This window comes from Vitreimonas sp. (assembly GCF_036392335.1).
Lineage (GTDB): Bacteria > Pseudomonadota > Alphaproteobacteria > Caulobacterales > Aquidulcibacteraceae > Vitreimonas.
Map to the genome: position 1 here is coordinate 1 of NZ_DASVYD010000066.1, position 56,836 is coordinate 56,836.

Annotated in this window: 50 protein-coding genes and 3 tRNA genes (1 of these 53 cut by a window edge); 18 read left to right on the forward strand and 35 right to left on the reverse strand. The window is 63.4% G+C overall.

Going from position 1 to position 56,836, the window contains the following annotated elements; genetic code table 11:
- Positions 1-50: 50 nt before the first annotated feature.
- Positions 51-1,451, reverse strand: coding sequence for a UDP-N-acetylmuramate--L-alanine ligase (locus VF769_RS14985; protein WP_331009233.1), 1,401 nt, complete (start codon positions 1,449-1,451; stop codon positions 51-53).
- A 54-nt stretch (positions 1,452-1,505) separates the two neighbouring features.
- Between VF769_RS14985 and VF769_RS14990 the strand changes: the two genes are divergently transcribed.
- Entirely contained in the window at positions 1,506-2,348 is an 843-nt protein-coding gene (locus VF769_RS14990; protein WP_331009234.1) for an LD-carboxypeptidase, read from the forward strand.
- Positions 2,349-2,400: 52 nt separating this feature from the next.
- On the opposite strand, the gene VF769_RS14995 is transcribed toward VF769_RS14990, so the two are convergent.
- The 8 genes from VF769_RS14995 to VF769_RS15030 form a co-directional block, all read right to left on the reverse strand.
- Positions 2,401-2,763, reverse strand: a complete 363-nt coding sequence (locus VF769_RS14995; RefSeq protein ID WP_331009235.1) for a hypothetical protein — start codon at positions 2,761-2,763, stop codon at positions 2,401-2,403.
- A complete protein-coding gene (gene mazG, locus VF769_RS15000) occupies positions 2,760-3,524 on the reverse strand; it encodes a nucleoside triphosphate pyrophosphohydrolase (RefSeq protein ID WP_349258156.1) in 765 nt (254 codons plus the stop codon). The genes VF769_RS14995 and mazG overlap by 4 nt, the downstream gene beginning before the upstream one ends.
- 135 nt (positions 3,525-3,659) lie before the next feature.
- Complete coding sequence (locus VF769_RS15005; protein WP_331009237.1) at positions 3,660-4,478, reverse strand: MBL fold metallo-hydrolase; 819 nt, start codon at positions 4,476-4,478, stop codon at positions 3,660-3,662.
- Positions 4,475-5,257 (reverse strand): TatD family hydrolase, encoded by a 783-nt coding sequence (locus VF769_RS15010; protein WP_331009238.1) that lies wholly within the window; start codon positions 5,255-5,257, stop codon positions 4,475-4,477. The genes VF769_RS15005 and VF769_RS15010 overlap by 4 nt, the downstream gene beginning before the upstream one ends.
- Positions 5,258-5,262: 5 nt before the next feature.
- Entirely contained in the window at positions 5,263-6,249 is a 987-nt protein-coding gene (locus VF769_RS15015; protein ID WP_331009239.1) for a DNA polymerase III subunit delta', read from the reverse strand.
- A 109-nt stretch (positions 6,250-6,358) separates the two neighbouring features.
- Positions 6,359-6,979 carry a dTMP kinase gene (tmk, locus tag VF769_RS15020; RefSeq protein ID WP_331009240.1) on the reverse strand — a complete coding sequence of 207 codons (621 nt, stop codon included), beginning with the start codon at positions 6,977-6,979 and terminating at the stop codon, positions 6,359-6,361.
- A gap of 7 nt (positions 6,980-6,986) precedes the next feature.
- Entirely contained in the window at positions 6,987-8,141 is a 1,155-nt protein-coding gene (locus VF769_RS15025) for a D-alanyl-D-alanine carboxypeptidase family protein (RefSeq protein WP_331009241.1), read from the reverse strand.
- 83 nt (positions 8,142-8,224) lie between these two features.
- The gene (locus tag VF769_RS15030) at positions 8,225-9,376 is read right to left on the reverse strand and encodes a septal ring lytic transglycosylase RlpA family protein (RefSeq protein ID WP_331009242.1); all 1,152 of its coding nucleotides are present in this window, start codon (positions 9,374-9,376) and stop codon (positions 8,225-8,227) included.
- 188 nt (positions 9,377-9,564) lie between these two features.
- Here VF769_RS15030 and VF769_RS15035 point away from each other — a divergent pair, with 188 nt between their 5' ends.
- Positions 9,565-10,599, forward strand: a complete 1,035-nt coding sequence (locus tag VF769_RS15035; protein ID WP_331009243.1) for a glutathione S-transferase N-terminal domain-containing protein — start codon at positions 9,565-9,567, stop codon at positions 10,597-10,599.
- On the opposite strand, the gene VF769_RS15040 is transcribed toward VF769_RS15035, so the two are convergent.
- The 6 genes from VF769_RS15040 to VF769_RS15065 all read right to left on the reverse strand — a co-directional run bounded on the left by VF769_RS15040 (position 10,596) and on the right by VF769_RS15065 (position 16,535).
- The gene (locus VF769_RS15040) at positions 10,596-11,048 is read right to left on the reverse strand and encodes a DUF1330 domain-containing protein (protein ID WP_331009244.1); all 453 of its coding nucleotides are present in this window, start codon (positions 11,046-11,048) and stop codon (positions 10,596-10,598) included. The two genes, VF769_RS15035 and VF769_RS15040, sit on opposite strands and share 4 nt — an antisense overlap.
- On the reverse strand, positions 11,045-11,497 hold the full coding sequence (locus tag VF769_RS15045) for a hypothetical protein (RefSeq protein ID WP_331009245.1): 453 nt from the start codon (positions 11,495-11,497) through the stop codon (positions 11,045-11,047). The genes VF769_RS15040 and VF769_RS15045 overlap by 4 nt, the downstream gene beginning before the upstream one ends.
- 84 nt (positions 11,498-11,581) lie before the next feature.
- Positions 11,582-13,183: a HAMP domain-containing sensor histidine kinase gene (locus VF769_RS15050; protein ID WP_331009246.1), complete on the reverse strand. Its 1,602-nt coding sequence runs from the start codon at positions 13,181-13,183 to the stop codon at positions 11,582-11,584.
- A gap of 1 nt (position 13,184) precedes the next feature.
- Positions 13,185-13,880 (reverse strand): response regulator transcription factor, encoded by a 696-nt coding sequence (locus VF769_RS15055; RefSeq protein WP_331009247.1) that lies wholly within the window; start codon positions 13,878-13,880, stop codon positions 13,185-13,187.
- A 340-nt stretch (positions 13,881-14,220) separates the two neighbouring features.
- Entirely contained in the window at positions 14,221-15,378 is a 1,158-nt protein-coding gene (locus VF769_RS15060) for a CoA transferase (protein ID WP_331009248.1), read from the reverse strand.
- On the reverse strand, positions 15,378-16,535 hold the full coding sequence (locus VF769_RS15065; RefSeq protein WP_331009249.1) for a hypothetical protein: 1,158 nt from the start codon (positions 16,533-16,535) through the stop codon (positions 15,378-15,380). Before VF769_RS15065 ends, VF769_RS15060 begins: the two co-directional genes overlap by 1 nt.
- A gap of 109 nt (positions 16,536-16,644) precedes the next feature.
- Here VF769_RS15065 and VF769_RS15070 point away from each other — a divergent pair, with 109 nt between their 5' ends.
- Entirely contained in the window at positions 16,645-17,328 is a 684-nt protein-coding gene (locus VF769_RS15070; RefSeq protein WP_331009250.1) for a VOC family protein, read from the forward strand.
- A 6-nt stretch (positions 17,329-17,334) separates the two neighbouring features.
- Here VF769_RS15070 and VF769_RS15075 read toward each other — a convergent pair whose 3' ends face one another.
- Positions 17,335-17,493 carry a hypothetical protein gene (locus VF769_RS15075; protein WP_331009251.1) on the reverse strand — a complete coding sequence of 53 codons (159 nt, stop codon included), beginning with the start codon at positions 17,491-17,493 and terminating at the stop codon, positions 17,335-17,337.
- Positions 17,494-17,721: 228 nt separating this feature from the next.
- Here VF769_RS15075 and VF769_RS15080 point away from each other — a divergent pair, with 228 nt between their 5' ends.
- Positions 17,722-19,401: a class I adenylate-forming enzyme family protein gene (locus tag VF769_RS15080; RefSeq protein ID WP_331009252.1), complete on the forward strand. Its 1,680-nt coding sequence runs from the start codon at positions 17,722-17,724 to the stop codon at positions 19,399-19,401.
- A 26-nt stretch (positions 19,402-19,427) separates the two neighbouring features.
- On the opposite strand, the gene VF769_RS15085 is transcribed toward VF769_RS15080, so the two are convergent.
- On the reverse strand, positions 19,428-20,216 hold the full coding sequence (locus VF769_RS15085; protein ID WP_331009253.1) for an NUDIX hydrolase: 789 nt from the start codon (positions 20,214-20,216) through the stop codon (positions 19,428-19,430).
- A gap of 227 nt (positions 20,217-20,443) precedes the next feature.
- Here VF769_RS15085 and VF769_RS15090 point away from each other — a divergent pair, with 227 nt between their 5' ends.
- From VF769_RS15090 to VF769_RS15100, 3 genes are read left to right on the forward strand one after another with little or no spacing between them, the layout of a single operon-like run.
- Positions 20,444-23,005 carry a cation-translocating P-type ATPase gene (locus VF769_RS15090; RefSeq protein ID WP_331009254.1) on the forward strand — a complete coding sequence of 854 codons (2,562 nt, stop codon included), beginning with the start codon at positions 20,444-20,446 and terminating at the stop codon, positions 23,003-23,005.
- Between the two features lie 21 nt (positions 23,006-23,026).
- Positions 23,027-24,514 carry a thymidine phosphorylase family protein gene (locus tag VF769_RS15095; protein WP_349258152.1) on the forward strand — a complete coding sequence of 496 codons (1,488 nt, stop codon included), beginning with the start codon at positions 23,027-23,029 and terminating at the stop codon, positions 24,512-24,514.
- Positions 24,511-25,407: a ribose-phosphate diphosphokinase gene (locus VF769_RS15100; RefSeq protein WP_331009256.1), complete on the forward strand. Its 897-nt coding sequence runs from the start codon at positions 24,511-24,513 to the stop codon at positions 25,405-25,407. The genes VF769_RS15095 and VF769_RS15100 overlap by 4 nt, the downstream gene beginning before the upstream one ends.
- 38 nt (positions 25,408-25,445) lie before the next feature.
- Here VF769_RS15100 and VF769_RS15105 read toward each other — a convergent pair.
- The 5 genes from VF769_RS15105 to VF769_RS15125 all read right to left on the reverse strand — a co-directional run bounded on the left by VF769_RS15105 (position 25,446) and on the right by VF769_RS15125 (position 28,968).
- A tRNA-Ser gene (locus tag VF769_RS15105) sits at positions 25,446-25,535 on the reverse strand.
- 154 nt (positions 25,536-25,689) lie between these two features.
- The gene (locus VF769_RS15110; RefSeq protein ID WP_331009257.1) at positions 25,690-26,337 is read right to left on the reverse strand and encodes a 3-oxoacid CoA-transferase subunit B; all 648 of its coding nucleotides are present in this window, start codon (positions 26,335-26,337) and stop codon (positions 25,690-25,692) included.
- A gap of 18 nt (positions 26,338-26,355) precedes the next feature.
- Positions 26,356-26,880: a hypothetical protein gene (locus VF769_RS15115; protein WP_331009258.1), complete on the reverse strand. Its 525-nt coding sequence runs from the start codon at positions 26,878-26,880 to the stop codon at positions 26,356-26,358.
- A gap of 29 nt (positions 26,881-26,909) precedes the next feature.
- Positions 26,910-27,617, reverse strand: coding sequence for a CoA transferase subunit A (locus VF769_RS15120; RefSeq protein ID WP_331009259.1), 708 nt, complete (start codon positions 27,615-27,617; stop codon positions 26,910-26,912).
- A gap of 244 nt (positions 27,618-27,861) precedes the next feature.
- The gene (locus VF769_RS15125; RefSeq protein ID WP_331009260.1) at positions 27,862-28,968 is read right to left on the reverse strand and encodes a CaiB/BaiF CoA-transferase family protein; all 1,107 of its coding nucleotides are present in this window, start codon (positions 28,966-28,968) and stop codon (positions 27,862-27,864) included.
- 131 nt (positions 28,969-29,099) lie between these two features.
- Here VF769_RS15125 and VF769_RS15130 point away from each other — a divergent pair, with 131 nt between their 5' ends.
- On the forward strand, positions 29,100-30,383 hold the full coding sequence (locus tag VF769_RS15130) for a hypothetical protein (RefSeq protein WP_331009261.1): 1,284 nt from the start codon (positions 29,100-29,102) through the stop codon (positions 30,381-30,383).
- 96 nt (positions 30,384-30,479) lie between these two features.
- On the opposite strand, the gene mfd is transcribed toward VF769_RS15130, so the two are convergent.
- Together mfd and VF769_RS15140 are read right to left on the reverse strand one after the other, a co-directional pair.
- Positions 30,480-33,974: a transcription-repair coupling factor gene (mfd, locus tag VF769_RS15135; RefSeq protein WP_331009262.1), complete on the reverse strand. Its 3,495-nt coding sequence runs from the start codon at positions 33,972-33,974 to the stop codon at positions 30,480-30,482.
- Complete coding sequence (locus tag VF769_RS15140) at positions 33,967-34,308, reverse strand: succinate dehydrogenase assembly factor 2 (RefSeq protein WP_331009263.1); 342 nt, start codon at positions 34,306-34,308, stop codon at positions 33,967-33,969. The genes mfd and VF769_RS15140 overlap by 8 nt, the downstream gene beginning before the upstream one ends.
- Before the next feature lie 24 nt (positions 34,309-34,332).
- Here VF769_RS15140 and recG point away from each other — a divergent pair, with 24 nt between their 5' ends.
- The 6 genes from recG to metC are packed head-to-tail and all read left to right on the forward strand — an operon-like array spanning position 34,333 to position 42,085.
- Positions 34,333-36,423 (forward strand): ATP-dependent DNA helicase RecG, encoded by a 2,091-nt coding sequence (recG, locus tag VF769_RS15145; RefSeq protein WP_331009264.1) that lies wholly within the window; start codon positions 34,333-34,335, stop codon positions 36,421-36,423.
- A 30-nt stretch (positions 36,424-36,453) separates the two neighbouring features.
- The gene (locus tag VF769_RS15150; protein WP_331009265.1) at positions 36,454-37,242 is read left to right on the forward strand and encodes a glycosyltransferase family 2 protein; all 789 of its coding nucleotides are present in this window, start codon (positions 36,454-36,456) and stop codon (positions 37,240-37,242) included.
- Positions 37,235-38,695, forward strand: a complete 1,461-nt coding sequence (locus tag VF769_RS15155) for a deoxyribodipyrimidine photo-lyase (RefSeq protein ID WP_331009266.1) — start codon at positions 37,235-37,237, stop codon at positions 38,693-38,695. The genes VF769_RS15150 and VF769_RS15155 overlap by 8 nt, the downstream gene beginning before the upstream one ends.
- 54 nt (positions 38,696-38,749) lie before the next feature.
- Positions 38,750-40,000, forward strand: a complete 1,251-nt coding sequence (locus VF769_RS15160; protein WP_331009267.1) for a cyclopropane-fatty-acyl-phospholipid synthase family protein — start codon at positions 38,750-38,752, stop codon at positions 39,998-40,000.
- 58 nt (positions 40,001-40,058) lie between these two features.
- Complete coding sequence (gene sseA, locus VF769_RS15165) at positions 40,059-40,910, forward strand: 3-mercaptopyruvate sulfurtransferase (RefSeq protein WP_331009268.1); 852 nt, start codon at positions 40,059-40,061, stop codon at positions 40,908-40,910.
- On the forward strand, positions 40,910-42,085 hold the full coding sequence (gene metC, locus VF769_RS15170) for a cystathionine beta-lyase (RefSeq protein ID WP_331009269.1): 1,176 nt from the start codon (positions 40,910-40,912) through the stop codon (positions 42,083-42,085). The genes sseA and metC overlap by 1 nt, the downstream gene beginning before the upstream one ends.
- Here the strand turns inward: metC and VF769_RS15175 are convergent.
- The 8 genes from VF769_RS15175 to tig form a co-directional block, all read right to left on the reverse strand.
- Positions 42,077-42,391 carry a hypothetical protein gene (locus VF769_RS15175; RefSeq protein ID WP_331009270.1) on the reverse strand — a complete coding sequence of 105 codons (315 nt, stop codon included), beginning with the start codon at positions 42,389-42,391 and terminating at the stop codon, positions 42,077-42,079. The two genes, metC and VF769_RS15175, sit on opposite strands and share 9 nt — an antisense overlap.
- Positions 42,392-42,431: 40 nt before the next feature.
- Positions 42,432-42,508 (reverse strand) — tRNA-Arg (locus VF769_RS15180).
- Positions 42,509-42,537: 29 nt separating this feature from the next.
- Complete coding sequence (locus VF769_RS15185; protein WP_331009271.1) at positions 42,538-42,843, reverse strand: ETC complex I subunit; 306 nt, start codon at positions 42,841-42,843, stop codon at positions 42,538-42,540.
- Positions 42,844-42,937: 94 nt separating this feature from the next.
- Positions 42,938-43,210, reverse strand: coding sequence for an HU family DNA-binding protein (locus VF769_RS15190; protein WP_331009272.1), 273 nt, complete (start codon positions 43,208-43,210; stop codon positions 42,938-42,940).
- Positions 43,211-43,374: 164 nt separating this feature from the next.
- Positions 43,375-45,777, reverse strand: a complete 2,403-nt coding sequence (gene lon / locus VF769_RS15195) for an endopeptidase La (protein WP_331009273.1) — start codon at positions 45,775-45,777, stop codon at positions 43,375-43,377.
- A gap of 185 nt (positions 45,778-45,962) precedes the next feature.
- A complete protein-coding gene (gene clpX, locus VF769_RS15200) occupies positions 45,963-47,231 on the reverse strand; it encodes an ATP-dependent Clp protease ATP-binding subunit ClpX (RefSeq protein WP_331009274.1) in 1,269 nt (422 codons plus the stop codon).
- Between the two features lie 303 nt (positions 47,232-47,534).
- A complete protein-coding gene (locus tag VF769_RS15205; protein ID WP_331009275.1) occupies positions 47,535-48,161 on the reverse strand; it encodes an ATP-dependent Clp protease proteolytic subunit in 627 nt (208 codons plus the stop codon).
- 129 nt (positions 48,162-48,290) lie between these two features.
- Entirely contained in the window at positions 48,291-49,658 is a 1,368-nt protein-coding gene (gene tig, locus VF769_RS15210; RefSeq protein ID WP_331009276.1) for a trigger factor, read from the reverse strand.
- 155 nt (positions 49,659-49,813) lie between these two features.
- On the opposite strand from tig, the gene VF769_RS15215 reads away from it, so the two are divergent.
- Positions 49,814-49,898: transfer RNA gene (locus VF769_RS15215), tRNA-Leu, on the forward strand.
- A gap of 10 nt (positions 49,899-49,908) precedes the next feature.
- Here VF769_RS15215 and VF769_RS15220 read toward each other — a convergent pair.
- Positions 49,909-50,592 (reverse strand): hypothetical protein, encoded by a 684-nt coding sequence (locus VF769_RS15220; RefSeq protein WP_331009277.1) that lies wholly within the window; start codon positions 50,590-50,592, stop codon positions 49,909-49,911.
- Positions 50,593-50,660: 68 nt separating this feature from the next.
- Entirely contained in the window at positions 50,661-52,127 is a 1,467-nt protein-coding gene (locus VF769_RS15225) for an NAD(P)H-hydrate dehydratase (RefSeq protein WP_331009278.1), read from the reverse strand.
- 210 nt (positions 52,128-52,337) lie between these two features.
- Here VF769_RS15225 and VF769_RS15230 point away from each other — a divergent pair, with 210 nt between their 5' ends.
- The 3 genes from VF769_RS15230 to VF769_RS15240 all read left to right on the forward strand — a co-directional run bounded on the left by VF769_RS15230 (position 52,338) and on the right by VF769_RS15240 (position 56,233).
- On the forward strand, positions 52,338-52,676 hold the full coding sequence (locus VF769_RS15230) for a P-II family nitrogen regulator (RefSeq protein ID WP_135210105.1): 339 nt from the start codon (positions 52,338-52,340) through the stop codon (positions 52,674-52,676).
- A gap of 93 nt (positions 52,677-52,769) precedes the next feature.
- On the forward strand, positions 52,770-54,173 hold the full coding sequence (gene glnA / locus VF769_RS15235) for a type I glutamate--ammonia ligase (protein ID WP_331009279.1): 1,404 nt from the start codon (positions 52,770-52,772) through the stop codon (positions 54,171-54,173).
- A 299-nt stretch (positions 54,174-54,472) separates the two neighbouring features.
- Positions 54,473-56,233 carry a methyl-accepting chemotaxis protein gene (locus VF769_RS15240; protein WP_331009280.1) on the forward strand — a complete coding sequence of 587 codons (1,761 nt, stop codon included), beginning with the start codon at positions 54,473-54,475 and terminating at the stop codon, positions 56,231-56,233.
- A 55-nt stretch (positions 56,234-56,288) separates the two neighbouring features.
- On the opposite strand, the gene VF769_RS15245 is transcribed toward VF769_RS15240, so the two are convergent.
- On the reverse strand, positions 56,289-56,836 hold the end of the coding sequence (locus tag VF769_RS15245; protein ID WP_331009281.1) for an AAA family ATPase. 2,047 nt of this gene lie beyond the right edge of the window; only the last 548 of its 2,595 coding nucleotides appear in the window; its start codon lies beyond the right edge, outside the window; the stop codon is at positions 56,289-56,291.

The window sequence follows — 56,836 nt, forward strand, 5'->3', positions numbered from 1 at the left end:
CAGGCTGCGTGCAGGTTGAATGCGTATGCCGGCTGGAAACCGGCGGTCCGCTAACGCTCAAGCCGTTGCACCAATTCAGCCGCGAACGTGCTCAGCGTATCGTCTCTTGCGCCCATGACGATGATGCGGTCTCCGGGTTCGGCGAGTTCGATGAGTTTGTCGCCGCAAGCGGTGCGTTCGGCGAACGCGAGCGCTTGGCGGCCGCGCGCGCGCACGCCCGCGACGATGTGTTCGCTGGTGACGCTTCTGTCGACGGTGCCGCCGAAATAGACGGGATCGGGCATGATGAGCACGTCGTCGTCGGCCATGTTCTTGGCGAAGCACTCGATGAATTCGTTTTTCATGAGCTTCAGGGGCCCGTAGCCGTGCGGCTGAAACATAATGAGCAGCCGGCCGGGAAAGGCGTGCAGCGTCGCCAGCGTGGCGGTGATCTTGTCGGGGTTGTGCCCGAAATCATCGATCACGGTGACGTTGTTGGCTTTGCCGACGACCTCTAAGCGGCGCCTGGTGCCGGAGAAGCCTTCGAGCGCGGCTGCGGCCTCTTTCAGCGAAAGACCGTAGGCGCGTGCGGCAGAGAGGGCGGCGAGCGCGTTGGCGACGTTGTGTTCGCCTGGCACGTTGAGCTTCACGCTTGCCGTCGCGCCGCCTTCGCGCTCAAGCACCTCAAACGCTATGCTATCCGGCGCGGGCGTGATCGAGACGCAGTGCAAGTCGGCGAGGCCCGATCGCAGCGCGTAGGTACGGGTGCGGACTTTGGCGTTGATGACGAGCTTGGCGGTTTCGTCATTGTCGAGATTGAGCACGGCGACATCCGCTCTGCTGACGAAGCCAGAGAACAGCGCGCGGAGTTCGTCCATGCTCTTATGGTCGAGCGCGATGTTGTTCACGACGGCGATCGTCGGCTGATAGCGCGCGATCGAGCCGTCGCTTTCGTCGACTTCGGAAACGAACGCGTCGCCACGGCCCACCAGCGCGCTGGCGAAGAGCGCGTCGGGCGTGACGAAGTTCTTCATCACGGCGCCGTTCATCACCGTGGGATCGCGGCCGGCGCGGTGAAGCATCCAGGCGATCATCGCCGTGGTGGTGGATTTGCCACTGGTGCCGGCCACACCAATGCGCACGGGCGCTGCGTTGAAGAGTTCAGCTAGGAGCTCAGGCCGCTTCATGTCACGCGCGCCGAGGCGCTTGGCGGCGACGACATCGCCCACTGTGTCTTCGACGGCGGCGGAGCGGACGAGGATCTGGTCGGCGCTGGTGAGGCCGGAGCCGTCCTGCGGGAAGAGGTCGATGCCTTGGGCTTTCAGATATTCGAACTTCGCGCCCAGGCGGCCTTGGTCGAGCGAACGGTCGGAGCCGGCGACGGTGACGCCCTTGCCGCGCAAAATCAGCGCCAAAGGCAGCATGCCGGAGCCGCCGACGCCGCTGAAGAAATAGGATTTGGCCTGACTCATGGTCGATTGTTATGACGAGAAAGCCCGGCTCCCGGCAAGGACGCGAACACAGAGATGGCTCCCAGCAAACGCATTGGTGTTGTCGCGCCCGGCACGCGCATCGAGCCTGAGCTGGCGGAGCGCGTGAAGGCGCTGGCGGCGGACCTTTATCTGGACCAGGCGCCGGAGATTGTTGTTCACCCGCAATGTTTTCTGAGCGCTGGGCATTTTGCCGGCGACGATGCGGCGCGGCTGAAGGCGTTTGTGGAGTATGCGAACGATCCGTCGCTGGATGCGATCTGGTTTGCGCGCGGCGGCTATGGCGCGTGCCGGATCGCGGAAGCGGCGATCGCGCAATTGAACGAGCACGCGCGCAAGAAAACCTATCTCGGCTACAGCGATGGTGGGGTGCTGTTGGGCGGCTTGTACGCGCACGGCATTGGCCAGGTCGCGCATGGGCCGATGCCGGTGGACATTATCAGGGCAGGCGGGGATGCGGCGGTGCGCCGCTCGCTCGCTTGGCTGATCGAGCGCGCCAATGAATCGCTTGAGCTCACGGTGATGTTCGAGGGCAAGACCGTCGCCTTCAACATCATGATCCTGCAATCGATCCTCGGCACGTCGCTGGAGCCTGATCTGACCGGCCACGTGCTGATGCTCGAAGACGTGGGCGAGTATCTCTATCGGCTAGACCGCGCCCTCTTCCACATCACCTCTTCCGCCAATGTGCGCCGGGTGAGGGGGATTAAATTGGGCCGCATCTCCGACGTGCCGGAGAACGACAAACCGTTCGGCGCGAGCGAAGAAGAAATGGTGCGCTATTGGTGCGAGCGCAGCGGCATCGCGTATCTCGGACGCGCGGACATTGGGCACGATGTCGACAATCGCGTGGTGCCGTTTGGGGCGCTCAATCGCTGAGGGTTAGCGAACCCTCTCCCTTGCGGAGAGGGTGGCCGCGGCATGCGGCGCGCTATCCTAGCTGAGTTAGGCGAACGAATTTTAGTTCTGAAAGCTCGACGCCGACTAGAGGATCGTCGTCAACGGTCCAACCTTCAATTGTTTCGAGATAGCCGTCGCCGTCGGTGTCCCACAGCACAATTCCCAGCCCATGTTCAACGCCCGGCACTTCAAAATGCGCGCCCTTGTGGCTGAGTGGAACGGGAGCGCAGCGTCCCTTGTCCACTGTCACGCTAGTGTAGAAGCCGACACCTGTGTTCTTTCGAGTTACGACCGTTGCTGACGCAATTTGCGCGCGAAATGTCTCGGCTCGGTCGCCAAACAACGGCGCCATAGCCTCAAGCGCCCGACGTTCAAAGTCGGTGAGCGCCGTCATCGCTTCTCAGCCGCCTTCGCCTCGAGCCACAGCGCTTCCATATCGTCCAGCGGCTGGGGGCCGGTGCGGTTTTGTTCGGCGAGTTTGGCTTCGATGTATTGGAAGCGGCGCGTGAACTTCGCGTTGGCGCGGCGCAGCGCTTCTTCGGGATCGACTTTGAGTTTGCGGGCGAGGTTCGCCATCACGAAGAGGATGTCGCCCATTTCTTCGGCGATGTGATCCTGATCGCCGCTGGCTTGCGCGTCTTTCAGTTCGGCCAATTCTTCGTCGAGCTTGGCCAGAACTTCGTTCGGCGTCGGCCAATCGAAATTGATGCGCGCGGCGCGCTTGGTGAGCTTCTCGGCGCGCATGAGGGCGGGGAGGGCCATCGGCACGTCATGCAGGAGCGAGGGCGCGCCCTTGGCTGCGCGCTTCTCGGCCTTCAGCGTTTCCCACGCGACGGTTTGCTGTGCGGCGGTGCGGCCGTCGCCCGCCTCACTAAACACGTGCGGATGGCGCTCTATCATTTTGTCGGCGAGCGCTTGGGCGACGTCAGCGAAATCGAACGCGCCTTGCTCTTCGGCCATGCGGGCGTGGAAGGCGACTTGGAAGAGAAGGTCGCCCAGCTCTTCCTTGAGCGCTGGCATATCCTGGCGCTCGATCGCGTCGGCGACCTCGTAGGCTTCCTCGATCGTGTAAGGCGCGATGGTCGCGAAATTCTGCTCGATGTCCCACGGGCAGCCGCGCTGCGGATCGCGCAAGCGCGCCATCACGTCGAGCATGGCTTGGGTAGAGGCGGCGTTGCGCGCGGCCTTGGCGGCGTCGTTTTCTTCTATCTTTTCAGCTGTTTGGGCTGACATAGCTTTCTCGCATAAGATAGATTATGGGAAGTGCTCGGTGGCTTTGGCGGGGCCGACTCAAAGGGCGAAATCGGCCTGCCAGCCATCGTAGGCTGGTTCGACGCCGGCGGGCAGCTTTGCTTTCAGCGTCTGGTAGTCGAGGTCGATATGCATGTTGGTGAGCACGGAATGCTTGGGCGCTAAGCGCTCGATCCATTCGAGGCTGCGGCCGACATGGGCGTGCGTGGGATGCGGCGTCTCGCGCAGCGCATCGACAATCCAGAGATCGAGACCCGCTAATTCTTCGAACGTGCGCTCGGGCATGGCGACGACGTCGTTGGAATAGCCGATTGGGCCGGCGCGGAAGCCGAGCGAGACGGAGAAGCCGTGGTCCTGCTCCAGCGGCAAAATCTCGAGCTTGCCCCCTGGCCCATCGATCAATACCGGCACGAGCGGCGCCATATGGCCGGCGTCGCGCACGATGGCCGGATAGCCGCCGATCGTTTCGAACGCGTAGCCGAAGCGGCGGAGGAAGGTTTTGCGCGTGGGTTCGTCGATCCAGATGGGAATCTGCCGACGCGCTTTGATGGCGAAGGCGCGGACATCGTCGAAGCCGTTCGTCTGATCGGCGTGGTCGTGGCTGATGAGCACGGCGTCGAGGTGCGCCGGCTTTGCGTCGGCGAGCTGCGTGCGCAGATCTGGCGGCGTGTCGATCAGCACCGTGGTCGCCTCGCCCGCTTCGGCGGGCGCCCCGCTCCATTTCTGCAGCAAGAGCCCGCAGCGCGTGCGGCGGTTCTTCGGTTCGTTGGGATCGCACACGCCCCAATCGCCGGTGGCGCGCGGCACGCCGCCGGAGGAGCCGCAGCCGAGAATGGTGACGCGCAATGTGCCGCTCATGTTGGCCTCGCGACATCTGGGAAGATGGCGAAGAAGTTCTCGGCGAGCAGGGCGCTCCCCTCTTCTTCTCCGATGCCCTTCAATTTGAGCAACGCGGACTGCACGTCAGCGACGTGATGCGGTTCGCAGCGTTGGCCGCGATGCGGCACGGGCGTGAGATAGGGGCAATCGGTTTCAACGATGATGCGGTCGAGCGGCGTCTCAAGCGCTACCGCGCGCACGTCGTTGGCATTCTTGAACGTCATGATGCCCGAGAACGAGATGTAAGCGCCGAGCTTGATGGCGCGGCGCGCGAGTTCGGCGCCGGACGTGTAGCAATGCATCAGGATGCGAAGAGGGCCCTTCGCTGCCTCCTCTTCCAGCAAGTCCCCCATCGCCTGGTCGGCTTCGCGGGTGTGGATGATGAGGGTTTTGCCGAGCGTGCGTGCAGCGGCGGCGTGGACGCGAAACACCTGCACTTGGTCGTCGAACGGGCTGAAGCCGTAATGCTGATCGAGGCCGGTTTCGCCGATGCCGACGATCTTCGGATGGCGGCCGAGTTCGATCAGCTTTTCGGCGGTGAGATCGAGATGATCCTTTGCGTAGTGCGGATGCGCGCCGACGCTGGCGTAAATGTCGGCGTGCGCTTCGGCGATGGCGATGACTTGCGGGAAGTTCTCGATCTTGTCGCAGATCGTGATCATGCGCGCGACGCCAGCCGCGCGCGCGCGTGCGATCACGGCTTCGCGATCTTCCGCGTAGCTTTGGTGGTGCAAGTTGACGTGGCTGTCGATCAGCATGGCGCTTATCTACGTGCGCCGGCGGCGCGATCAAGGATGCCCACCGCACGCGCGAGGGCGTGGCGTGGGTCCATGTCGAGGCCTTCGGCTTCTGAGCGCAGCGTTTCGAGTTGCGACCAGGCTTCGGCCCAGTGCTCGCCGCCCTCTTCTACACCTTTGCCGTGCACCCAATCTTCCGCGATCTCGATGACGGACGCGAGGCGCTCGAACGGTTCGCCACCGAGCTTTTCGTAAAGCTCCGGCAGCGATGCGCCGATGCCGCCGCTTCTGGTGGCGAGGAGCGCTGCTATTTCGCGGCCGCCTTGCGCTTTGAGCGCAATGGCGCGGCCTGGGCGGCCTTTGGCGAGTTGGAAGATCACGCCGTCCGTGTCCGCGCCGGCGGCTTGCTTCATCTGTGCGTCGGTGAGCGTGCGCAGCGTGAGGCGGCGGCAACGCGAGCGGATAGTCGGCAGGATCGCGCCGGGCGCGTGACACACGAGCAGCAACACCGAGCGCGCTGGCGGCTCTTCGAGTGTTTTGAGAATGGCGTTGGCGGCGTTGCGGTTGAGATCGTCCACCGCGTCGATGATGGCGACGCGCATGCCGCCTTCAGATGGCGCCAACGAGAAGAATTGGCCGAGCTCACGCGCTTCATCGATTGTGATTTCGCGACGCGGCTTGCCGCGATCATTGAGGCCGCGACGGAGCACGAAGAGATCGGGATGCGATTGGGCGATGACGCGCCGTGCGATCGGATCTTCGGGATGGGTGTCGAACGGCCGCGCGCCGCCGGTTTTTGCGCCAAGTGCGGCGCGGGCGAAGCGATATGCGAGCGTGGCCTTGCCCATGCCTTTGGGGCCGGTGAGCAACCACGCATGATGCATGCGCCCGCCACGCAGGCCTTCGGCGAGCGCTTGCTCTTCGGCGTTGTGGCCGACGTAGAAGAAGGTCTCGCGCGGATGTGGCGCGTTGGGCTCTTTGTCCGTCTCGGGGGCGGCCTTTTCGGCTTTCACAGCGCACCCCCCGGACCGCCGGCTTCCAGCCGGCACATGCGTTCAAGCGGCAGGCCGTGTGGCCGTTGAAATGACGATGCCGGCTGGAAGCCGGCGGTCCGAAGCGGCGTCATGGGAGACGCTCTTTGATGGCGGTGAGCGCCATCGCAAGCACGACGTCAGCCGGTTGGCTTGCGTCGAGCACAGCGCAGCGTTTGGGTTCGCGCTGCGCGATGGCGAGAAATTCGGCGCGGACCCGGGCGTGGAAATCCGCGCCCTTCTTCTCGAAGCGATCTTCGCCGACACTGGCGCCGCGTGAGCGGCCGACGCCGGCTTTTGGATCGAGATCGAGCACGAGCGTGAGATCGGGCGCTGGCGCTTGGATCATTACGTTGAGCGCGTCGAGCGTCGCCGCATCGAGACCGCCGGCGGCGACTTGATAGGCGCGGGTTGAATCGTAATAGCGGTCAGAGATCACCCAGGCGCCGCGTGCGAGCGCGGGTTTGATGGTTTGCGTCAAATGGTTCAGCCGTGCGGCCGCGAGCAGCAATGCTTCTTCCATCGCACTCCAGCGGTTCGCATCACCTTGCACGAGCAGCGCGCGGATCGCGTCCGCGCCAGGGGCGCCGCCAGGTTCACGGGTGAGTACAATTTCGGCGCGGCCGCCGAGCGCGGCTTGAAGCCCGCGCGCGAGCGTGGATTTGCCGACGCCTTCGCCGCCTTCGAGGGTGATGAATTGGCCTTGCGCCATTGCTCCATCAACCGCCGAACAGGGTCAGGCGCAAGCCCTCCCAGGCGCGAGCGAACCAATTGGCCTTGCCGATGCGGCGGCCGGCGGCGAGCGGAAACTCTTGGGTCTGGAAGTCCGGGCCCTCGATCACGAGGCGCGCCACGACCTGGCCTTCGGCGATCGGCGGCTGCAGCGGGCCGTCATAGACAATAGATGCCGTCAGCGCGCTTTGCACGCCGCGCGGGCCGCCAATGATGATGTTGTTCTGCGCCACAAGCGGCACCGTGCGGCGCGAGCCTAAACGTACTTGCGCCTCACCGACCTCTTCACCTTGCGCGGCGATCTGCGCGACGGAGAAATCGTTGAACGCGGCGCTCATGATGCGGAGAGCCTCGGCGCGGCGCGCGGCCATCGTCTCGAGGCCGTTGAAGACGATGATGCGGCGCTGGCCGTTGACGAGCGCGGAGCCGACGAGGCCGTAGCCGGCGTCGTCCGTATGACCGGTTTTTACCCCGTCGGCGCCGGTGTAAGCGCCGAGCAGCGGATTGCGGTTTTGCTGGGTGCGGTTGTTATGCGTGAACTCACGCTCGGAATAGATGCGATAGAGCTCGGGGTACGTGTTGATCAGATGCCGTGTCAGGCGCGCGAGATCGCTTGAGCTGATGACGTGGTCGGGATCGGGCAGCCCCGTCACATTGCGGAAGCGGGCGCTGGTCAGGCCGAGCGCTTGCGCGCGTTCGTTCATCTGCGTGACGAAGGCTTGCTCGGAGCCGGCGATGCCCTCGGCCAGCACGATGCAGGCGTCGTTGGCCGAGACGATGATGAGGCCACGCAGGAGGTCGCGCACGCTGACTTCTGAATTCAGCTCGAGAAACATGTGCGAGCCGTCCGACATGGCGCCGTGGCGCCACGCGTTTTCACTGACGCGAAAGCGGGTATCGAGCGTGAGCTCGCCCGCCTGCAAGCGCTCGGCGACGAGCAACACTGTCATCAGCTTCGACATCGAAGCCGGCGGCATGGGTGTGTTGCAGTCATCGCAGAAGAGGATCGCGCCGCTGGCGCCGTCCATGATGGTGACGTGGCGCGCGGGCGTGGTGAGGCCGGTTGTTTGCGCGTGCGCTAGGGGCGCGGCGAAAGCCGCAGCAAGCAAAGTCAAAGCGCTGAGTGCGCGTCGCAGCATCATGTTTCCGCCGAATCGTCCGCCCGCTTCTGGGCCTCGGATTGGATCAAACCGAGGCGGCGGGATTACGTCAACAAACCGAGGACTTAGCGCGCAGCGATGACAGTTTCGCCGTAGCCGAGTGAAGCTAAGGTGCGACGCGCGGACTCCGCCTCTTCGCGGCTGTTCCAGGGGCCGACGCGCACCCGGAACAATTCGCCGCCCGAGGCCATCGTGCGCACGTCCACAACCACCGGGCCGGCTTGGCCGACAGCGTCACGCACGCGGTGGGCGTTGCCGAGGTCCGAGAAGGCGCCGACTTGGACGAAGAAATTGCCTTGGGCGGCAGCGGCATAAGACGGGGCCGGACGGCGGACAGGTTCGCCAATCGGCGCGCCGGCGAGGGCGTTATCCCCACTCCCCTGCTCGGGGGTCAGCGAGAGGGGACCCTGGTGGGCGGCGAGGGCGGTGCGAGCAGGGGCCGGCGGCGAGGTGGGGGCGGGGCGGGCGCCCTCCTCCGCATCGACGCGGCGCGGCGCGGGGCCAAGATACCGCACGTGCACGCGGGCTTGGCCGGCTTGGTCGAAGCCGAGCACCTGGGCGGCTCCCTGAGACATATCGATCAGACGCTCGCCCACAAACGGGCCGCGATCGTTGACGCGCACGATCACTTCGCGGCCGTTTTCGAGATTGGTGACTTGCACGAGACTCGGGATCGGCAGCGTCGGGTGCGCGGCTGTGAGCGCTGCGCGGTCGAAGACTTCGCCGCTCGCGGTGCGCTGGCCTTGGAAGTCAGCGCCGTACCAGGAGGCCGTGCCGGTTTGCTCGTAGCCTGGCTCAGGCGTGGGGACATACCAGCGCCCATTGGCTTCATAGGGCGGCCCTACCCGCTCCTGCTCCAGCCATTCCGGGCGCTGCGCGGGCGCCTCTTGTGCGGGAGCGCGTTGAGCCGGCGCGTTTTGCGCAAGCACGTCGTCTTCCTCGTCGGCTTCTTGCGCGACGTTGATCTCGAGCGGCGCGCGTTGGGCGCGCGGGGTGTCGCCTTGCGGCCGACGAATGTCGATCACCGCGCCGGAGCGGCGACGCTCGGTTTGGCCGTAGCCGTAAGAAGTGTCACCGCCACCGGCGAGCGAGGCGGTTTGCATCGGCGCAGCGCCACCCTGACCCGCGAACGTGATCGGCGCGGGATCCGCGTGCGCGACGCCGGCTGCAGCAAGCGCAAGAACGAGAGCGGCGCGAGCGATCGAATTCGAAAACATTGCGACCCTACGAAGATTTGGAGCGCAGTTCTATGCGCACGGCTCTTTAGGCCGCGTAAGCATTTATGCTTTTTTCGGATTAACTACAGCGCGTTAAAGGGCGTGTCGCACTGGACGTCGGCGCCGCCCTTGATCGCCGCGCGGTTCACGCGCCACTGTGCAGGTCAGCGATACGAACGGGGGGGGATATGGGTGCGCAGGATCAGCCGCTGAGACTCTTGGGCGCGCCCGGGTCTCCATACACACGCAAAATGATCGCGCTGTTGCGCTATCGGCGCATTCAACACGCGATCATTTGGGGTGGACACCAGAATCCGCCGCCGGGCCTGCCCAGCCCAAAGGTGAAGCTGCTGCCGACATTCTACTTCCCAACAGCGCGCGGCGAGCTCGAAGCGGTCGTGGATTCAACGCCCATCGTTCGCCGGCTCGAACAGGCCTATGACGGCCGTTCGGCTCTGCCGCATGATCCTATCGTCGCCTATCTGAACGACCTCATCGAAGATTACGCCGATGAATGGCTGACCAAGGCGATGTTTCATTATCGCTGGTTTCACAAGGCCGACCGCGAGAATGCCGGACCATTGCTGATCTATTGGTCGCTGCCAACACTCGCCGACGCCGACGCGGCCCAGTGGGCCTCGGCCATCACCAAGCGTCAGTTCGATCGCCTCTACGTTGTCGGCTCAAACGAGATCACCGCGGAGACAATCGAGCAGAGCTATGCGCGCTTTTTAGACGTGTTCGCGCACTTGGTGGCGCAACGAGGCTATGTGCTTGGCGCGCGCCCGGCGTCAGCCGATTTCGCCATCTATGGACAATTGACGCAATTGGGCGTTGTCGAGCCGACGTCTGCGGCGCTGACAGCGCGATTCCCGCGCGTGCGCGCATGGATCGACCGTATGGAGGACCTGTCCGGTCTTGAACCGCAGGATGAGGATTGGATGACGCCCGACGCGGCGCTTGATGTGTGTGCGCCGCTGCTGGCGGAAATAGGCCGGGTCTATGCGCCGTTTCTCCTCGCCAACGCGGCGGCGGTGCAGGCTGGCGATGCGGAATTCAGCACCGAGATCGACGGTCGCGCCTGGACGCAACCCACCTTCCCCTATCAGGCCAAGTGTCTGCAATGGCTGCGCGAAGGCTATGCCGCACTCGACGGGAGCGCGCGTGGCGCGCTGGGCTCCGCGTTCGAGCGCGCGGGCTTGCTGCGCGCGTTGGGCGGCTAGAGCGCCGCGAGTGCGCGGCTCACCAGCGTGGCCGCGTCGGCGGACGCGACGGTTTCGATATTGAGTTGGCCCTTTAGGCCCGCCGTGCGGTGCACGGCGATGGCGCGCCATTCCTCGGACATGGACATGCGCACCATGGCGGCGCGCTCCGGATACATGGCGATGGCGATTTCATCCCAAAGTTCGTCCGCCTTGCCGAGCGAAAGCAAGCTCACATCCGCGGCGAAGATGGCTTGGCCACCGAATTTGGGCAGTAAGTCCGAAACGGCGCGGCCATAGATCATGTAGGCGTCGCGTCCGCTCAGATCGCAGGCGCGACCGTCTTCATACTCAGCGCGCTCCTTGAACTTGAGCAGATTGACCATGAAAATCGGCCCTTTGGGACCGGGCTGCATCAATTGGCGAATTTGCTCCGGATCACTCGGGTAGACTTCGTTGACGACGTTCATGTCTGCTCCTTGGCGCCCGATGCGCCGCGCGTACGCAATGACAGGATCAAGAACAGCAATGCGAGGCCGGCGACGATCGGACTGGCAAAATGTTCGGGTGGATGATGCGGCGCGCTCGCGCCTTTAAGAAACCAAGCGTCGAGGGCCATCAGCAGGCGTGACAGCAATATGGCCCCGAGCGCCAGCGGCACCAGCGTGCGATAACGCACGGCGATGGCGATAATGAGCAGCGCGAAACTCATCTGCAGCGCGCCGAACCACGCGAAAACGGAGATGATGGCGCGCGCATTGTGCGTCAGATCTATGCCCGCGATGACGCCGGCTCCGCCGTCGGGCAAAAAGTAATGGATCGCACCGGCGGCCAATTCGAGGAGACCGGCGAGCAGGGTGAACCAAACGGCGCTCGCGGCGCCGCGATAGCTGGAATTAGTCGACGGCGCCAAAACCATGGCCCATCCTCCCCTCGCGCCGCCTCCCTTATCGACCAGGCGACGCCTATTGGCACTAGTCGTGCCATAATCTCGGGAAGCGCGTCAATGCGCGGCGCGAACCGGCGCGGGCGGCGCTTCGACCGCCGGCAGCACGACAACGAATGCGGCGCCTCCGTCGGTTTCGGCCAGTTCGATATCCCCCCCATGCGCGCGCAGCAACGCGCGGACGATGCCCAGGCCCATGCCGGTGCCGCCTTCAGCGCGCCGCGTCGTGAAGAACGGATCGAAGATTTGCTCGCGATTGCCGGGCGACACGCCAACACCATCGTCAGTGACGCGGATCAACAGCGTGTCGCCCTGCGTCTGGGCGGAGATTTGCACGCGCTTGGCGCCGTGGCGGGTAGAATTGTCGAGCAGATGACCGAAGACGATCTGCGCGTTCTCCAGGGAGAGGCTGAGCGTTTGGTGTTCGCCGTCCACCACTATGTCGAGGGCGGCAAATCGTTCGCGCAGCACCGCGGCAAGGTCGCCAAGGCGCACCGCGCCGCCGATCTGCGGGTTTTCCGCGCGCGCCATTTCGCGCAGCCGATCAAGCAAAGCGCTGATGCGGCTGACATCCGCCAGCACGTTGGAGAGGAATCGCTCGCGCTCTTCCTGCGTCATGCTGGTGTCGGCGTCGCGCATCAATTCGGCGGCGCCTTTGATGGCTGTCAGCGGTGTCTTGAGTTCGTGTGACACGTGGCTGGCGAAAGTCGAAAGATAGGTGGAGCGATCCGAGAGCCTGCGCGCCATGCTCATGAAGCTCTGCGTCAAGCTCGCCAGTTCGCGCGTACCGTGGCGACTGAGTGGTCCAATCGCTTCCGTCTGGCCTTTGGTGATCGCCTCGGCGCGCTGCGCCAATTCACGCATCGGCCGCGCGATGGTGCGCACAAACACCGCGCCAATGGCTAGCGCAGCCAACAATGCGGCGATAGCCGCGGCGGCGACCTTGTCCCGCTCACGATAGAGATTGCGCAGAATGTTGTCCGGCGTGCGCGAGACATAGACGACGCCGCGAAGCTGATCATTCACAAAGACGGGAAAAGCGACGAACACGCGGATCTTGGCGCCACGGCTGATCGAATAGAGCGGCGGCGGAGGCGAATCGTCGTCGCGCATGCGCATGACGGCGCTGAAGCGACCCTGCAGTGCGTCGCGCACTTCTTCCATATGCGCGAACGACTGTCCGATGTCGCCGCGGCCGCCGACGACACGGCCGTCGGCGTCGAGCAGACGAAATCCCGTCAGCGTCGTGCGTTGGGTTTGCTCGATCAACGGCGTGAGTTCAGCGCCGATGCGCAAAGCTTCGGCGCTGGGGGGCGACACGGCGATTTGCGCGTTCGGACGCGGCCCCAGAATGCGCGAAGAGGCGAGATCGAGCTTGGGCAGGATCGGCGCGTAACGTTCGTCGATCTCGACGGCGGGATCATGAAGCGGACGATCGACGCCGATAGGAAAGGCGTCGTCGGGGGCTTGGGCGATCGCGCTTTGATAAACGGCCGCCATCAGCGCCCCCTGAGCGATCAACTCGCTCTCAGTCTGGCGCACGAGTTGGTTTTCGTAGAGCCGGAAGAAGATCAGCCCGATCAGCGGCAGGACCAAGACCGACAGGATCACGGCCGCCGTGATCATGCCAATGCTGGGGCGCCACTTGTCCGGTTGCACGTCAGTTCACATCGCCGAGGCGGAAGCCGATGCTGTGCACGGTCTCGATGATCGCTTCGCATCCGGCGGCGGCGAATTTGGCCCTGACGTTTCGAATGTGGCTGTCAATCGTGCGGTCCGAGACGTGCACATTGCCGGGATAGGCACTCTCCATGATCTGATCGCGACTGAAGACAATGCCGGGGCGCGAGGCGAGTAGGCGCAGGATTGAGAACTCAAGCGCCGTGAGCGGGACCGCGGCGCCCGCGTAGCGCACGTCGAACCGCTCCGCGTCGAGCTTGAGGCGGCCACGTTCGATTTGCGTCTGCCCTTTGGTCTCGGCCGCCGGCTGCGTCTTGACGCGTTTCAGGATCGCACCCACGCGCGCCACCAATTCACGCGGGCTGAACGGCTTGGTGACGTAATCGTCGCCGCCAAGCTCCAGACCCAGCACACGATCGATCTCGTCGCTGCGCGCGGAGAGGAAGAGGATCGGCACATCGCTCGTCTTGCGTACGCGGCGACAGACTTCCAGCCCATCAAGTTCCGGCATGCCGATGTCGAGCACGATGAGATCGGCCGGCGTTCGTTCGAATTGCGCCAGAGCATCCGCGCCATCCTGCGCGACGGCGACATCCATCCCTGCCTTCTCCAGCGCGAAGCAGATGACGTCGCGAATGTGTGGATCGTCATCGACGACGAGGATGCGATGGCTCATGGAAAGTCCCGTCCCGACCATAGCGGCATAAGCCGGCGCCGTCAGCGTTCTGGCGTTAGAAGATGTCGTCAAAACGGCGTGGCGCGGTTGAGGCGGGCGCGCGCGCCGGCGTTTGGCGCACAGGCTCCGGACGCCGGGCGGGCTGGAGGACGGTCGGATTGGGCTTGGCGGCGGCAATGATGGCTTGCCCGCTCATTGGCCCCGGGGAACGCGTGTCTCTGCTCATGCCACCGAGCATGGACCCGCCTCATGCAAAGCGCCGCCATCCGCTTCTGCAAACGTTCAGGGGAGTTGGTGCAGATTCTGTGCAGATGGATCCGGTGCGGCCTGGCCGCCCCTTTCAGCCGCCCAACCAGCGCCTTAGCACCTCCTCGGTGTCCTGCCCCACGACCCGCGGCGCGGCGCGCCGCACCCGTCCGGGGCTCGCTGACAGCCTGGGGAAAACGCCCTGCATCGTGGTCGGGCCAAGCACTGGGTCGTCGACAGTAACCAGTGCGCCGCGTGCGGCGAAGTGCGGATCGGCAAGCATATCCTCGGCGTCGTAAATCCGCCCCGCGGGGACGGATGCGTCGATCATCTTGGCCTCCAGTTCGCGCACGGTGAGGGTTGAGGTCCAGGCCGCGATCTCGCCGTCCAATTCTTCCATATGGGCGCTGCGCGCGAGGTGCGTAGCGTAGCGCGCGTCCTGTGCGAGTTCGGGCCGCCCCATGGCCGCGCAGAGTCGGACAAAGACGGCGTCTTGATTGGCGCCGATCAGATATTCGCCGTCCCTGCAAGGATAGACGTTCGATGGGGCCACGCCGGCGATGGTGGAGCCGCTGCGTTTGCGCTTCCAACCATTCACCTGGAATTCCGGCACCATCGATTCCATGACCTGCAGCACGGATTCGTAGAGCGCGGTATCGACGATCTGGCCGCGCCCGGTCTGATGGCGATGATGCAGCGCGGCGAGCGCGCCCATGCAGCCATACGTGGCCGCCAGCGAGTCACCGATCGACACCCCCATGCGCGCCGGCGGTTGATCGGGATAGCCGACTATGCCGCGCCAACCGCCCATCGCTTCGCCAATGCCGCCGAATCCGGCGCGCTGCGCATAAGGACCGTCTTGGCCGTACCCGGAAATGCGCACGACAATCAGCTTCGGGTTGGCGGCGCACAAGTCCCTCGGATCGAGACGCCAACGTTCGAGCGTGCCAGGGCGAAAATTCTCGATCAGGATGTCGGCCACGTTGATGAGCTGGCGCGCGGTCTCCTGCCCTTCCGCGGAACGTAGATCGAGCGCAACGGAATATTTGTTGCGCGCGATCACGCGCCAAGCCGTTGGCGTGCCGCCCTGGCCCCAATTGCGCATCGGATCGCCTTCGCCGGGGGGTTCGATCTTTGCCACCTCGGCGCCCATGTCGCCCAGCAATTGCCCGCAGAATGGGCCGGCGATCAATTGCCCCATTTCGACAACGCGCAAACCTGCGAGTGGTCCGACGGAAGCCTCCAGCGACATCAATCAAAGCCCCGCGCATCAAGCCATCCGCCGATCGCGCCGACGGCTTTGGGCAACAGATCGCGGCGCTCGATGTAATAATGATCCGCGTCCTTGATATGCACGATTTCCTTGTCCGCCGAACCGAGCGCGGCGAACAAGCGTGCGGCGTGGCTGGGTGTGCAGGCGAGATCGGCGGTATTGTTCACGACCAGCGCCGGACATGAAATACGCGCGGCGTTGCGTTCACCGTGCGCACGGCTCTCGTCGTAGCTCCATTGCGATAGCCACGAGCGTAAGGTGGTGAAGCGCCCAAGGCCGACGGGGCCATCGTTGGCGATCTTGGGATCGCCCAGATAACAAATGTAGGGCTTGCGATCAGACGGGTCTTGGGTCGGATCGGTCCAGCGCACGTCACACATCGTGCCTTGGACGACGAAACACCGTTCCGCATCCGGGTCGCCGCTCGCTCTCAGACGCTGCAGCTCTGCTTTGACCCACGCCGTGATGCGCCGGTTGCGTGCGATCTGTGCTTCACGGAAGCGCTCGACAAACTCGGGCGCGTACGGCGCGCGCGCCGGACAGTCCGGATCGTAGATGTTGAGGGCGCGATCGCGCTCGAAAGGCCGCGTCTCGTCCAGAATCGAGGGATCAAGCCATTCCGTCATCGTCGCCGACCGGCTGACATGGGCGGCCAGCAGCATGACGGCGTCAGCGGGCTGCAGCTTGGCGTCGCGAAGACCGACGTAGTCGCCCGCAGGCGTCTCATCGACGGTCGGCCGCTCGGCCTGATCCTGATAATAGAGCGATAGGGAGCCGCCGCCGGACCAGCCGCCGAGCACGACCCTCTCATAGCCGAAACGTTGCTTCAGGTCGGCGACGCAGGCGCCAAGATCAAGCAGACACTTCTCCATGATGAGTGCGGTGTCGTTGCCGCGATAACGGGGGTTGCAATAGACCACGTGCCGCCCTGCCGCGGCGAGCGCGCTAACAAGCGGCAAAAACGAGCCGCCGCCAATCGGGTGCGAAAACAGAATTGCGGTCTTGGAGTCGCCGGCGGCGGGACGGATGCGCATGCACTCGACGAACACCTGGCCGGAGGGCCCGCCATAGACTTCCTTGAGCCGGCTGGCGTCGGCATGGACAAAGCCATAGGGCTCGCGAACCACGCTCGTCATCGCCCTCTCCTTCCGTCAGTGTTGCGTGCGGACAGCTTTGCCGGCACCCTTGCATTCCGATCTGGGGCCCACGCCGTCACGGAAAGCAACAGCAAACAAGGAGACCGCCGTGACTCAACCGAATGGCATCCATCACGTCGCGTTCATGGCGGCCGACATCAAGAAGCATATCGCCTTCTTTTCCGAAGTCGTCGGCTGCCCGCTTGTAGCGTTGTTCGACATGCACGGCGTGCCGGGCGGCCTGCACGCGTTCCTGCGCCTGAACGAGGCGAGCTATTTCTCGATCGTGCAATTGCCGGACGTCGATAAGATTCCAATCCAGCTCGGCGTTACGCACGCTGGGCGCGGCGAGAAGCCGTGCGCGGCTGGCGCGCTACAGCACATCGCGTTTGGCGTCGCCAACGAGGAGGAACTGATCGCGATGCGCGACCGCATTCGCGGCAACGGGGTCAATGTGATTGGCCCACTCGATCACGGATTCTGCAAATCGATCTATTTCGCGGGACCCGACAGCATGACGCTGGAAGTGGCGACGCCGGTGCGCGGTTCGATCAACCCTGACCGTTGGATCGATCCTGCAGTGCTGGCCCGCGCCGGCATCTCATCCGAAGAAGCCGCGCGATACAGAACCCCCGCGCCTTACACGGGTCCCAGTCCCGCGCCGCAACCGGCCTACGATCCGACCAAGCCGCACATGCCGTATCCGCTTGAGCAATATAAGCAGATGCTGGCCACGCCGGACGAGATCATCACTAAACTCGCCTCGTATAGCGAACCGCCTGTCTCGGCGTAGCGGTTCTCAGCGCACGAACGACGTCAATTGCACGTCCGAATACGCCGCGGCCACGCCAGGAAATCCGTTCTGCAAGGCAAAGGTCGCGCCGACAACAACGACGCCAACTAAACACACGATCGCGAGAACTTCCGCGACGCCTGTTCGCGAAGACAAACGCTCCATCACGCCTCCTCCGGCGTTAGGGTTTCCGCCCATATGCCCACGCCTCTAGCGGGCGCGGTTGGAGCGAAGTGCAACATGAGGTTCGCGCACCGTCAAGAATGACGGTGCGGCAAGTTGGCAAAATGGCGATGCTGCAGCGCACCAAGTGTAAGCATGCGCAGCATCGCATTGCCGACGCCGCGCGGCTCCTTTAGCCATACTCAAAAAACACCCATGGGAGGCGGCGCTTTGTATTATAAAGAACTCAAGCGCGCGTGCGCGGACCTCACCGCGCCGGGCGCGCCGTTCGAGGTCGTCGAGGCGCCGGTGCGTGGGCAAAACCTGCGCGCGTATAAGAATGCGCCGCCCGATCTGCGCGCCTTCTGGCTCTCCTCCGCTGCGTTTGGCGCGAATGAGTATCTCGTGTTCGAGAACGACCGCCTCACTTACGCGCAGGCGCACGCACAGACCGCGTCGTTCGCCGCTTGGCTTGTGGCGCAGGGCGTCAAACGCGGCGACCGCGTCGCCATCGCCATGCGCAATTATCCGGAATGGCTGCTGACCTATTGGGCCTGCGTGTCGATCGGCGTGGCGGCGGTCGGTTTCAATGCTTGGTGGGTCGCCGAGGAGCTCGCCTATGCGATCAAGGACAGCGCGCCAAAGGTGATCGTGTGCGACCAGGAGCGTTTCGATCGGTTGCCGGCGGACGTCAGTCAGTCGGCAAAAATCGTGCTCGTGCGCGCAGCAGCGCCTGGGGTCACGACGTGGAACGAGATCGTCGCCACGCCTGCGGCAATGCCGGACGCACAGATTGATCCTGACGACGACGCGTGCATTTTCTACACCTCAGGCACCACAGGTCACCCGAAGGGCGCGCAGCTCACGCACCGCGGCTGCATCAACAATCTGATGAGCGTGCTCTTCTCCGGCGCCGCGCAGGCGCTCGCGGTGCAATACGCCACCAATGCCGAACCCGTCGCGCCGCCGACTCCGGTTGCGATCGCGACCACGCCGCTCTTCCACGTCACGGCAAACAATTGCGTCGCTTACCCGATCACAGCCCAAGGCGGGAAAATCGTGCTCATGCACAAGTGGGACGCCACCGAGGCGCTGAAGCTCATCGAACGAGAGCGGGCGACGGCGCTGTCAGGCGTGCCCACCATGGCGCGGGAATTGGTGACCCATCCCGATTACGCCAAGTATGATACGTCGAGCCTGCTCACCATGGGCGGCGGCGGCGCACCCTTGCAGCCGGACCTCGTCGCTAAGATCGAGACCCAGCCAGGCGGGCGTCGTCCGAACACGGGCTACGGCCTCACAGAGACTTGCGGGATCATCACGTCCGTCGCGGGAGATTTCTTCGTCGGCAAACCGGCGAGCTGCGGAATGATCATGCCGAACTTCGAGGCCAAGGCCGTCGATGAGAACGGACGCGCAGTGCCGCTGGGAGAACTGGGCGAACTGTGGGTGCGCGGCGCGCAAGTGGTGAAAGGCTATCTCAATCGCCCGGAAGCCACGGCGGAGGCCATCACCGACGGTTGGTTTCACACCGGCGACATCGTTCGTATCGACGAAGACAATTTCGTCTACATCGTCGACCGCAAGAAGGACATGGTGCTGCGCGGCGGCGAGAACGTCTATTGCGCCGAGGTCGAAGCCGCTCTCTATCGCCACCCAGCGGTCGCCGAGTGCGTGACCTTCGGCGTGCCTGATGATCGGCTGGGCGAGGAAGTCGCGGCCGCCATCGTGCTTCGCGCGGGCGAGAGCGCCAGCGCCGACGAGCTACGCGCCGAAGCGGCGCGTCACATCGCAAAGCACAAGCTGCCGCGCTATGTGTGGCTGCTGCAGGATCCTCTCCCCCGTAACGCCAACGGCAAATTCCTCAAGCGGGAGCTCCGTCAGAGCTTGGCGCTGGCCGACGCGCACTGAACGCCAGTTTCGTCTGCGGCGACGCGTCAACGGCGCGGCTCGCCCATGATCGAATCGAGCGGCTCGAACACCGCCCCGTAACCGGCATCTGGGGGGATCACGAGAACGGGTTTGCCGTCGCGTTGCTCAATGACCGGCAGCACGGTGACTAGGCTGCGCGATTGAGCCCGGGCGATGCAATCCACGGCGTCGTTGGCTTCCGCGAGCAAGCGCAAGTTCATGAGCGTGGGGAAAATGATCGTGCGTTGACCTTCGGCGGCGAGGCGCACGGCGTCGCTGGGCGCGATCCATTCGGCGTCAACCGTCTCGCGACCGTCGCAGGCGGCCACCTGCTCTGGTGGGGCATGCATCACGTAGAACCACGTGTCGAAGCGCTTTGGCATGAAGGTGGGCGTGATCCATCGGGCGAAAACGGAAAGTCCGTCGAGGCGCAAGCGCACGCCGAGCTCGCGGACGACATCGAGAAAAGGCGTCTCGCCCGCATCGACGGATTTGCGCAGCTCCGTGTCGCAGACGTCCGCGAAGGGCGCGCCGTCACGATGTTCGGCGAGGAGGATACCGGTCTCTTCGAAGGATTCGCGAATGGCGCCGATCCGCAGCGCACGTTGGACGCTGTCATAGCGTTCCCAACCGATGGCGTGCTCGGCCCACTCGCCCTCCTCATCACCGCGCGCGATCTTACCGCCAGGGAAGACCAGCGCGCCGGAGGCGAAGTCGATCTGGTGATGGCGCTTGACCATGAGCACCTGAAATTCAGGCGTATCGCGCAGCAGGAGGACAGTCGCTGAGGGTTTTGCTTCGCTGGGCTCGGCCATTCGGATCTCCATCAACCATTAGCTGATAGCCAATCACCCTTCGACGCAATCTCAGAAACGGCCTTACGCTCCACGCGAACACGGTTTTCACAGCCCAGGGCAGGCCTTGCGCGGGATCAAGCCAGCGATCGCGGCGGCGCCTATTGTTGACCTTGATCGATAATGGGAGTCTGCGGCGAATCCCGCCTTTTCGCGGCGGCCACAAAGGGCTCATATTGGGACAGCCCATGACAAGCGCGCCCTTGACCGGCCTTACGCATGCGGAAGCGGCCCGGCGCTTGCTTGAGATCGGGCCGAACGAATTGCCGCGCACGCAGGCCCGCGGTCTGATCGCCATCGCGCGCGACACGATGCGCGAGCCGATGTTCTTGCTGCTCCTTGGCGCCGCCACGCTTTACATGGTGCTGGGCGATCTCGGCGAAGGCCTGTTTTTGCTTGCTGGCGCGCTCGCCGCGATTGGTCTCGTCATCTTTCAGGAAGCGCGGAGCGAACATGCCCTCGTAGCCTTGCGCGAACTTGCCCAGCCGCTCGCCCGCGTCATTCGAGATGGCGAAGAATCGCGGGTTCCAGCGCGCGACCTTGTGCCTGGCGATCTTCTGCTCATCGGCGAAGGTGATCGTGTCCCGGCCGACGGGGTGCTGATCAGTGGCGACGTGCTGAGCGTGGATGAGTCTGCGCTGACGGGGGAATCCGCGCCTGTGTCGAAGCGTATCGCGATCGACGCGGCGGCTGCCGCGGACGATTCCCGTCCTGGCGCCGTCGACAGTTCCTCCCTATTTGCCGGAACGTTGAATGTTGGCGGTCAGGGCGTCCTGCGTGTCACTCGTACCGGGCTGCAGTCCGCACTTGGCCAGATTGGCGCATCGCTCGCCGCGATTGATGAGGAACCCACGCCGTTGCAGCGATCGGCGGGACGCCTCGTCGCGTTGCTGGGCGCCTTCGCGCTCGCCTTCTGTGGGTTGATCGCGCTGGCGTACGGGCTATTGCGCGACGACTGGATCGGCGGCGCGCTTGCCGGAATCACGGTCGCTATCGCGCTTATCCCCGAAGAATTTCCCATGGTGCTGGCGGTCTTCATGGCGCTCGGCGCCTGGCGGCTCGCCTCCCACCGCGTGCTTGTACGGCGCAGCGCTGTCATCGAAGCCTTGGGCGGCGCCACGGCGCTCTGTGTCGACAAGACCGGCACGCTCACGGAGAACCGCATGCGTGTCGCGCGCCTCTGGGCCGAGTCGGAAGATGTGCTCCTCGATGACCGTGCGCCTGCGTCTGGCCCGGCGCGCCAAGTCATCGAGTTCGCGGCCCTTGCGACGCCGCTGCAGCCAGTCGACCCGATGGACAAAGCCATTCGGATGCTCTTGCCGTACGACCACCAATTTGTGGCCCCCGCCCAGATCGAGCGCACGTGGCCGCTTCGCCCGCAAATGATGGCGGTGGTTCAGGTCTGGCGCGGTGCGGGAGACGAGAGGATCGCGGGCGCAAAGGGCGCGCCTGAGTCCATCTTCAAATTATGTCGCCTACAGCAGGACGAAATCGCGCGGCTCAATACGGTGCTGCACGCGTTTGCGGAGGATGGCCTGCGTGTGTTGGGCGTGGCGTCGTGCCGCCACGATGGGCCATTTCCGGACACGCCGGAGGACCTCCGTTTTGCGTTCTGCGGCCTCATTGGCTTTCTCGATCCGCTGCGCGCCGACGCACCAGCGGCCATCCAGGAGGCGCATGCGGCTGGACTGAAAATCATCATGATCACCGGCGACCACCCGGCGACAGCGCGCGCCATCGCCCAGCGCGCTGGCATTGATGTGAGCGCTGGCGTGGTGCTGGGCGCTGAAGTCGCGCAGCAGACTGCACGCGAATTGCAGCGGACCCTAGGCAAAGCACGCGTGTTCGCGCGCATCGCCCCTGAGCAGAAGTTGATGTTGGTTCAGGCTCTCAAGAACAACGACGAGATCGTCGCCATGACCGGCGATGGCGTGAACGACGCACCCGCGCTGGAAGCCGCCCATATCGGCATCGCGATGGGAAAGCGCGGCGCAGATGTTGCGCGGGAGGCGGCGGATCTTGTGTTGTTGGATGACAGCTTCGCTTCCATCGTGGGCGGGGTCCGTTTGGGCCGACGCATCTTCGCAAACCTTCGCCGCGCCCTGACCTATATCACGGCCATTCACGTGCCGATCGCGGGCCTCGCGTTAGCGCCCATTCTGCTCGGCATGCCGCCGATGTTGTTTCCCATGCACGTCGTGCTGCTGGAACTGGCCATCGATCCTACGTGCGCGCTTGTTTTCGAGGGCGAACCCAGCGAACGCACCGCGATGCGCAAGGCGCCGCGACCGCCGAGAGAGCCGCTGTTCGGCCCGCGGCAGCTTGCCAGGGGTTTCATCCAGGGCGTGGGCGTGCTCGTCGGCGTGCTCGGTCTTTACGCCGTCCTGTTGCAGCACGCGCCAGAGCCGGTCGCTCGCGGCGGCGCCTTCATCTCGCTTGTATTGGCCAACCTCGTCCTCGCGCTTGCCGACGCCATGTCGACCGATGGCAAAGTGCTTGCGCCACACCGCAATGTGTTCTGGGTCATCGCGGGCGCGCTGGTCGTCTTGCTGGCTGCCGCCTTTGCGATCCCCGCTTTGGCGTCCATCTTCCGCGTGGCCCCTCCGCCCCTCTCGATCTTAGCGGCGGCTATTGCCGTCGCCTTTATCACCGGCGCGTGGATGCGCGTGGCGGAGGGCGCCCTTGCGGCGATCTCGCGCGCGTTGATCTCCAGCGGCGTCATCACGCCGCCCCGTCGCCCCTCCCCTTAATTCTATGTCGGATTGAACGCAGTGCAGGTGAAAATCAAACCCCTTCCCATCAACACGTTTCGCGAAAATGTGCTGGTGCTGTCACGCGATTGCTCCGCGCTGCGCCCGGCGCGGCTGAAAGGTTCGCGGAAGGTCGAAGTTACGGCGGGCGGCGTGCGTATCCTCGCCAGCGTCGTCATCGCCGATGATCCAATGCTCGTGGGCGCCGATGAAGCCGGATTGACGCAGCCCGCCTTTCGCAGGCTTGGCGCGCCCGCGGGCGCCCTCGCCCACATCGCACCGGCGCCGCCTCCCTTGGCGACATCGGCGATTTTCGACAAGATTCGCGGCGATACGCTGACAGCGGCGCAGCTCACCGATGTGGTGCACGACCTCGTGGATCATCGTTGGTCTGACATGGAGATCGCGGCCTTCCTGGTGGCCTGCGCGAGCTTCATGACGGCCGACGAAACCTTAGCGCTCACCGACGCCATGGCCCGCGCCGGCAAGCGCCTCGACTGGAAACACCAATTGGTGGTCGACAAGCATTGCATCGGCGGCGTGCCTGGGAACCGCACCTCGCTGATCGTCGCCCCCATTGTCGCCGCGCATGGATTGCTTTTTCCCAAGACCTCTTCTCGCGCCATCACGTCGCCGGCCGGTACGGCTGACACAATGGAGGTGCTTGCGCGGGTTGATCTCGATGAAGAGGAAATGCGCGCCGTCGTCGAGCGTTGCGGCGGATGCGTCGTCTGGGGCGGACGCGTCAATCTCTCGCCCGCGGATGATGTCCTCATTTCGGTGGAGCGACCGCTATCCATCGATACCCCAGACCAGATGGTGGCGTCGATCATCTCCAAAAAGATCGCAGCGGGGTCCACCAGCCTCATTATCGACGTTCCGGTCGGCCCAAGCGCCAAGGTGCGTGACACGCGTGCGGCGCTTCGGTTGCGCAAGCTGTTCGAATTCGTGGGCTCACGCTTAGGGCTCCATGTCGAGGTTGTGATGACCGATGGCTCGCAGCCGATCGGACGCGGTATCGGTCCCGCGCTTGAGATGCGCGACGTCCTGGCGGTGTTGCGCGGCGCGCATGAGGCGCCTGCCGACTTGATGGCAAAGTCCATCAGTCTTGCCGGCCGGTTGTTGGAACTCGATCCCGCCGTCAGGGGCGGACAGGGCGAAGCGCGCGCGCTTGAACTGCTGACTAGCGGCGCCGCCCTCAGGAAGATGGAGCAGATTGCCGAAGCTCAAGGGCCCTCGCCAGTCTCCGGCGCGGTTGGCGCACTCGTGCACGAGGTGACGGCCACGGCTGACGGCTGGATTGCCGGCATCGATTGCTTGCGCATCGCGCGCATCGCGCGCCTCGCAGGCGCCCCTACCGACGCAGGCGCGGGGATCGATATCCTCAAGCGCAAGGGCGATAATGTGCGCGCGGGCGAACCGCTTTATCGCATCCATGGCGTTGAACAGGCGGACTTCGCCTATGCTGCAGGCGCGGCCGACGCCGAGTCTGGATTTCACCTTACATGAGCAAGGCCTCGATCATTCTGCACGCGTTCCCCGATGAAGCGAGGCCTGCGCGCGCGCTCGCAAGCGCGCTCGGAGTGGAGTGCAGGTTCGTTGACGTCCACACTTTCCCCGATGGCGAAATCCTGCCGACGGTCCCGGAGACTGCACCGACGACGATTGTCTATCGTTCCTTGGCCCAGCCTAACGACAAACTCATGGCCTTGTTCTTGGCGTGCGATGCCTGGCGGCGCGCTGGCGCACAACGCCTCGTTCTTGTGGCCCCTTATCTGTGTTACTTGCGCCAGGATATCGCGTTTGCGCCTGGACAACCCATTAGCCAGAAAGTCATCGGCCAATTGCTGGGCGATCGGTTTGATCGCATCCTCACAGTCGATGCGCACCTTCACAGGACGCCCACGCTTTCGGCCGTCTTCCCGCAGACATCATCGACGGCGCTCTCCGCCGCACCCGTGATCGCCGCTTGGCTTCGGCAAGCCCCGCAGTTGGACTTCGTTGTCGGTCCCGACGTGGAATCCGCGTCTTGGGTCGGGCAGGTCGCGGATGCTTTGGGCCTCCCCTATCGGCTCTTCTCGAAAACCCGACTTGGCGACAACGAGGTTCGCTTGGCGCTCGACAATCCCGCCGAGATCGCCGGCCGAAGCGTCGCGCTGGTTGACGATATTTGCTCAAGCGGCGGCACGCTAATCGAGGCCGCCAGGATGCTCAAAGCCTTCGGCGCGCGCGATGTCGCCGCCTGCGTGACGCATGCGCTGTTTGACCCATCGGTGGACACAAAATTGCGCGGCGTCGGCGCGCGCGGGATTGTGTCCACGGACTCAGTGATTCACCCTTCCAACGCCATATCCCTGACGCCGGTGCTGGCTGACGCGCTTCGCGGTGAGGTCCGGGACTGAGCCGCGGCAGGGCAAAAGTTCGGCCGCCTTTAAGGCGCTGGCGGAAGGAGTGGGATTCGAACCCACGGTGGGCTTGCACCCACGGCGGTTTTCAAGACCGCTGCCTTAAACCACTCGGCCATCCTTCCAAGAGGCGCGGGGCGTACCAGCGCCGCAGTCGCTCGGCAAGCGCCTTGGCCCGCGTCCCCTTCGACAAGCTCAGGAGGACGCTACTGGGCCAATCGCGCTGTCCGTTGAAATGGCGTCACCCTGAGCCCGTCGAAGGGCGACGCCACGCCGGGCTCAGCTCAGGGCGTTGAGGAAGGCGGCTTCGGTTTTGGCTTTGATTTCGTCGAGGGTTACGCCCTCGGCGAGTTGGATCAGGCGCATTGGGGCGTCGCCTGCTTTGTCGATCTCGAAGACGCCGAGATCGGTGATGGCGAGATCGACGACGCGCACGCCGGTCAGCGGCAGGGTACAGGCTTTGAGCAGCTTCGAGGCGCCTTCTTTGGAGGTGTGCTCCATGACGACGACGACGCGCTTGACGCCGGCGACGAGGTCCATCGCCCCGCCCATGCCTTTGACCATCTTGCCCGGCACCATCCAATTCGCCAGGTCGCCGTTTTGGCTGACTTCCATCGCGCCCAGGATCGAGAGATCGATATGGCCGCCGCGGATCATCGCGAACGAATCCGCCGACGAGAAATAAGACGTCTTCTTCAGCGCCGTGATGGTTTGTTTGCCGGCATTGATGAGATCGGCGTCGATCTCGTCCTCGTACGGGAACGGACCCATGCCGAGCATGCCGTTCTCCGATTGCAGCGTCACTTCCACGCCATCGGGAATGTAGTTCGCCACAAGCGTCGGGATGCCGATGCCCAGGTTCACATAGAAACCGTCGCGCAATTCCTTCGCGGCGCGCTGGGCGAGTTGATCACGGGACCAAGCCATACTTGTCTCTCCAACCTCTTATCTGCGGCTCATGGCGAGTTCGTGGAAATCTTCCGCCGACATCACGCTCTCAATGGCCGTCCAATAAATTTTCGCGAGCTCTTTAAGGCTCACGTCGGTATTGTCGTGCTCTGCAAACAATTTGCGAAATGCACGCCAATATTCCTCGCTCGTACCGCCACTACCCACGAAGAGTCCCGCACCATAAACTTTGATTGTGCTGTACTTCTCGGGGTAAGCGTCCGCCCATTCGCGCTCAAACGCTACACGCGCGCGCGCATAGTCCAGCAACTCAACAGCCTCATCGCCCATCTGCGTTCGCCAAAAATCGGCATCATCTTTGTCGAGAAGAAGAAAATCTTCGAGCCGATCGACACTTACCCCTTTGACGCCGCGCGGCGCCTTGGGCATGCCTTTCATACTGAGCGGTCGCACACGGCAAATGCTCAGCACTTCGCACACGCGCGATCTGTCTCGCCCATCGATCAACGCAATCTCGATTTCTTTTGCGTTCAGGCGAATGCGACCGATCGGTGGTCCCATCGGGATCGTGCGCGTGAGAAAATCAACGCTCACGCATTCTCCCGTGCGCGCACTGTGCGTTGTTCGATGCGCTTTTCGAAGCTGCCTTGCACGATGCGATCGACATAGATGCCGGGCGTGTGGATCGCGTCGGGATCGAGTTCGCCGGTCTCGACCAGGATCTCGACTTCGGCGACGCACTTCTTGCCGGCGGTCGCCATCATCGGGTTGAAGTTCCGCGCGGTCTTGCGGAAGATCAGATTGCCTTCCTTGTCGCCCTTCCAGGCTTTGACGATCGAGAGATCGGCGACCAGGCCCGTTTCCAGCACATAGGTCTCGCCGTTGAAGACCTTCGTCTCTTTGCCATCGGCGACGAGCGTGCCGACGCCGGTCTTGGTGTAGAAGCCGGCGATGCCGGCGCCGCCGGCGCGGCAGCGTTCAGCCAACGTGCCTTGCGGATTGAATTCGAGTTCGAGTTCGCCGGAGAGGAATTGGCGGGCGAATTCCTTGTTCTCGCCCACGTAGGACGAGATCATTTTTTTGATCTGCTTGGTTTCCAGCAGCAGGCCCAAGCCCCAGCCGTCCACGCCAGCATTGTTGGAGATGACGGTAATCCCCTTCACGCCGCTGTCGCGCAGCGAAATGATGAGATTTTCCGGAATACCGCAAAGGCCGAAGCCCCCGCTCATGACCGTCATGCCGTCGAAGGTGAGCCCTTCGAGAGCTGATTTCGCGTCCTTGTAGACCTTGTTGACCATGCGGCGCCCTCTATGTGCGCCTCTGTTACGGAGCCTTGCGCTGCAGCGCAACATTCCGGTGCGGAACTACAAGTTTCAACTTCGGCCCAAACGAAGTGCGCCGGCGGCTGAGCCGGCCGCCGGCGCTTCGTTTCATCCCGGGATGGGATGAGAACTTGGTCCTGGGACGAGCGAGGGACGAAAAATCGTCCAGAACCGGGGACCATAAACGCCATCCCGGTTGAACCGCCCCTGAACGCAAAAATCAGCTTGGACGCGCCTCGATATTCCAGGCGGCAAGCACCTCTTCAGTGTGTGCCCCGACCTTGGCCGGGGGCCCCTGCACTTCCCCGGGCGTGCGCGAAAAGCGTGGGGCAGGCGCGGGCTGGGTGACGCCGTCTATTTCGAGGAAGGCTTTGCGCGCCACATTGTGGGGATGGTTCGGCGCCTCGGCCATGTTGAGCACGGGGCCGAAGCAGACGTCGGTGCCTTCCATGATCGACGCCCACTCATCGCGGGTTTTGGTTTTGATCAGCGCGGTGAGCTTGGCTTCCATCATTGGCCATTTGCTCCGATCCATTTGCGCCGCGAAATCGGGATCATCCTTGAGGCCAGTTTTTTCCAGCAGCAGCGCGTAGAATTGTGGTTCGAGCGAGCCAATGGTGACGTATTTGCCGTCGCTGGTTTCATAGACGTCGTAGAAGGGCGCGCCGCCATCGAGCAGATTGGAATCGCGATTGTCTGTCCACATGCCGGCGGCGCGGAAGCCATACATCATCGCCATGAGTGACGCCGTGCAATCGGTGATCGCGGCATCAATGACCTGGCCTTTGCCTGACGTCTTCGCTTCGACAAGCGCGGCGCAGATCCCCATCGCGAGGTAAAGCGCGCCGCCGCCGAAATCGCCGACAAGGTTGAGCGGCACGGAAGGATTGGCGTTCGCGCGCCCCATGGCGCCGAGCGCGCCGGTGATAGAGATATAATTCGCGTCATGGCCGGCGGCTTGCGCCAGCGGGCCGTCCTGGCCCCAGCCGGTCATGCGGCCGTAGACGAGCTTTGGATTGCGCTTCAGCGCTTCATCGGGGCCGAGGCCCAGCCGCTCCATCACCCCGGGGCGGAAGCCTTCGACAAGCGCGTCCGCTTTAGAGATCAGTTCCAGCGCCACAGCCATGTCGGCAGGGTTCTTCAGGTCGAGCGCCACAGAGCGGCGGCCGCGGGCGAGCACGTCGAACTTGAAGCCCCCGCCTCCGCCCTTGCGGTCGATGCGGACGACGTCGGCGCCCATGTCGGACAGCAGCATGCAGGCGAAGGGACCGGGGCCGATGCCCTGAAATTCCACGACTTTCACGCCCGAAAGCGGACCCTTGCCCATGATTTTCTCCGTTTACCCTCTGGATTTCGACCAGAGCTATAGTCGGCTAAGTATCACCCATCCTTTGCCCGCCGTCTCCGGCGCCGGAGCGTCAAGTCCTGCGGATTGTTGTACGAGCCCATGACGCGCGGATGGCGCGTGAGGCGCAAGCGCTGCTTGCCGCCGCGGAGGTGCAAGCCGCGGCGATGCCCGGCCCCTATCGCGCCGCGCCCGATGGCGAAGACATCGCGCTGTTTGCGGCGTTCGATGGCGATGTAGCCGCAGCGGTGGAACTTGCTGAGGCGGCGCACAGTACGGAGCGAAAGCCGCTAGCTTCGCTGTTGGCGCTGACGAGCGATCGGCCCTCGCCTGCCGGCCTGGAAGCTCTGGCGCCATTCACAGGCGCGATTGCGTTGGACGCTCCGGCAAAGCTGATCTCCGCGCAGATCGAGGCGTGTGTGCGTGTGGCGCTGGCGGAAGAAGAACGCGCGCGGCGCATGGCGACAGCGGTTGAGATGAACGCGCCGATGCCGACGCCGGCCGAGCTGCGGCGTTTGAAGGCGCTTTATATCGGCGCGCCGAGTGCAATGTTCTTGGCGCTGGAGCGCGCGCTGTCCGAGCATGGCGGCTTGGTCGCGGCCGCGTTCTCCTCGTATGCGGGTTTTGACCATTTGCATGATGAGCCGTTCGACGCGGTGGTGCTGAATGGCGCGCAGGATCCGGCGACGGCGATCTCGCTGTGCGCGGCGCTGCGGCGTAACGCCAGCCTCTATCATATGCCGACCATGGTGGTGACGGCGCCGTTGGATGGCGCGACGCGTAAAGCCGTGATCGAGCGTGGCGCGTGCGCTGTGGTCGATACCAATGCGCCATACGGGCCCAGCTTAGGCTGGCTGTTTGAAGCGGTGCGGCGTGAGCGTCGCCGGCGCGCGGCGGACCACGACGTGCGCGGCTTGCGCGATGTCATGGGCGAAGCGCGGACGGGCTTGTTCAAGCGCGCAGCGTTCGAGGCGCATTTGAAGCGACTGGCGGCGGATCACCAACACAGCGGGCGGCCGTTCGCGCTTTCGGTGATGCGGGTGCTCCCAGCGCCAGGAAGCAGCGATCCCTCGGATGAGGCCTGGAAACGCGGTTTCAACGAGATCGCGAGCTTGGCGGCGCGCTTGATGCGCGAGACCGATGCAGGCGCCACGATTGGACGTGACGTGATCGCGGTGGCGCTGAGCGCGACAGACTTGAAGGGCGCCAAGCGGACGGGCGAGCGGATTGCGTCGGTCGCCGAATGCACCGCCTTCGCGGCGGGCGACAACGGCACTGGGCCGCTTGTGTTTGAGCAAAGCGCGGTGGAACTGCAGCCGGGTGAAAGCGGCGCGAGCCTGCTGGCGCGGGCGATGCGCGCGCTGGATATGGAATTTGTGCCGGCTGAGAGCGCTTAATCGGACCGCCGGCTTCCAGCCGGCGCTTGCGTTCAACCGGCGACATGCCTGCAAGCTGAAACTAAGATGCCGGCTGGAAGCCGGGGGTCCGAAGAACTAAGCCGCTTTCTTCGTCGCCATTCTTGAGAGTGCGTCGAGCACGCCGCGGAGCGCTTTCAAGCGTTGGGTGGCTTCGGGCCAGCCGCCGGTGACGACGAGTTTGCCGTCAGGCCGCATTTTGAAGTCGTCGGGGCGTTCTTGGACGTAGCGCACGAGCGCCAGCGGATCGGGGAAGCCGATTTCGCGGAACGTGAGCACCGCGCCCTTGGGCCCCGCGTCGAGCTTCGAGATTTGGCAGCGACGGCAGAGCGCTTTGAGCGCGGCCACGGCGATGAGTTGCTCGGCTTCGGCCGGCAGTGGGCCGAAGCGATCGATTAACTCCGCGGCGAAGGCTTCGCGTTCTTGATCGCTATCGAGCTCGGCCAAACGGCGATAGAGCGCCAAGCGCACGGTGAGGTCGGCGACGTAATCTTCCGGGATGAGCACCGAGGCGCCGACATTGATCTGCGGCGACCAGGATTTCTCGGAGAATTCCTCCTCGTCCCTGCCCTCGCGCAGCGCCTGCACCGCTTCTTCGAGCATGCTCTGATAGAGTTCGACGCCAACTTCGCGGATGTGGCCGGATTGCTCTTCGCCGAGCAGATTGCCGCCGCCGCGCATGTCGAGATCGTGGCTGGCCAGCGTAAAGCCGGCGCCCAGATTGTCGAGCGACGAGAGAATCTTGAGGCGTTTTTCGGCGCTGACGGTGAGCGCTTGTTCGGCGGCGGTTGTGAGATAGGCGTAGCCGCGCAGTTTGGAACGGCCAACACGGCCGCGCAGCTGATAGAGTTGCGCCAAGCCGAACATATCGGCGCGATAAACGATCAGCGTGTTGGCGCGTGGAATGTCGAGGCCGGATTCCACGATTGAGGTGGAGAGCAGCACGTCAAAGGCGCCGTCGTAGAATTGCGTCATGATCTCGTCGAGCGAACTCGGCGGCATTTGACCGTGGGCCACCGCGAACGTCACTTCCGGCACGTTGCGACGCAGGAAATCGGACACTTCATCGAGGTCGGAAATGCGTGGTGCGACGAAGAAGCTTTGGCCGCCGCGATATTTCTCGCGCAGCAGCGCTTCACGCACGGTGACGTTGTCGAACGCGGTCACATAGGTGCGCACGGCCAAGCGATCGATCGGCGGCGTGGTGATGAGGCTCATTTCGCGCACACCGGCGAGCGCGAGCTGCAGCGTGCGCGGAATCGGTGTGGCCGACAGCGTGAGCGCATGCACTTCGGCGCGCAGATCCTTCATGCGCTCTTTGTGCTTCACGCCGAAATGCTGCTCTTCGTCGATGATCATCAGGCCGAGATCGGCAAACTTGATCGTCTTCGAGAGGAGCGCGTGCGTGCCGACGACGATCTCGATCGTGCCGGCTTCCAGGCCGGCCTTGGTTTCGTTGGCTTCCTTGGTCGTCACAAGACGCGAGAGCTGGCGTACGCGGATGGGCAGGCCCCGGAAGCGTTCGCTGAAGGTGCGGAAGTGCTGGCGGCAGAGCAACGTGGTCGGCGCCATGACGGCGACTTGCTTGCCCGTCATCGCCACCAGGAACGCGGCGCGCAGCGCGACTTCGGTCTTGCCGAAGCCGACATCGCCGCAGATCAGGCGATCCATCGGTTTGCCGACGGCGAGATCGCCGACAACGTCATCGATGGCGCTGAGCTGGTCGTCGGTTTCTTCGTACGGGAAGCGCGCGCAGAATTCGTCCCACAAGCCTTCGGGCGGCGACAGCGGTTCGGCGGTGCGGGTGGCGCGCATGGCCGCGATGCGGAGCAATTCTTCCGCCATATCGCGCAAGCGCTGCTTGGCGCGCGCTTTACGGCTTTGCCAGGCGACACCGCCCAGTTTGTCGAGCTGCGCTTCGGCATCCTCAGCGCCGTAGCGGCTGACGAGTTCAATGTTTTCAACTGGGAGGTAGAGCTTGTCCCCTCCTGCGTAAGTCAAATCCAAGCAATCGTGCGGTGCGCCGGCCACGTCGAGCGTCTTCAGGCCTTCGTACCGGCCCACACCGTGGTCCTGGTGGACGATGAGATCGCCTTGGCTCATGGCCGCGGCTTCGGCGATGACGGCGGAGGCTTTGCGGCGCTTGCGCGGGCGCGCGAGGCGATCGCCGAGGATGTCTTGCTCGGAGAGGAAGGCGAGCGTGTCGGTCTCGAAACCGTGCTCGAGCGGCAGTACGGCCAGCGCATGCGCGCCGCGCGGCAGCGAGGACGCGTGCGGCCAGGAGTCCGAACGGATCACGGTATCAACCCCGTGGTCGGTCAGCACGCCGGCGAGACGTTCGGCTGAACCATCGGACCAAGCGGCGACCACGACGCGTTTGTGCGCCTTGGTGAGCGCGCCGACGTGTTTGGCGGCGGCTTCGAAGATGTTGGTGTCGGCGGTTTGGCGCTCGGCGGCGAAATCGCGGCCGGGCCGGCCGCCGAGATCGAGCTTGTTTTTGGCGTCGGTGTCAAAGTGCGTGAAGCGGCGCACGGCGCGGGCGCCGAGGGCGACATTCAGCGCATCATCAAAGAGATAGAGCAATTCAGGGTTTGGCGCGCGGAACGGCGAGCCGCCGCGCGATACGGGTGCGCCCTTCCGGGATTCGAAATGGTCGCGCGCGGTTTCGACGCGTTCCTTCAACGCCTCTTCCGCCAGCGCGTCGAAGGCTACGAGTGCATCGAAGCCGACATAGTCGAAGACGGTTTCCAGAATGTCGTAGAAGAACGGCAGCCATTGCTCGACGCCTTGGCGGCGGATGCGGGCGCTGACGCTGTCATAAAACGTATCGCTGACCGTGCCGAAGCTTTGGCCGAAGCGCTTGCGGAAATGCAGCACGGATTGGTCGTCGAGCAGCACTTCGCTGACGGGCGTGAGCAGCGCTTCTTTCAGTTTGGCTTTCGAGATTTGTGTTTCGGGATCGAAGCTGCGGATGGCTTCGAGTTCGTCGCCGAAGAAATCGAAACGCAGCGGCTCGACTGCGCCCGGCGGAAACACGTCCATCAGACCACCGCGCACCGCGAATTCGCCGGGGGCGCGGACGGTCGATGAGCGCGAGTAGCCGTTGACCACGAGATAATTCTCAAGGTCCGCCATTGAGGTTTCGGCGCCTGTTGTGGCGGCGAAGGTCGCGGCATTGAGGCGCGCGCGTGGCGGTACGCGTTGGGCGATGGCCGAAGCTGTGGCGATGACAAGTAGTGGCGGTTCGCTCGGCTTGCGGCGCGCAAGCGCCGCAAGTGCTGCGCAGCGCTGGGCGGCGACGGAGGCCGCCGGCGAAATACGATCGTAGGGCAGCGTGTCCCACGCCGGCAGGCGGAGCGTGGCGAGGCCCGGCGTGAAGAAACGGACGGCGGCTTCAAATGACGAGGCGCGGGTTTCGTCGCGGGCGACGAAGAGCGTCACGCCGCCGCGCAGGCGCGCGGCTTCGCCGAGGGCGGCGGCGTCGATGCCCTCCGGCGCGCCCGTGACGACAAGCGCCTCCTCGGCCTTGGCGAGGGTTTCGACCAGGCGTGGATTTAGGGCTGTCTCAGGCATCGGAACGCGGGATGATCTCGGGTCGGAACGCGCGAATCAGCGCGAGGGTCTGGGTGTCGTATTCGGCGGGAGGCGGCGCCTGTTCGGTAATCCAGGCATAGACGTCCTGATCGGGCGCATCGAGCAGGCGCTCGAACTCGTCCACTTGCGTCTCCGTTAAGGTCGCCAGATGACGGTCGGCAAAATTGCCTAGAATCAAGTCAATCTCACGAAAGCCTCGACGCCAGGCGCGGAATTTCAGCTTCTTGCGGCGGTCATCCATCGGGCGTCTGGGGCGGATAAAGAAGGCGGCTAAACCGGAGGGGGCCGCGCTATAACCCATATGGGCGGCCATGTCAGCGCCGTCGAGCTAAGGCGTATGAACGACGTTCCACCCCCTGCCCTGGCCGCGCTCCTGGCGCCGGCGCGTCTGCCGAAAGGCGCGCGCAAGGACGCGCTTGGGCTGATCGCCAAGGTTGCGGGCGGGGGGCTGGTGCGCGACCTCGTGTTCCTGCCGCCGAACAGCGCGATTGACCGGCGCCTGCGCGTGCCGATCGCGGAGACGCAGGACGGCGACATCGCGACGATCGAGGCAGAGGTGGACGGCTACATTCCCGCCTACAAAAATCTGCCGCATCGGATTCGGCTGCGTGATGAGACGGGCTTTCTCTCAGTCGCCTATTTTCGCGGTAGTAAGGAGATGTTCGAGCGCATGTGGCCAGTGGGCCAGAAGCGTTTGGTCAGCGGCACGGTGACATTCTACGAGGGCATGCGGCAGATGCTGCATCCCGATCATGTGGTGGATCCTGATCGCGGCGAGGCGCCGCCGCCGGTGGAGCCGGTCTATCCACTCACCCAAGGGCTCGCGGGGCGGACGTTGGCGCGCACGATTCTGGGTGCGCTCGATACTGTGCCGGAAGCGCCGGAATGGTTGGAGCCTTCCACGGTGAAAGCGCACGACTGGCCGGATTTTCGTACGGCGCTTGAGCACATTCATCGGCCGACATCGCCCGAGGACGTTGCGCCGGAGAGCGCGTTTCGCACGCGGCTTGCCTATGACGAATTGTTCGCACGGCAATGCGCACTACGGCTGAGACGCCAGCATAGACGCAAGGAGCCGGGGCGCGCTGTAACAGGCGATGGGGACCTGGCCGACAAGATCATAGCTAGCCTCCCCTTTGCGCCCACAGGGGCGCAGCAGCGCTCGGTGAACGAGATCTACGCCGATATGGCTGAGCCGGCGCCAATGTTGCGCTTGCTGCAGGGCGACGTGGGTTCGGGCAAGACATTAGTGGCGGCGCTGGCGATGGCGCGCGCGGCTGAGGCTGGACTGCAGAGCGCGATGATGGCGCCGACGGATTTGTTGGCGCGTCAGCATGGCGTGACATTGCAGCCTTTACTGGAAGCCGCCGGCATCTCCATGGCGGTGCTGACGGGACGCGACAAGCCGAAGGATCGGCGCGCCATCATGGAGAAGCTGGCGTCGGGCGAGGTCGCCGTCGTCGTCGGCACGCATGCGCTGTTCCAAGAAGACGTGAACTTCAAGGATTTGGGGCTCATCGTCATCGATGAGCAGCATCGCTTTGGCGTCTCCGACCGCATGCGCATGGTGGCGAAGGGCTTTGCCCCGCACGTGCTGGTGATGAGCGCCACGCCCATCCCGCGCACGCTGGCGCTCTCCATTCATGGCGACATGGACATTTCGATCCTGGATGAGAAGCCGCCGGGGCGTCAGCCGATCCGCACCGTGGCGATGCCGTCGACGCGCGCGCACGAGATCATGGACGCGATCCGTGAAGCGACCGCACGGGGCGAGCGCGCGTATTGGGTTTGTCCTTTGATTGAGGAAAGCGAGGCAGTCGATCTGGCGGCTGTGGAAGATCGCTATGAGGAATTGAAGGCGCTGTTCGGCAAGGGCGTGGAGATTGTGCATGGGCGCATTTCCCCCACGGCGCGCGAGGCGGCGATGGAGCGATTTCGCTCGGGCGAGTCCACCGTGATGGTGGCGACGACTGTGATCGAAGTCGGCGTGAACGTGCCGGAAGCGACGATCATGGTGATCGAGCACGCCGAACGCTTCGGCTTGGCGCAATTGCACCAGCTTCGCGGCCGCGTGGGGCGTGGCGACAAGCGTGGCTCGTGCATTCTGCTTTGGAAGCCGCCGATTGGACCGGCCGCGAAGGAGCGGCTGGATACGTTGCGGCAGAACGACGACGGCTTCGCCATTGCGGAGGTCGATTTCAAAATGCGTGGCGCCGGTGACGTATTAGGGACGCAGCAATCGGGGCTGCCGCCGTTCCGGCTGGTCTCGCCCGAGGCGCACGCCGACATGCTGGGCGCGGCGGACAAGGAAGCGCGGCTGGCCGTAGAGCGCGATCCGGACCTGAAAACGCCGCGCGGCCAAGCTGTGCGCCTCGTCCTCAACATCTTTGGCTATGCCGACGCAGCCGAATTAGCGCGTTCCGGTTGATTTCCCGACGCGCACAGGCTTGATCCGCCCATGAGCCAGAACCCGCCTATCTCCGCCTATATCCGCACCAAGAACGAGGAGCGGATGATTGGCGATGTGATCCGCGCCGCACAACAGGTCGTATCCGAGGTCGTGCTCGTAGATTCCGGCTCCACCGACAAGACGATCGAGATCGCCGAGGGCTTGGGCGCACGCGTGGTGCGCAGCGCCTGGCTGGGCGGCGGCAAGCAGAAGCGGATTGGCGAAGATGCGTGCGTGCATGATTGGCTGTTGGATCTCGACGCCGATGAAATCGTGACGCCGGAACTGGCCGCGGAAATTCGCGACGCGTTCGCCAAGGGCGCGCCGAATGTGGGCGCGTTTGAGATGATGATGGCGACGGCGCCGCCGATTAGCGGCGATTGGCGCGATTTCTATCTGGTCGATCGCCGTAAGCTTTATGATCGCCGCGTGGTGCGTCAGCCGGACCATCCGAATTGGGATCAATTCAAAGTGCCGGACGGCGTGGCGGTCGGAAAGCTTGATGGCCGCCTGCTGCACTATTCGTTCCGCGACCTCGCGCAGCTGGAAGAGAAGTTCAATCGCAATTCGTCGGGCCGTGCGCGCGATACGAAGCTGAAGCCGTTCTGGCAGTGCGTCTTGCGCATGGTGCTGGCGCGGCCGCTCTATTTCCTCAACCATTACGTCTTGCGCGGCATGTGGCGCGCGGGCTGGTATGGTTTTGCGATGGCTTCGATCGCGGCGCATGGGCGCTGGCTGAAGGACGCGAAGATGGTGGAAATCCATCTGCGCAATCGCGACGCGGCGAAGGATGTCTGACGCGCCGGCGATTGTCTGGTTGCGGCAGGATTTGCGGCTGGGTGACAATCCAGCGCTCTGGGCCGCCGTTGAGACCAAGCGGCAGCTGGTTTTGCTCTACGTACTGGATGATGAAACGCCGGGGCGCTGGCGCTTGGGCGGCGCGTCGCGCTGGTGGCTGCATAAGAGTCTGAGCGCCCTCGGCGCTGACGTCGAGACGCGCGGCGCACGCTTGGTGTTGCGCCGTGGCGCCGCGGCGAAGGTTTTGCCGACGCTGGTGAAAGAGATTGGCGCGGGCGCGGTCTTTTGGAACCGTTGCTATGAGCCGTACGCCATTGCGCGCGATAAGGGGCTGAAGGAGAAACTGAGCGCCGCGGGTGTTGATGTGCACAGCTTCAACGGTGCTCTTCTGAATGAGCCGTGGGCGGTGAAAACCAAGACCGGTGAGCCGTTCAAAGTTTTCACGCCCTATTGGCGCGCGTCGCAGCAAATATCGGAGCGGCGCACGCCGGCGCCGACGCCTAAGAAGCTCAATGGCTTTGCGGGCGATGTCGCGAGCGATCGCCTTGACGATTGGAGACTTCTGCCGAGGAGACCGAATTGGGCGACGGGATTCGAGCCGGAATGGCAACCGGGTGAAGCCGGCGCGCTTGCGGCCTTGCGTCTATTCATTGACGCGCGCCTCAGCGGTTACGCGGAAGCGCGCGACCAGATGGGCGCGCACACGACATCGCGCCTCTCCCCGCATTTGCACTTTGGTGAAATCTCGCCGGTGCAAATTCGCGCGGCGATCGACGCGGCTGCTCACGATGCGCCGACGCTGCAGCGGGGCGCTGACAAATTCATGTCCGAGATTGGCTGGCGTGAATTTTCGACCAATCTCCTCTTTCATTGGCCGACGCTGCCGGAGGCCAATTGGCGCAATTCCTTCGACTTTTTTCCTTGGCGCGACGACGAAGGCGCGTTGCGCGCCTGGCAGCGCGGGCAAACCGGCTATCCCATCGTCGACGCGGCGATGCGTGAGCTCTGGGTCACGGGCACGATGCATAATCGCGCGCGCATGATCGCGGCTTCGTTTCTGATCAAGCATCTGCTGATCGATTGGCGCCGCGGTGAAGACTGGTTCTGGGACACGCTGCTCGACGCGGACCTCGCGAACAATGCGGCGTCCTGGCAATGGGTGGCGGGTTCGGGCGCGGATGCGTCCCCCTATTTCCGCATCTTCAATCCGGTGACGCAGGGCGAGCGCTATGATGCCGATGGCGCCTATGTGCGCCGCTGGATCCCCGAATTGGCGAACCTACCAAATGATGTGCTTCACAAGCCGTGGGAAGCTGATCTCGTCACGCTGAAGGGGGCCGACGTGGAACTGGGGCGGACCTATCCGCGTCCCTTGGTGGATCATGCCGCCGCCCGCGCCCGCGCCTTGGAAGCTTTCGCCAGCCTCAAATCCGAGGCCCGAACCGGCGCGTAAGAGTTCCCGCAGCTCAAGCGGAACTTTTATCCACAGACGGGATCACCTACATTGATGCTTATGGACACTCTGCCCGCCTCCGCGCCGGCTCAGACGGCCCGCGCCACCGCCGCCGCGATCCATCGCCTCAAGGCGCCTGCGCGCGCCAAGGCCGTGATGCTGGCGCTGCTCAACATCAAGGGCGGCGCCATCGATGTGACAACTCCCTCGGGCGAGATACTGCGATTTGGCGATGACGATCGCGCGCCTATCACGCTCGTGGTGAAGGATTATCGCTTCGCCAACAGGGTCTTGAAGAACGGCGACATCGGCTTCGCCGAGGCCTGGATGGCGCATGAATGGGAGACGTCGGATCTCTCCGGCCTGCTGACGCTGCTGGCGGACAATGTCGAGCGCTTCAAGCGGCTGCTGACGGGCAGCTTCTTCGGCAAAACGGTGAATTGGATCCGCCACCTTTCGCGCGACAACACGCGCGAAGGTTCTCGCCGCAACATCCATGAGCATTACGACCTCGGCAACCGCTTCTACGAAGCGTGGCTCGATCCTTCGATGACGTATTCGTCGGCGCGTTTTGACGCGACGGTGGCGGATTTGGAGGCAGGTCAGCGCGCGAAATATAAAGCGCTGGCGGAGCATTTGGATTTGAAGCCTGGCGATCACGTGCTGGAGATAGGCTGTGGTTGGGGCGGCTTTGCCGAGTTTGCGGCGCGTGAGTACGGCGTGCGGGTGACGGGCATCACGATCAGCGAGGAGCAGCTCGCCTACGCCAAGGCGCGGATGGAGCGCGCGGGGCTGGCCGATCGGGTCGACATTCGAATCCAGGATTATCGGGATGTCGAAGGGCAGTTCGACAAAGTGGCCTCCATCGAGATGTTCGAGGCCGTCGGCGAGCGCCATTGGGCGACTTATTTCAGCAAAATCGCCGACGTGTTGAAGCCGGGCGGCCGTGCGGCGCTGCAAATCATCACGATCAAGAACGACCTGTTCGACAGTTACCGAAAGCGTGCCGATTTTATCCAACGCTACGTTTTTCCCGGCGGCATGCTGGCAAGCGTGGAGCGGCTGAAGGAAGAGACCGCAAAGGCCGGTCTTGCTTGGCGCAAGGCTGAGGCGTTCGGCCAGTCCTATGCCGTGACGCTGGCTGAGTGGTCGCGCCGCTTCCAGGCCAAATGGCAGGATATTCGGGCCATGGGGTTTGACGAGCGGTTCAAGCAGCTTTGGCTGTTCTACCTCTCGTATTGTGAGGCTGGTTTCCGCACCGGCCGCACGGATGTCGTGCAGCTGGAGCTGGCGAAGCCGGCTTAAGCGCCTCTAATGGGCGGCTGTAGTTGAAGCGCGGGCCCGGGCGGCATAGCGTCCGGCCATGAGCACTACTTCCGATCCCGTCGTCTCCCCTGCCTGGTTGGCCGAGCGCTTGGAGGCGCCCGACCTCCGTGTCGTTGACGCCACTTGGTTCCTGCCTGGCGACGAGCGCAATGCGAAAGCGTTGTATGAGGAGCGTCGCATTCCCGGTGCGGTGTTCTTCGACATTGATGAGATCGCGGACACGGATTCGCATCTGCCGCACATGCTGCCTTCGCCGGAGAAGTTTGCCTCGCGCATGCGCAAGCTGGGCATCGGCGATGGCGCGCGCGTCGTCGTTTACGACCATCAAGGGCTCTTCTCGGCTGCGCGCGTGTGGTGGACGTTCCGCGTGATGGGACACGAGGACGTCTCGGTTCTTGATGGCGGCTTCCCGGCTTGGGAGCGCGGCGGCTTTCCGATCGATGGCCATCCGCCGAGTGTGCGCGCCGAGCGGCATTTCACGGCGCGCTATCGCGGCGATCTGGTGCGCAATGCCTCTGACGTGCGCAAAGCCATAAATGACGCCAAGACAATCCTCGACGCCCGCCCTGCCCCACGCTTTCGCGGTGAAACGCCGGAGCCACGCGCAGGCCTGAAGAGCGGCCACATGCCAGGCGCGCGTTCGCTGCCGGCGGGGAGCCTGATCAACGAGAACGGGTCGCTGCGGTCGAGGGAAGAGCTTGAGAAGCTGTTTGCGGCGGCTGGCGCGGACATTTCGCAACCGGCGATCTGCACCTGCGGCTCGGGCGTGACGGCGGCGATTATCGCGTTGGCGTTGGCGCGGCTTGGGCGTTGGGACGCTGCGATCTATGACGGCTCGTGGGCGGAATGGGGCGCGCTGCCGGACGCGCCGATCGCGACGGGTGCGTAATGGCAGGGAAAGATTTGGACTTGTCGAAGCTGCGCGTTGAAACGCGCCTGGCGCTCGCGGGGCGAGATCCATCCCGGCATGACGGCGCGGTGAATCCCGCGATCCATCGTGCGACGACGTTGGTGATCGACGACACTGCCGATCTCTACAACACGCCGAAGAAGACCTACGCGCTTGAAGGCATGGCGGTGCAAGAGGCGCTCAAGGATGCGCTGCTGGCGATCGAAGGCGGCGCCGCGGCGACGTTGGCGCCGTCTGGCTTGGGCGCGTGTACGCTGGCGTTGCTGACGATCGCTCGGGCGGGCGGCGAATTGCTGGTGGTGGATTCGGTCTATGGGCCCACGCGCCGCTTCTGCAACACCGTGCTGCATCGCTTGGGCGTACGCACGACCTATTTCGACCCGCACATTGGCGGCGATATCGCCGGCCTGATCAACGATAATACGTGTGGCGTATTCTTGGAATCGCCAGGCTCGATCACGTTCGAGGTGCAGGACATTCCGGCGATCGCGGCGGTGGCGCAAGTGCGCAGCGTGCCGACAATACTCGATAACACGTGGTCGGCCGGGCTTTACTACAAGCCGTTCGAGCATGGAATTGATCTCTCGGTGCAGGCGCTGACGAAGTATCAGGCCGGGCACGCGGATGCGTTCATGGGCGCGGTGCTGTCGGCGACGCCACAAATGGGCGAGCGCGTGAAGGCGACCTACAAGCAGCTTGGCTTGGGCGCCTCGCCGGATGATGCGTATCTTGTGCTGCGCGGCATGCGTTCGATGAGCGTGCGCTTGGAGCGGCAGGCGGCCTCTGGTTTGCAGGTCGCGCGCTGGCTGGAGACGCGGCCGGAAGTGGCGCGCGTGATCCATCCTGCCCTGCCGTCGCATCCCGATCACGCGATTTGGAAGCGCGACTTTACCGGCGCTGCGGGCGTGTTCGGCGCGGTGCTGAAGACTGTCGATGAGGCGAGGCTCAAGGCGATGTTCGAGAGCTATGCGCTCTTCTCGATGGGCTTTTCGTGGGGCGGCTATGAGAGCCTGATCATTCCGTGCGACGACAACATCACGCGAACAGCCAAGCCGTGGAAGGCCGAAGGACCGCTGGTGCGTCTGTCGATCGGCTTGGAGCATCCCGACGATTTGATCGCGGATCTGACGCAAGGCTTCGCGCGGCTAGCTTAAGCCAACCCTCTGCACCCACTGCCGTCCTGCCCAAAGCAGGACACTTGTGACCATCCACCAAATCACCGCGCCAACTGCGTAAAAGGCTAGAAGGATGAGTCCGTTGGGGCCTAGGTCTTCCAGCGGCGTAGGCCCAAAAACCGCAAGCCAGAATTCCTTGCTGAATAACTTATCGAGTTCGAGCAGCAGTTTCCAAAAGATCGCCAGCAAACTCGTCACGACGAATAGCGCCCACGCGCGCAGACGACGCTGCCCATCGACCATGTGCTGAAAGAAAATTGGCGAAAGCCGTTGGCGTAAGTTCATCGAATTCTCCACCGATCAACTGAGGGTGAGAGAATGCAAATGGCGCGCCCAGCAGGACTCGAACCTGCAACCACCCGCTTAGAAGGCGGGTGCTCTATCCGGTTGAGCTATGGGCGCTCGTCGGCGAACTTAGCAGTGCCGTCTTTTTAGTGCGACCAGGGTTCGCGTCTTTTGAACGCGAAATTGTCGCCGTAGGCGCGCGGTTGGCGCTTGGCTTCTTCTGGTTCGATCACTTGGTGCGGGATGGCGTGCGCACGGGCGAACTCGATCGCGGCTTCCTTGGTGTCGAAGGACATGCGGACTTGGCCGTTCGGATCGGCGCCGCTGATCCAGCCCATGAGCGCGTCGGGGCGCGGCGCATCGGCCAGCACAAACTCGAGCCGCCACTTCTTCGTGGCCGCCTTGCCCGATTGCATCGCGTTCTTCGCGGGCCGGTAAATCTTCGCCAGCATATCTGCCCTCTTCCGGTACGTGGCTACACAAACCGCCCAGAAATGAAAAGGGCGGCCCCTGCGGGCCGCCCCTTCGAACCTATGGCGTAACGCCTCAGGCCATTGCGTCCTTGAGCGCCTTGCCCGGCTTAAAGCGGGCTTTGCGACCGGCCGGCACCTTTACCTCTTCACCCGTCTGCGGATTGCGTGCGGTGCGCGCGGCTGTCTCTTTCACGTCGAACACACCGAAGGCCGGCAGACGAACTTCGTCGCCCTTCTTCAGTGCGCCGGTGAGGGCATCGAACACGGCGTTGACCGCCTCTTCCGCCTTCAGCTTGGACTCACCCATGCGCTCGGCCACATCGGCGACCAATTCTGCTTTGTTCATTTTGAACCCCCTCGCGACCGAGAAATTTGAAGCGCGTTCGCTAAGCCGATTCTGCTCCGGACGCGCGCAATACATGAACGCTAGGAGGATTTCGCGCCGATCCGCAAGCTTGTTGCAGTGCGAAAATGCCGTGAAAAGCCTGCGAATCGCGGGCTGGCGCCCCTTTAATGGGGGCGCGCGCCTTCGCGACCTTCGCCGGTTCCGTCGGTGCGACGGTTTTCGGCGAGTTCATCCTCTTCCGACCATTCGACCGGCGTCAGCGGCCGCGTGAGCGCGCGCTGAAGCACTTCGTCGACGGTCGAGACAGGCACGATTTCGAGACCCTGCTTCACATTGTCGGGGATGTCGGCCAGGTCCTTCTCGTTGTCCTTCGGGATCAGCACCAGCTTCACGCCGCCTCGCAACGCCGCCAGCAGCTTTTCCTTGAGACCACCGATCGGCAACACGCGACCGCGCAGCGTGATCTCGCCGGTCATGGCGATATCCTTGCGGATCGGGTTGTTGGTCAGCACCGAGACGATCGCTGTCGCCATCGCCACACCCGCCGACGGACCATCCTTCGGCGTCGCGCCTTCCGGCACGTGCACGTGGATGTCGCGCGAACGGAACACTGGCGGCTTCACCCCGAACGCAATCGAACGTGAGCGGACGTAAGAGGCGGCGGCCGAGATCGATTCCTTCATCACGTCACGCAGATTGCCGGTGACGGTCATGGAGCCTTTGCCCGGCATCGCGACAGCTTCGATGGTCAGAAGATCGCCGCCGACTTCCGTCCAGGCGAGGCCCGTGACGACGCCGACTTGATCTTCGAGATCGGTTTCGCCGAAGCGATATTTCCAGACGCCAGCGTAATCTGGCAGGTTCGCCGCCGTGATTTCGACCTTGTCCACTTTCTTCTGCTCGATCTCGCGGACCGCTTTGCGCGCAAGGTTGCCGATTTCGCGCTCCAATGAACGCACGCCGGCTTCGCGCGTATAGCGGCGGATCAGATCACGCAACGCATCTTCCGAAACCGTGAACTCCGACTTCTTCAAGCCGTTGTTCTCATATTGCTTCGGCAGCAAGTGCTTCTTGGCGATCTCGAGCTTTTCATCCTCCGTGTAACCGGGGATGCGGATGATCTCCATGCGGTCCAGCAAGGGCTGGGGCATGTTGAGGCTGTTGGCCGTGGTGATGAACAACACGTCCGAAAGATCGTAATCCACTTCGAGATAGTGATCGTTGAACGTGCCGTTTTGTTCGGGGTCCAACACTTCAAGCAACGCCGCAGCCGGATCGCCGCGATAATCGGCGCCGAGCTTGTCGATTTCGTCGAGCAGGAAGAGCGGATTGGAGCTCTTCGCCTTCTTCATCGATTGGATCACGCGACCTGGCATCGAACCAATGTATGTGCGGCGGTGACCGCGGATTTCGGCTTCATCGCGCACGCCGCCCAGCGACAGGCGCACGAAATCGCGTCCCGTCGCCTTCGCGATCGAACGACCGAGCGAAGTCTTGCCCACGCCGGGCGGGCCTACGAGGCACAGGATTGGGCCGCGCAACTTGTTGGTTCGCGCTTGCACAGCGAGATATTCGAGGATGCGGTCCTTCACCTTGTCGAGGCCATAGTGGTCCTCGTCCAGCACCTGCTGAGCCGCCTCGATATCCTTCTTGACCTTCTTCTTCACGCCCCACGGGAGCGAGAGCAGCCAGTCGAGATAATTGCGCACGACAGTCGATTCCGCCGACATCGGCGACATCTGGCGCAACTTCTTCATCTCAGCCTCGGTCTTCGCCTTGGCTTCCTTGGAGAGCTTCGTGTTCTTAATACGCGCTTCGAGTTCGGCGATGTCTTCGCGGCCTTCGTCGCCGTCGCCCAGCTCGCGCTGGATCGCCTTCATCTGCTCGTTCAGATAATATTCGCGCTGCGTCTTCTCCATCTGACGCTTCACGCGGTTGCGGATTTTGCGCTCCACCTGGAGCATACCGATCTCGCCTTCGATGAGCTGCAAGATGCGCTCAAGACGTTGCGGCACGTCCGCGAGCTCGAGCAGCGCCTGCTTGTCCGGAATCTTCACCGTGAGGTGGCCCGCAATCGAGTCGGCCAAGCGCGCGGGCTCGGTGATCGAAGTGATCGCTTGCGTGACTTCCGGCGGGGTCTTCCGCGAAAGCTTAACGTAATTGTCCCATTGATCGGTGACGGCGCGGGCGATGGCGCGAGCCTCGGGCGTGTCCTCGTTGGTCTCCTCAAGCGGTTCGACCTCGGCCTCGAAATACTCGTCGTTGCTCTGAAACCGCGTAATGCGGGCGCGATGGCTGCCCTCGACCAGCACGCGTACGGTGCCGTCTGGAAGCTTCAGCAATTGCACGACCGTTGCGACGGTCCCGACCATGAAGATGCGGTCGGTCGAAGGCTCATCTTCGGAGGCATCCATTTGCGCGGCGAGAAGGATCTGCTTGTCCTTCTTCATGACCTCGTCGAGCGCGCGTACGGACTTCTCGCGGCCAACGAAGAGCGGTGCGGCCATCTTCGGATAAACGACGATGTCGCGCAGCGGCAGAACGGGAAGAACGCGGCTCTCAGCCATGATGTACTCCTTTGGGAGCGCCGCCGTCTGTGCTCAGCCCAGCCACGCGCCCAGCGTTAACGATTGAAAAGGTGGAGCCGTTCGCGCGCACCTTCAAGGGCGCCGAATGGCCTAGTGTGTGGATGCGAGAGATCATTCCGCGTCCGGGCGCGGAACTGGGCCGGTGCGTTCAGACTGGCTTCAGCTTAGCCCGCGGATTGCGCGCCGGCCGGCCGCTCCGAGTGGATCTGGAGCGGCTTGGCGCGCCCCTCAACCACGTCCGCCGACACGACCACTTCCTCGACGGAACGCATGGTCGGTAGCTCAAACATGGTGTCGAGCAGCAGACTTTCGAGAATGGAACGCAAGCCGCGCGCACCCGTCTTCCGCTGGATCGCCTTGCGGGCGATGGCGCTCAACGCCTCCGGCGGGAACGTGAGCTTCACGTTCTCCATCTCGAACATGCGTTGATATTGCTTCACGAGCGCATTCTTTGGCTCGGTGAGGATCGTCACCAGGGCCGGCTCATCGAGATCCTCAAGCGTCGCGAGCACCGGCAGGCGACCGACAAATTCGGGGATGAGACCGAATTTCAGCAGATCGTCCGGCTCGATTTCGCGCAGAATCTCGCCCGTACGGCGATCTTCTTCGCTGCGCACCGTCGCGCCAAAGCCCATCGACGAACCCTTGCCGCGCGCGCTGATGATCTTGTCGAGACCCGCGAAGGCGCCGCCGCAGATGAACAGGATGTTCGTTGTGTCGACTTGCAGGAATTCTTGCTGCGGATGCTTGCGGCCGCCTTGCGGAGGAACGCTGGCAACCGTGCCTTCCATGATCTTCAAGAGCGCTTGTTGCACGCCCTCGCCCGACACGTCGCGCGTAATGCTCGGATTGTCGGATTTGCGAGAAATCTTGTCGACTTCGTCGATGTAAACGATGCCGCGCTGCGCGCGTTCGACATTGTAGTCGGCGGCCTGCAGCAGCTTCAAAATGATATTCTCGACGTCTTCGCCGACGTAACCGGCCTCGGTTAGCGTCGTCGCGTCGGCCATCGTGAACGGCACATCGATGATGCGCGCCAGCGTTTGCGCGAGCAGCGTCTTGCCGCAGCCGGTCGGGCCGATCAGCAAAATGTTCGACTTGGCGAGCTCGACGTCGCTGTTCTTCGACGCGTGGTTGAGACGCTTGTAGTGGTTGTGGACGGCCACCGAGAGCACGCGCTTGGCGTGGTCTTGGCCCACGACGTAATCGTCCAGAACGCCTTTGATCTCTTTCGGGGAAGGCACGCCTTCCTTCGACTTCACCAGCGAGGTTTTGTGCTCCTCGCGAATGATGTCCATGCAGAGCTCGACACATTCATCGCAGATGAACACGGTCGGGCCCGCAATAAGCTTACGGACCTCGTGCTGGCTCTTGCCACAGAACGAGCAGTACAGAGTGTTCTTCGACTCTCCGCTGGCGGCGCCTTTGCTCATGCACGATCCTCTGCGGGGCGGGGTATGCCCTATCCGTTATATAGGAAAGCGGCGGCGTTAAGGCCCCTCCCCCACTGTCACGGATGGTTGACCACCATCCCTTTCAAAAACGTTCACCAACCCAACGCCCTTGTTGGGCTTATACGACCATAGCAAGGATGGGGCCGCAAGCGGGCCCGGCGCCGGCTATGGTCAGGAATCTACTGCGAAATGCCCTCGAAAGGGGCTCTTTTCACAGATCGACGGCAGCGCATAGAGCCCAGAATGGGCTCGAAACGAGAACGCGCCGTCCCTAAACGCGACTCACGCGCCTTCGGGCAACTCGCGGCGTTCATAAACGCGGTCGACAATGCCCCAGGCCTTGGCCTCGTCCGCAGTCAGGAAGTGGTCGCGGTCGAGCGTCTTTTCCACCACGTCGTAGGGCTGGCCGGTGTGCTTAACGTAAATCTCGTTCAAGCGGCGCTTGGTGTAGAGGATATCTTCCGCATGGCGCTCAATATCGGACGCCGGACCGCGGAAGCCGCCCGATGGCTGGTGCAACATGACCCGTGCGTTCGGCAGGCAGATGCGCAAATCCTTCTCACCAGCCGCCAGCAGGAGCGAACCCATAGACGCCGCCAAGCCCATGCAGACGGTCGAAACTGGGCTGCGGATGTATTGCATGGTGTCGTAGATCGCCAGACCGGCGGTCACGTAACCGCCCGGGCTGTTGATATACATGGCGATTTCGCGCTTCGGGTTCTCCGATTCCAAGAACAGAAGCTGCGCCGTGATCAAAGCCGCTTGGACGTCGTCGATGCCGCCGCTGACGAAAATGATCCGCTCTTTGAGGAGACGGGAGAAAATGTCGTAGCGGGACGAGCCACGGCTGGTGGTCTCCTCCACGCTCGGAATCACAATTCCCGTCATTCGTTCGATCGGATCGTACATGCTGTTCCTCGTGCGGGCATGAAGCCCCGGCGCGCCCCCGACTCATACCGGTTGCGTCGGCCTCATATTTGACGCTCGAACGCCAGCCGCAAGCCCTCCCGACTGCGTGAGGCGTCGGGAGGCCGCGGCTTAACCCTTTTTCGCGGCCGGCGCTTCGTCGTCGGCGAAGAGTTCGTCGCGGCTGACCGGCTCGTTCTTCACGTCGATCAGCTCGAGCACGTAATCCACAACCTTTTCTTCGTAGAGCGGCGCGCGGACCTGAGCGACCAGCTGCGGATTGCGCTGATACGCTTGGAAAATCTGCTGCTCTTGGCCCGGGAACTGACGGGCTTGGACAGAAATCGCCTGAGCCACTTCCTGGTCGCTGACCTGCACCTTGTTCTGCTCGCCGATCTTGGCCAGCAGTAGGCCCAGACGCACGCGGCGCTCGGCGATGGCGCGATATTCGCCTTTCAGATCGTCTTCGCTTTTGCCTTCGTCGGTCGGGTCGAGACGGCCGGCCTTCTTGTCGGCTTCGACCTGGCGCCAGATCTGATTGAACTCAGCTTCCACCATGCGCGGCGGCAAATCGAAGCTGTGCGCCGCGTCGAGCTTGTCGAAAAGCGCGCGTTTGGCCTTAGCGCGCGATTGTTGCGCATGTTCGCTCTCAATGCGCTCGCGCAGCGCCGCCTTCAACGAGTTCAGGCTGTCGAAGCCCAGTTGCGTCGCCCACGCATCGTCCGGGGCGCCCTCTTTCGGCGCACGTACGGTCTTGATCTTGGTTTCGAATTCGGCGGCTTTGCCGGCCAAATTCGCGGCCGGGTAATCGTCCGGGAAATTGACTTTCAGCGTACGCTCGTCACCGGCCTTCGCGCCGATGAGTTGCTCTTCGAAACCCGGAATGAATTGGTTCGAGCCGATCACGACTTGTGCGTCGCTCGCGGCGCCGCCGTCGAAGGCATCGCCGTCGATGCGGCCGAGGAAATCGATCACAACCGCGTCGCCATCGGCGGCCGCGCCGTCCTTGTCCTCGAAACCGCGATTGGCCTTGGCGATCGTGTTGAGTTGCTCATCGACCTGCTCGTCGCTCACGGCCGCCGTAGGACGTTTGATCGAGATCGTCTTCAGATCGACCGGCTCAAAGTCCGGCATGATTTCAAGCGAGAGCTCGAATTGCAGATCGGCCTTGCCCGCGACGACTTCGTTGATGTCGCTCTTCAGATCGAGCGACGGCTCGGAGGCTGGCTTCGCGTTGACCTTCTCAAGACCTTCGCGGGTCGAATTCTGAACCGTCTCGTTGATGATGTCCTGCATCATCGACGGGCCGTACATCTTACGGATGTGGGCCGGCGGGACTTTGCCCGGACGGAAGCCATTCAGGCGCACACGCGGCTGCACTTCGGCGATCTTGGCGTTGAGCTTTTGCTGCAATTCGGCCGCTGGAACGACGACGTCATAAACGCGCAGGAGACCTTCGGAACGGCGCTCGGTGAGCTGCATGATCTGGGCTTTCGACATTATTCTTCGACCGCTGCAAATCCTTTGCCGGCGGCCGGGCTGTTCAGGAAAGCGGGGCTTATTGCATGCGCGGCAAGGCGTGTCCACGCGCCGCGCAGGCGCCCCCATATGCCCAGTGGACGCAGCGCCCCCGCGCCCCTAAACCCGCGCCACGTGCGGACGTGGCGGAACTGGCAGACGCACTGGATTTAGGTTCCAGCGCCGCAAGGCGTGCGGGTTCGACTCCCGCCGTCCGCACCAATCTTTAAGCTTATTGCCAGCCGCTCGAAGATGCCTCGGCCGCCACCTCGTTGGTGGGGCGCGCGATCAGGCCGTTTTGGGTGATCCGGACCTCGTAGCGACCACCGTCCGCCATCGGCATGTAGGCGCCAGAACCGTAAAGCGTATCCACGACCGGCAGCTGCTGACTGTACTCCCGCGCCACTGGCCACAGGTCGATACCACTCTGACGGGTCGGCCGAATGTCGAAGGCGCTCCGCTCAGCCGTGAGCTCTTGCTGAGTATCAGCATACCGCCCGGAGAAGCGATCCAAGCGGTACTGGGCGTTCAAGCCCAGCACGTTGGCCCAGGGCTTCCACTTCAGCACGCGCGCTTCCATGCGCCACTCATCGCCGTGAACTTGAAACGTCCGGGTGATGCCCTGGGGATCTTGTTCGGTTGGGGGCTCAACGACGGTGGCCTCGAACAGCTGCGGCCCAAGCTGACGCGTCTCGATTGTCGCGACAGGGCGGTCCCACGTCAGGCGGTGGTAAGTTTGGATATTGAGCCCAAGTAGGCCCACGATCGCGCCGACCCCAAGAAACAGCGCCCCGCCAAGCACGCCGCGTCCGCCTTTGAACGGCCGGCCGCGGAACATCCAGCCCAAACCACTCAACGCGATCGCCAAACCGATCACGGCTACGAAGCCCGGGATAATCCACCACCACCAAACCATGCTCGTCCCCTTTTGGCGCTGTCCCGCGCACAGGGTTAACCGAAAAACTGGGGCGGAAATAGCTCCGATCAACCAACCCGGTCGCCGGCGCCCGAATCTTTCGCCAGTGCCTTCAAAATAGACGGCAAAATCTCTGGCAAATCCTCCGCAATCAGCCCAGGCCCCAACGCTTCGCCACACTTGCCGTGCAGCCACGCGCCGGCCGCCGCCGCGGCGAAGGCCCCCATCCCCTGCCCGATTAGACCTGCGATAAGTCCAGCCAGCACATCGCCTGAACCTGCAGTTGCAAGATGGGGCGAGCCCGTGGAATTGATGACCACACGCCCGTCCGGATGCGCAATCAACGTGTCCGGGCCCTTGAGCAACACGATCGCGCTGGCGCGGGCGGCGGCCGTACGCACCGCAGCAATGCGATCCACGATCGGCAGGTCGGGAAACAGCCGTTTGAACTCCCCAAGATGCGGGGTGAGCACATCGCGCGGATCCAATTTGCGCTCCAGCGGCGCCAGCAGAGTTAGCGCATCGGCGTCGAGCACGCAGGGGCATCTCTGCGGCGCGGCGAGCGCGGCGTCCAAATAGGTCTTGTACAAAGCGCCCAAACCGAACGCAGGACCGATCACGAGGCATTGCGCTTCACCGGCGGAACGCGCGTAATCATCGGCGGTTTTCGCCTCACGCAACATAATGGCTGTGAGTTGCGCCGCGTTCTCCGCCATCGCATCAGACGGGCTGAGCACCGTCGAAAGACCTGCCCCGATGCGCAAGGCCGCGCGCGCAGATAGTCGCGCGGCGCCGGTGCGGCCGTGCGCGCCGCTCGCCGCGATTACATGGCCACGCGCATGCTTGTGCGCGTCAACGCGGGGCCACGGGAAACGCCAAAGCGCCGGACTGTTCTCGAAAAGGCTTATATTTTGCGCCGAAACCACGCGATCCGGCACGCCGATGTCGGCGACAACGACCTCGCCGCAAAGCGCACGACCGCTTGCGAAAACATGCGCGGGCTTCTTGCGTACAAAAGTGATCGTGAGCGCAGCCTGGAACGCAATGTCGCCCAACGCCCGTCCCGTATCGCCCTCCAACCCGCTTGGCGTATCGATCGCGATCACACGCGTGCGCGGAAGACTCAAAGCGAGGCGCTTCGCGACGCCATCGAGCGGCCGGGCGAGGCCGGCGCCGAACAGGGCGTCGACGTAAAGCGCGGCATCTGGCGTCTCGCCGGAGAGCAGATGCACTTCGCCCAACCAGCGCGCGGCGGCTAACGCCGCGTCGCCGTGCAGCGCCTCGCGCGGGACCAGTGAATGCACCTCAACCGGCCACCCGGCCTCGTGCAGCAATCGTGCGGCGACCCAGCCGTCCCCTGCATTGTTGCCGGGCCCGCACAACAGCGCGACAGGCTGAAGCGCATACCGCGCCATGATCGCCTCGGCGACCGCCCGGCCGGCATTCTCCATTAGGGTCAGCGTCGGAACGCCGGCCGCGGAGGCTGCGGCGTCGATGGCCCGCATTTGGGCGACGGAGATGATTTCATGGCTCACGGCGCTGGTCTCGTTCCTGTGAATAACTCCGTGCGGGGCCAGGATTCCCTCGCCGGCCACACTCTATCGCCTGATAACTGGGCGCCGGCGCCTTTCTGGCGGGCGCCACTGTGGCGCCAGGGCCTGGAGGCGGCATGTCGCCTTTCCGAGTCAGGCCGTGACGTCCAATGAGAAACCGTACTTGAAGCGCGCGGAGTTGGGAGCGCCCACATGAAAAAGATCGAAGCCATTATCAAGCCGTTCAAATTGGACGACGTCAAAGAGGCGCTGCAGGGCATTGGCCTGCAGGGCATGACGGTCGTGGAAGCCAAGGGCTTCGGTCGCCAGAAGGGCCACACAGAACTTTATCGCGGCGCAGAATACGTCGTCGACTTCCTGCCGAAGCTGAAGATCGAACTTGTGGTCGGCGACGACCAAGTCGATGCGGCATTGGAGGCCATTCAAACCGCCGCCAAAACCGGCAAGATCGGCGACGGCAAGATTTTCGTGCTCGACGTGCTCAACGTCGTCCGCATCCGCACCGGCGAAACCGGCGCCGCGGCCGTCTAACAGCGCTTCCCACGGCATATTTTGCGGGCTGCGCCGGACCGAGCCGCGTGCAGCCCGCTTTCGCGACAACAATAACACTCGGTGGAGTATCCGATGTCTGACGAAATTCTGAAGCTGATCAAGGACAAGGAAGTCCAGTATGTTGATCTTCGCTTCAACGACCTTCGCGGGAAAATGCAGCACGTCACCTTCGACGTAAGCATGATCGACAAAGACATCTTCACCGAAGGCACGATGTTCGACGGCTCTTCGATCGCTGGTTGGAAGGCGATCAATGAATCGGACATGGTCATGCGCCCTGACCCAAAAGGCGCACACATCGATCCGTTCTATCAACAGACGACGCTGGCGTTGTTCTGTGACATTCTCGAGCCGGGTACGCTGCAACCCTATTCACGCTGCCCGCGCGGCATCGCCAAGAAGGCGGAAGCTTATGTGAAGTCATCGGGCGCCGGCGACGTCGCTTATTTCGGCCCGGAAGCTGAGTTCTTCGTGTTTGACGATGTGCGCTGGTCAACCGATCCGAACAACACCGGCTATTCGTTCGATTCGACCGAACTGCCTTTCAACACGGGCCGCGCTTATGAAGGCGGCAATCTCGGCCACCGTCCAGGTCCGAAGGGCGGCTACTTCCCGGTGCCGCCGATCGACTCGTTGCAAGACATGCGCGGCGAGATGCTCGAAATCATGGGTCAGCTTGGCCTGAACCCGGAAAAGCATCACCACGAAGTCGCGCCCGCGCAGCACGAACTTGGCCTCAAGTTCAACACGCTGACGACGATGGCCGACAACATGAACTTGTATAAGTACATCATCCACCAAGTGGCTGCATCGTACGGCAAGTCCGCCACCTTCATGCCAAAGCCGTATTACAAGGACAACGGCTCCGGCATGCATGTGCACATGTCGATCTGGAAGGGCGGCAACAATACCTTCGCGGGCGATCGCTACGCCGATCTCAGCGAAACCTGCCTCTACTACATCGGCGGCATCATCAAGCACGCGAAGGCCATCAACGCGTTCGCGAACTCAACGACGAATTCGTACAAGCGCCTTGTGCCCGGCTACGAAGCCCCGGTGTTGCTCGCCTACTCGGCGCGCAACCGTTCGGCGTCGTGCCGTATTCCGCACGGCACGGGCGCGAAGGCCAAGCGCGTGGAAGTCCGCTTCCCCGATCCGGCCGGCAACATGTATCTCACCTACGTCGCGCTGCTGATGGCGGGCCTCGACGGTATCCAAAACAAGATCCATCCGGGCGATCCGCTCGACAAGAACCTCTACGACCTGCCGCCGGAAGAGCTGAAAGAAGTGCCGCACGTGGCGAGCTCGCTGCGTGAAGCGCTGACGTCGCTCGATCGTGACCGCGACTTCCTGCTGAAGGGCGGCGTGATGACCGACGATCTGATCGACGCTTACATCGACCTGAAGAAGGAAGAGCTCGATCGCTTCGAAACCCACCCGCACCCGGTGGAATTCGACATGTACTACAAGGCGTAATCTGCCGAACGAGATGGATTATGGGACGGGCCGGAGAGCGATCTCCGGCCCGTTTTGCGTTGGCGATGGCGGCGGGAGAACTGGCCGATGGCTAACCAGGCACAACCGACAGTGTAGGTCTTGCGGCTGTATAGCTGAGATCTCTACCGTCCAGATGACCAGTCACCACAGTATTTCGGCACTTTTTTTCAAGCGGAGATCAATAGTAAGACTCGATTAAGTACACGCAATGACTTTACCGGGCGGCGTCGCACTACCGTATCGACGCAATTAATTTAGCTCATGTTCGGGGGCATCAAATGCTTGGGCTGCAGAATGGCGCGATCGCAGGTGATATTCTTAAAGCGCTGGACCGCGCGCTGGCGATCATTGAATTCGATCCGTCCGGTCATGTGCTGGCCGCCAACGCGAATTTCTGCAAGGCGATGGGATATGACCTCGCCGAGATCAAAGGCCGCCACCACTCGATGTTTGTCGAGCCGGACTATGCCCGCAGCGCGGACTACAGCGCTTTTTGGCAGAAGCTCGGGCGCGGTGAGTTCGACGCACGCGAGTATCGTCGCATCGGCAAGGGCGGCAAGGATGTTTGGATTCAGGCTTCATACAACCCGGTCTTGAACGCCAAAGGCGTCGTCACCCGTGTAGTGAAGGTGGCGACCGACATTACAGCAGAGAAGCTGAAGAACGCTGAGTTCGAGGCCAAGCTCAACGCCATCAGCCGCGTGCAGGCGGTCATCGAGTTCACGCCGAACGGCGAGGTGCTGTTCGCCAACCCAAACTTCTGCGACACGCTGGGCTATCGCCTCGAAGAGATCAAAGGCCAGCACCATCGCCTGTTTGTCGATCCGGCGTACGCCAATTCAAACGAGTATCGCGAATTCTGGATGACGCTGAACCGCGGTGAATACATGGCCGCCGAATACAAACGCTTCGGCAAAGGCGGCAAAGAGGTTTGGATTCAAGCTTCGTACAACCCAGTGTTCGATCTGAACGGCAAGGTCATGAAAGTGGTGAAGTTCGCCACCGACATCACTGGGCGCGTGCGCGCCGTGAATGACGTCGGCGCCGCGCTGGCCGGTCTCGCGGAAAATGACCTCGCGCAGCGCATCACAGGTCCGTTCTCGCCAGAGTTCGAAAAACTGCGCGCTGACTTCAACGCCGCCCTCGATCAATTGCAGCAGACGATGCGCGACATCATGCAGGGCACGCAAGTCATCCAATCCGGCGCAAGCGAAGTTGCGACCGCGGCTGAAGATCTGGCGCGCCGCACCGAACAGCAGGCCGCCAGCCTTGAGGAGACCGCCGCGGCGGTCGAAGAGATCACCTCAACCGTGAAGAAGGCGGCGGAAGGCGCCTCTCACGCGCAGCGTATCGCCTCCTCCGCCGATGACGGCGCACGCAATGCCTCGAAGGTCGTTAATGGCGCGGTGGAAACCATGGGCGCAATCGCCACGTCCGCACAGCAGATCAGTCAGATCACCGGCGTAATCGACGAGATCGCGTTCCAGACCAATCTGCTGGCGCTGAACGCCGGCGTCGAGGCTGCGCGGGCCGGCGAAGCGGGCCGCGGCTTTGCGGTCGTCGCGCAAGAAGTACGGGCGCTGGCGCAGCGCTCGGCGGAGGCGGCGAAGGAGATCAAGTCGCTGATCGCAACGTCGTCTGATCTGGTGGAAAGCGGCGTACAGCGGGTCGGCGAAACCGGTCAGGCGCTGGAGCGCATTGTCGCGCAGGTGAGCGAGATCGCCAATCTGGTTACAGAGATCGCGGCTGGCGCCTCGCAGCAATCAACGGCGCTGCAGGAGGTTAACGAAGCGGTCGCCGGCATGGACCGTATGACGCAGCAGAACTCAGCCATGGTCGAGGAATCAACCGCCGCCGCACACTCGCTCTCCAACGAGGCCACCCGCGTCGCGGAGGTGGTGGGCCAATTCAGAATCGGCGACGCGGCGCGACCGGGTCGTCCGACCGTGGTGGCCGAACGCGCACCGCAACGCGACAACGCCAAACCCGCGCTGCGTAAGGTCGCCAATGGCGCGCCGACGGAATGGCAGGAATTCTAAGCGCGATCAGGACGTCAAGCTGAGTGAGCCGGAGCCCCGCTCCGGCTCATTTGCTTCAAGGTTGAGTCTCGCGTGCGCGGAAGGCTGTCGCACGGGCGTGTGCATGGTCAACGACCATTGGCGACAGCCGCGCTTCGAGAGCGTTGGCGCGATGGATCGCGCTCAGGTCGCCAGCGCGGCCAGCAACCAGGAACCAGAACAGCGCTTCGCCGCCGTCGGCGCTGACCCCGCGCCCCTCCTCGTGAAGGACCGCGAGATTGTACTGGCTATCGACGACGCCATATTCAGCGGCCTGACGAAACCAACGAAAGGCCGCCGCATCGTCACGCGGCGCGCCTTCGCCGCGCGCATAATACACACCGAGATCATGCATGGCGCGCCGATCGCCGCCGGCTGCCGCGCGCTCCGCCCATTGGCGCGCAAGCGCCAGGTCGGTAGGCACGCCGTCGCCATTCTCATACAGTTTCGCCAAGCGATATTGCGCGGGCGCGTACCCCGCTTCAGCTGCTTCACGAAGCGTCGCAACCGCTTGCGCGGCTTGCCCCACGCTCAAAGCCTGCAACGCGGCATCGTAACGCTGTTCGGGTGAAGCCGTTGTCGGAG

Excerpts from the sequence above, each read along its gene's own strand:
- VF769_RS14985 (WP_331009233.1), bottom strand. The coding sequence starts at position 1,451 with ATGAGTCAGGCCAAATCCTATTTCTTCAGCGGCGTCGGCGGCTCCGGC.
- VF769_RS14990 (WP_331009234.1), top strand. The coding sequence starts at position 1,506 with ATGGCTCCCAGCAAACGCATTGGTGTTGTCGCGCCCGGCACGCGCATC.
- VF769_RS14995 (WP_331009235.1), bottom strand. The coding sequence starts at position 2,763 with ATGACGGCGCTCACCGACTTTGAACGTCGGGCGCTTGAGGCTATGGCG.
- mazG (WP_349258156.1), bottom strand. The coding sequence starts at position 3,524 with ATGCTCGACGTGATGGCGCGCTTGCGCGATCCGCAGCGCGGCTGCCCG.
- VF769_RS15005 (WP_331009237.1), bottom strand. The coding sequence starts at position 4,478 with ATGAGCGGCACATTGCGCGTCACCATTCTCGGCTGCGGCTCCTCCGGC.
- VF769_RS15010 (WP_331009238.1), bottom strand. The coding sequence starts at position 5,257 with ATGCTGATCGACAGCCACGTCAACTTGCACCACCAAAGCTACGCGGAA.
- tmk (WP_331009240.1), bottom strand. The coding sequence starts at position 6,979 with ATGGCGCAAGGCCAATTCATCACCCTCGAAGGCGGCGAAGGCGTCGGC.
- VF769_RS15025 (WP_331009241.1), bottom strand. The coding sequence starts at position 8,141 with ATGATGCTGCGACGCGCACTCAGCGCTTTGACTTTGCTTGCTGCGGCT.
- VF769_RS15030 (WP_331009242.1), bottom strand. The coding sequence starts at position 9,376 with ATGTTTTCGAATTCGATCGCTCGCGCCGCTCTCGTTCTTGCGCTTGCT.
- VF769_RS15035 (WP_331009243.1), top strand. The coding sequence starts at position 9,565 with ATGGGTGCGCAGGATCAGCCGCTGAGACTCTTGGGCGCGCCCGGGTCT.
- VF769_RS15040 (WP_331009244.1), bottom strand. The coding sequence starts at position 11,048 with ATGAACGTCGTCAACGAAGTCTACCCGAGTGATCCGGAGCAAATTCGC.
- VF769_RS15045 (WP_331009245.1), bottom strand. The coding sequence starts at position 11,497 with ATGGTTTTGGCGCCGTCGACTAATTCCAGCTATCGCGGCGCCGCGAGC.
- VF769_RS15055 (WP_331009247.1), bottom strand. The coding sequence starts at position 13,880 with ATGAGCCATCGCATCCTCGTCGTCGATGACGATCCACACATTCGCGAC.
- VF769_RS15060 (WP_331009248.1), bottom strand. The coding sequence starts at position 15,378 with ATGTCGCTGGAGGCTTCCGTCGGACCACTCGCAGGTTTGCGCGTTGTC.
- VF769_RS15065 (WP_331009249.1), bottom strand. The coding sequence starts at position 16,535 with ATGACGAGCGTGGTTCGCGAGCCCTATGGCTTTGTCCATGCCGACGCC.
- VF769_RS15075 (WP_331009251.1), bottom strand. The coding sequence starts at position 17,493 with ATGGAGCGTTTGTCTTCGCGAACAGGCGTCGCGGAAGTTCTCGCGATC.
- VF769_RS15085 (WP_331009253.1), bottom strand. The coding sequence starts at position 20,216 with ATGGCCGAGCCCAGCGAAGCAAAACCCTCAGCGACTGTCCTCCTGCTG.
- VF769_RS15090 (WP_331009254.1), top strand. The coding sequence starts at position 20,444 with ATGACAAGCGCGCCCTTGACCGGCCTTACGCATGCGGAAGCGGCCCGG.
- VF769_RS15100 (WP_331009256.1), top strand. The coding sequence starts at position 24,511 with ATGAGCAAGGCCTCGATCATTCTGCACGCGTTCCCCGATGAAGCGAGG.
- VF769_RS15110 (WP_331009257.1), bottom strand. The coding sequence starts at position 26,337 with ATGGCTTGGTCCCGTGATCAACTCGCCCAGCGCGCCGCGAAGGAATTG.
- VF769_RS15115 (WP_331009258.1), bottom strand. The coding sequence starts at position 26,880 with ATGGGACCACCGATCGGTCGCATTCGCCTGAACGCAAAAGAAATCGAG.
- VF769_RS15120 (WP_331009259.1), bottom strand. The coding sequence starts at position 27,617 with ATGGTCAACAAGGTCTACAAGGACGCGAAATCAGCTCTCGAAGGGCTC.
- VF769_RS15125 (WP_331009260.1), bottom strand. The coding sequence starts at position 28,968 with ATGGGCAAGGGTCCGCTTTCGGGCGTGAAAGTCGTGGAATTTCAGGGC.
- VF769_RS15130 (WP_331009261.1), top strand. The coding sequence starts at position 29,100 with ATGGCGCGTGAGGCGCAAGCGCTGCTTGCCGCCGCGGAGGTGCAAGCC.
- mfd (WP_331009262.1), bottom strand. The coding sequence starts at position 33,974 with ATGCCTGAGACAGCCCTAAATCCACGCCTGGTCGAAACCCTCGCCAAG.
- VF769_RS15140 (WP_331009263.1), bottom strand. The coding sequence starts at position 34,308 with ATGGCCGCCCATATGGGTTATAGCGCGGCCCCCTCCGGTTTAGCCGCC.
- recG (WP_331009264.1), top strand. The coding sequence starts at position 34,333 with ATGAACGACGTTCCACCCCCTGCCCTGGCCGCGCTCCTGGCGCCGGCG.
- VF769_RS15150 (WP_331009265.1), top strand. The coding sequence starts at position 36,454 with ATGAGCCAGAACCCGCCTATCTCCGCCTATATCCGCACCAAGAACGAG.
- VF769_RS15155 (WP_331009266.1), top strand. The coding sequence starts at position 37,235 with ATGTCTGACGCGCCGGCGATTGTCTGGTTGCGGCAGGATTTGCGGCTG.
- VF769_RS15160 (WP_331009267.1), top strand. The coding sequence starts at position 38,750 with ATGCTTATGGACACTCTGCCCGCCTCCGCGCCGGCTCAGACGGCCCGC.
- sseA (WP_331009268.1), top strand. The coding sequence starts at position 40,059 with ATGAGCACTACTTCCGATCCCGTCGTCTCCCCTGCCTGGTTGGCCGAG.
- metC (WP_331009269.1), top strand. The coding sequence starts at position 40,910 with ATGGCAGGGAAAGATTTGGACTTGTCGAAGCTGCGCGTTGAAACGCGC.
- VF769_RS15175 (WP_331009270.1), bottom strand. The coding sequence starts at position 42,391 with ATGAACTTACGCCAACGGCTTTCGCCAATTTTCTTTCAGCACATGGTC.
- VF769_RS15185 (WP_331009271.1), bottom strand. The coding sequence starts at position 42,843 with ATGCTGGCGAAGATTTACCGGCCCGCGAAGAACGCGATGCAATCGGGC.
- VF769_RS15190 (WP_331009272.1), bottom strand. The coding sequence starts at position 43,210 with ATGAACAAAGCAGAATTGGTCGCCGATGTGGCCGAGCGCATGGGTGAG.
- lon (WP_331009273.1), bottom strand. The coding sequence starts at position 45,777 with ATGGCTGAGAGCCGCGTTCTTCCCGTTCTGCCGCTGCGCGACATCGTC.
- clpX (WP_331009274.1), bottom strand. The coding sequence starts at position 47,231 with ATGAGCAAAGGCGCCGCCAGCGGAGAGTCGAAGAACACTCTGTACTGC.
- VF769_RS15205 (WP_331009275.1), bottom strand. The coding sequence starts at position 48,161 with ATGTACGATCCGATCGAACGAATGACGGGAATTGTGATTCCGAGCGTG.
- tig (WP_331009276.1), bottom strand. The coding sequence starts at position 49,658 with ATGTCGAAAGCCCAGATCATGCAGCTCACCGAGCGCCGTTCCGAAGGT.
- VF769_RS15220 (WP_331009277.1), bottom strand. The coding sequence starts at position 50,592 with ATGGTTTGGTGGTGGTGGATTATCCCGGGCTTCGTAGCCGTGATCGGT.
- VF769_RS15230 (WP_135210105.1), top strand. The coding sequence starts at position 52,338 with ATGAAAAAGATCGAAGCCATTATCAAGCCGTTCAAATTGGACGACGTC.
- glnA (WP_331009279.1), top strand. The coding sequence starts at position 52,770 with ATGTCTGACGAAATTCTGAAGCTGATCAAGGACAAGGAAGTCCAGTAT.
- VF769_RS15240 (WP_331009280.1), top strand. The coding sequence starts at position 54,473 with ATGCTTGGGCTGCAGAATGGCGCGATCGCAGGTGATATTCTTAAAGCG.